The organism is Geopseudomonas aromaticivorans, assembly GCF_019097855.1.
Classification (GTDB): domain Bacteria; phylum Pseudomonadota; class Gammaproteobacteria; order Pseudomonadales; family Pseudomonadaceae; genus Geopseudomonas; species Geopseudomonas aromaticivorans.
The window spans coordinates 1-45419 of the sequence record NZ_JAHRGL010000023.1; the positions used below are offsets into that span (position 1 = coordinate 1).

At 61.8% G+C, this 45419-nt stretch carries 50 protein-coding genes and 2 pseudogenes; 22 read left to right on the forward strand and 30 right to left on the reverse strand.

What is annotated here, in order from left to right; all coding sequences use genetic code 11:
- Nucleotides 1–988 precede the first annotated feature (988 nt).
- Both KRX52_RS10595 and KRX52_RS10600 read left to right on the forward strand, forming a co-directional pair.
- Nucleotides 989–1636 carry a nucleotide-binding protein gene (locus KRX52_RS10595; RefSeq protein ID WP_217681711.1) on the forward strand — a complete coding sequence of 216 codons (648 nt, stop codon included), beginning with the start codon at nucleotides 989–991 and terminating at the stop codon, nucleotides 1634–1636.
- Nucleotides 1627–1989, forward strand: a complete 363-nt coding sequence (locus KRX52_RS10600; protein ID WP_217681712.1) for a hypothetical protein — start codon at nucleotides 1627–1629, stop codon at nucleotides 1987–1989. Before KRX52_RS10595 ends, KRX52_RS10600 begins: the two co-directional genes overlap by 10 nt.
- 104 nt (nucleotides 1990–2093) lie before the next feature.
- Here the strand turns inward: KRX52_RS10600 and KRX52_RS10605 are convergent, their stop codons facing one another.
- The 5 genes from KRX52_RS10605 to KRX52_RS10625 form a co-directional block, all read right to left on the reverse strand.
- On the reverse strand, nucleotides 2094–2819 hold the full coding sequence (locus KRX52_RS10605; RefSeq protein WP_437439699.1) for an endonuclease: 726 nt from the start codon (nucleotides 2817–2819) through the stop codon (nucleotides 2094–2096).
- 166 nt (nucleotides 2820–2985) lie between these two features.
- Entirely contained in the window at nucleotides 2986–4260 is a 1275-nt protein-coding gene (locus tag KRX52_RS10610) for a type II toxin-antitoxin system HipA family toxin (RefSeq protein ID WP_254797512.1), read from the reverse strand.
- Nucleotides 4257–4751, reverse strand: a complete 495-nt coding sequence (locus KRX52_RS10615) for a helix-turn-helix domain-containing protein (RefSeq protein ID WP_217681713.1) — start codon at nucleotides 4749–4751, stop codon at nucleotides 4257–4259. Before KRX52_RS10615 ends, KRX52_RS10610 begins: the two co-directional genes overlap by 4 nt.
- Before the next feature lie 80 nt (nucleotides 4752–4831).
- Nucleotides 4832–6091, reverse strand: coding sequence for a translesion error-prone DNA polymerase V subunit UmuC (gene umuC, locus KRX52_RS10620; RefSeq protein WP_217681714.1), 1260 nt, complete (start codon nucleotides 6089–6091; stop codon nucleotides 4832–4834).
- Nucleotide 6092: 1 nt separating this feature from the next.
- Complete coding sequence (locus tag KRX52_RS10625) at nucleotides 6093–6521, reverse strand: LexA family protein (RefSeq protein WP_217681715.1); 429 nt, start codon at nucleotides 6519–6521, stop codon at nucleotides 6093–6095.
- Nucleotides 6522–6655: 134 nt separating this feature from the next.
- Between KRX52_RS10625 and KRX52_RS10630 the strand changes: the two genes are divergently transcribed.
- From KRX52_RS10630 to KRX52_RS10640, 3 genes are all read left to right on the forward strand, one after another.
- The gene (locus KRX52_RS10630) at nucleotides 6656–7027 is read left to right on the forward strand and encodes a hypothetical protein (RefSeq protein WP_217681716.1); all 372 of its coding nucleotides are present in this window, start codon (nucleotides 6656–6658) and stop codon (nucleotides 7025–7027) included.
- 304 nt (nucleotides 7028–7331) lie between these two features.
- Nucleotides 7332–7700: an MbcA/ParS/Xre antitoxin family protein gene (locus tag KRX52_RS10635; protein WP_217681717.1), complete on the forward strand. Its 369-nt coding sequence runs from the start codon at nucleotides 7332–7334 to the stop codon at nucleotides 7698–7700.
- 8 nt (nucleotides 7701–7708) lie between these two features.
- Complete coding sequence (locus KRX52_RS10640) at nucleotides 7709–7882, forward strand: hypothetical protein (protein ID WP_217681718.1); 174 nt, start codon at nucleotides 7709–7711, stop codon at nucleotides 7880–7882.
- A 25-nt stretch (nucleotides 7883–7907) separates the two neighbouring features.
- On the opposite strand, the gene KRX52_RS10645 is transcribed toward KRX52_RS10640, so the two are convergent.
- The 7 genes from KRX52_RS10645 to KRX52_RS10675 all read right to left on the reverse strand — a co-directional run bounded on the left by KRX52_RS10645 (nucleotide 7908) and on the right by KRX52_RS10675 (nucleotide 12513).
- On the reverse strand, nucleotides 7908–8690 hold the full coding sequence (locus tag KRX52_RS10645) for a metallophosphoesterase (protein ID WP_217681719.1): 783 nt from the start codon (nucleotides 8688–8690) through the stop codon (nucleotides 7908–7910).
- A gap of 428 nt (nucleotides 8691–9118) precedes the next feature.
- Complete coding sequence (locus KRX52_RS21065; RefSeq protein WP_367890532.1) at nucleotides 9119–9466, reverse strand: hypothetical protein; 348 nt, start codon at nucleotides 9464–9466, stop codon at nucleotides 9119–9121.
- 24 nt (nucleotides 9467–9490) lie between these two features.
- Entirely contained in the window at nucleotides 9491–10066 is a 576-nt protein-coding gene (locus tag KRX52_RS10655) for an antitoxin Xre/MbcA/ParS toxin-binding domain-containing protein (protein WP_217681720.1), read from the reverse strand.
- A complete protein-coding gene (locus KRX52_RS10660; RefSeq protein ID WP_217681721.1) occupies nucleotides 10066–10494 on the reverse strand; it encodes a hypothetical protein in 429 nt (142 codons plus the stop codon). The genes KRX52_RS10655 and KRX52_RS10660 overlap by 1 nt, the downstream gene beginning before the upstream one ends.
- Nucleotides 10491–11291, reverse strand: coding sequence for an exonuclease domain-containing protein (locus tag KRX52_RS10665; RefSeq protein WP_217681722.1), 801 nt, complete (start codon nucleotides 11289–11291; stop codon nucleotides 10491–10493). Before KRX52_RS10665 ends, KRX52_RS10660 begins: the two co-directional genes overlap by 4 nt.
- 136 nt (nucleotides 11292–11427) lie before the next feature.
- Complete coding sequence (locus tag KRX52_RS10670; protein WP_217681723.1) at nucleotides 11428–11700, reverse strand: HU family DNA-binding protein; 273 nt, start codon at nucleotides 11698–11700, stop codon at nucleotides 11428–11430.
- Nucleotides 11701–11988: 288 nt separating this feature from the next.
- Complete coding sequence (locus KRX52_RS10675) at nucleotides 11989–12513, reverse strand: hypothetical protein (protein ID WP_217681724.1); 525 nt, start codon at nucleotides 12511–12513, stop codon at nucleotides 11989–11991.
- Between the two features lie 135 nt (nucleotides 12514–12648).
- On the opposite strand from KRX52_RS10675, the gene dcm reads away from it, so the two are divergent.
- From dcm to KRX52_RS10690, 3 genes are read left to right on the forward strand one after another with little or no spacing between them, the layout of a single operon-like run.
- On the forward strand, nucleotides 12649–13941 hold the full coding sequence (gene dcm, locus KRX52_RS10680; protein ID WP_302850367.1) for a DNA (cytosine-5-)-methyltransferase: 1293 nt from the start codon (nucleotides 12649–12651) through the stop codon (nucleotides 13939–13941).
- Nucleotides 13938–14417 carry a very short patch repair endonuclease gene (locus tag KRX52_RS10685; protein WP_217681725.1) on the forward strand — a complete coding sequence of 160 codons (480 nt, stop codon included), beginning with the start codon at nucleotides 13938–13940 and terminating at the stop codon, nucleotides 14415–14417. The genes dcm and KRX52_RS10685 overlap by 4 nt, the downstream gene beginning before the upstream one ends.
- Complete coding sequence (locus KRX52_RS10690) at nucleotides 14384–15580, forward strand: type II restriction endonuclease (protein ID WP_217681726.1); 1197 nt, start codon at nucleotides 14384–14386, stop codon at nucleotides 15578–15580. The genes KRX52_RS10685 and KRX52_RS10690 overlap by 34 nt, the downstream gene beginning before the upstream one ends.
- 38 nt (nucleotides 15581–15618) lie before the next feature.
- Here the strand turns inward: KRX52_RS10690 and KRX52_RS10695 are convergent, their stop codons facing one another.
- Nucleotides 15619–16011: a hypothetical protein gene (locus tag KRX52_RS10695; RefSeq protein ID WP_217681727.1), complete on the reverse strand. Its 393-nt coding sequence runs from the start codon at nucleotides 16009–16011 to the stop codon at nucleotides 15619–15621.
- Between the two features lie 317 nt (nucleotides 16012–16328).
- Here KRX52_RS10695 and KRX52_RS10700 point away from each other — a divergent pair, with 317 nt between their 5' ends.
- The 3 genes from KRX52_RS10700 to KRX52_RS10710 are packed head-to-tail and all read left to right on the forward strand — an operon-like array spanning nucleotide 16329 to nucleotide 17221.
- A complete protein-coding gene (locus KRX52_RS10700; protein WP_217681728.1) occupies nucleotides 16329–16553 on the forward strand; it encodes an ATP-binding cassette domain-containing protein in 225 nt (74 codons plus the stop codon).
- Nucleotides 16553–16876, forward strand: a complete 324-nt coding sequence (locus tag KRX52_RS10705; RefSeq protein WP_217681729.1) for a hypothetical protein — start codon at nucleotides 16553–16555, stop codon at nucleotides 16874–16876. The genes KRX52_RS10700 and KRX52_RS10705 overlap by 1 nt, the downstream gene beginning before the upstream one ends.
- A 9-nt stretch (nucleotides 16877–16885) precedes the next feature.
- On the forward strand, nucleotides 16886–17221 hold the full coding sequence (locus KRX52_RS10710) for a hypothetical protein (RefSeq protein ID WP_217681730.1): 336 nt from the start codon (nucleotides 16886–16888) through the stop codon (nucleotides 17219–17221).
- A gap of 185 nt (nucleotides 17222–17406) precedes the next feature.
- Here the strand turns inward: KRX52_RS10710 and KRX52_RS10715 are convergent, their stop codons facing one another.
- The 3 genes from KRX52_RS10715 to KRX52_RS20755 all read right to left on the reverse strand — a co-directional run bounded on the left by KRX52_RS10715 (nucleotide 17407) and on the right by KRX52_RS20755 (nucleotide 18826).
- Complete coding sequence (locus KRX52_RS10715; protein WP_217681731.1) at nucleotides 17407–17772, reverse strand: histone-like nucleoid-structuring protein, MvaT/MvaU family; 366 nt, start codon at nucleotides 17770–17772, stop codon at nucleotides 17407–17409.
- 47 nt (nucleotides 17773–17819) lie between these two features.
- Complete coding sequence (locus KRX52_RS10720) at nucleotides 17820–18380, reverse strand: recombinase family protein (protein ID WP_217681732.1); 561 nt, start codon at nucleotides 18378–18380, stop codon at nucleotides 17820–17822.
- A 191-nt stretch (nucleotides 18381–18571) separates the two neighbouring features.
- Nucleotides 18572–18826 carry a hypothetical protein gene (locus KRX52_RS20755; protein ID WP_254797514.1) on the reverse strand — a complete coding sequence of 85 codons (255 nt, stop codon included), beginning with the start codon at nucleotides 18824–18826 and terminating at the stop codon, nucleotides 18572–18574.
- Here KRX52_RS20755 and KRX52_RS10725 point away from each other — a divergent pair.
- Complete coding sequence (locus KRX52_RS10725) at nucleotides 18825–19631, forward strand: arsenic resistance protein (RefSeq protein WP_254797515.1); 807 nt, start codon at nucleotides 18825–18827, stop codon at nucleotides 19629–19631. The two genes, KRX52_RS20755 and KRX52_RS10725, sit on opposite strands and share 2 nt — an antisense overlap.
- 143 nt (nucleotides 19632–19774) lie before the next feature.
- Here KRX52_RS10725 and KRX52_RS10730 read toward each other — a convergent pair whose 3' ends face one another.
- The 11 genes and pseudogenes from KRX52_RS10730 to KRX52_RS10785 form a co-directional block, all read right to left on the reverse strand.
- Nucleotides 19775–20449 carry a DsbA family protein gene (locus tag KRX52_RS10730; protein WP_090212132.1) on the reverse strand — a complete coding sequence of 225 codons (675 nt, stop codon included), beginning with the start codon at nucleotides 20447–20449 and terminating at the stop codon, nucleotides 19775–19777.
- Nucleotides 20446–20880 (reverse strand): disulfide bond formation protein B, encoded by a 435-nt coding sequence (locus tag KRX52_RS10735; RefSeq protein WP_090212130.1) that lies wholly within the window; start codon nucleotides 20878–20880, stop codon nucleotides 20446–20448. Before KRX52_RS10735 ends, KRX52_RS10730 begins: the two co-directional genes overlap by 4 nt.
- 273 nt (nucleotides 20881–21153) lie before the next feature.
- Nucleotides 21154–21480 carry a DUF2790 domain-containing protein gene (locus tag KRX52_RS10740; protein ID WP_217681733.1) on the reverse strand — a complete coding sequence of 109 codons (327 nt, stop codon included), beginning with the start codon at nucleotides 21478–21480 and terminating at the stop codon, nucleotides 21154–21156.
- Nucleotides 21481–21626: 146 nt separating this feature from the next.
- Nucleotides 21627–24746: an efflux RND transporter permease subunit gene (locus tag KRX52_RS10745; protein ID WP_090212127.1), complete on the reverse strand. Its 3120-nt coding sequence runs from the start codon at nucleotides 24744–24746 to the stop codon at nucleotides 21627–21629.
- 14 nt (nucleotides 24747–24760) lie between these two features.
- A complete protein-coding gene (locus KRX52_RS10750) occupies nucleotides 24761–25870 on the reverse strand; it encodes an efflux RND transporter periplasmic adaptor subunit (protein WP_217681734.1) in 1110 nt (369 codons plus the stop codon).
- 9 nt (nucleotides 25871–25879) lie between these two features.
- On the reverse strand, nucleotides 25880–26425 hold the full coding sequence (locus tag KRX52_RS10755) for a hypothetical protein (RefSeq protein ID WP_217681735.1): 546 nt from the start codon (nucleotides 26423–26425) through the stop codon (nucleotides 25880–25882).
- A 29-nt stretch (nucleotides 26426–26454) separates the two neighbouring features.
- Nucleotides 26455–27744 (reverse strand): TolC family protein, encoded by a 1290-nt coding sequence (locus KRX52_RS10760; RefSeq protein ID WP_090212122.1) that lies wholly within the window; start codon nucleotides 27742–27744, stop codon nucleotides 26455–26457.
- Between the two features lie 133 nt (nucleotides 27745–27877).
- Nucleotides 27878–28237, reverse strand: coding sequence for a DUF2946 domain-containing protein (locus KRX52_RS10765; protein WP_090212121.1), 360 nt, complete (start codon nucleotides 28235–28237; stop codon nucleotides 27878–27880).
- Between the two features lie 80 nt (nucleotides 28238–28317).
- A pseudogene (locus KRX52_RS10770) lies at nucleotides 28318–28689 on the reverse strand (ISL3 family transposase); the annotation flags it as partial.
- A gap of 59 nt (nucleotides 28690–28748) precedes the next feature.
- Nucleotides 28749–29261 carry a signal peptidase II gene (gene lspA, locus KRX52_RS10775; RefSeq protein WP_090212119.1) on the reverse strand — a complete coding sequence of 171 codons (513 nt, stop codon included), beginning with the start codon at nucleotides 29259–29261 and terminating at the stop codon, nucleotides 28749–28751.
- Between the two features lie 203 nt (nucleotides 29262–29464).
- Nucleotides 29465–31600, reverse strand: coding sequence for a heavy metal translocating P-type ATPase (locus KRX52_RS10785; RefSeq protein ID WP_437439700.1), 2136 nt, complete (start codon nucleotides 31598–31600; stop codon nucleotides 29465–29467).
- A gap of 375 nt (nucleotides 31601–31975) precedes the next feature.
- On the opposite strand from KRX52_RS10785, the gene cadR reads away from it, so the two are divergent.
- The 4 genes and pseudogenes from cadR to KRX52_RS10805 form a co-directional block, all read left to right on the forward strand.
- Nucleotides 31976–32440 (forward strand): Cd(II)/Pb(II)-responsive transcriptional regulator, encoded by a 465-nt coding sequence (gene cadR, locus KRX52_RS10790; RefSeq protein ID WP_217681737.1) that lies wholly within the window; start codon nucleotides 31976–31978, stop codon nucleotides 32438–32440.
- Between the two features lie 153 nt (nucleotides 32441–32593).
- Nucleotides 32594–33112, forward strand: a complete 519-nt coding sequence (locus KRX52_RS10795; RefSeq protein ID WP_217681738.1) for a hypothetical protein — start codon at nucleotides 32594–32596, stop codon at nucleotides 33110–33112.
- 320 nt (nucleotides 33113–33432) lie between these two features.
- A complete protein-coding gene (locus KRX52_RS10800) occupies nucleotides 33433–33681 on the forward strand; it encodes an AbrB/MazE/SpoVT family DNA-binding domain-containing protein (RefSeq protein ID WP_217681739.1) in 249 nt (82 codons plus the stop codon).
- Nucleotides 33674–33907: pseudogene (locus KRX52_RS10805) on the forward strand (tyrosine-type recombinase/integrase); the annotation flags it as partial. The gene KRX52_RS10800 and the pseudogene KRX52_RS10805, both read left to right, overlap by 8 nt.
- Before the next feature lie 314 nt (nucleotides 33908–34221).
- On the opposite strand, the gene KRX52_RS10810 reads toward KRX52_RS10805, so the two are convergent.
- Nucleotides 34222–35139, reverse strand: coding sequence for a site-specific integrase (locus KRX52_RS10810; protein ID WP_217681740.1), 918 nt, complete (start codon nucleotides 35137–35139; stop codon nucleotides 34222–34224).
- 1134 nt (nucleotides 35140–36273) lie between these two features.
- Here KRX52_RS10810 and KRX52_RS10815 point away from each other — a divergent pair.
- Nucleotides 36274–36567 carry an IS3 family transposase gene (locus KRX52_RS10815; RefSeq protein ID WP_033974343.1) on the forward strand — a complete coding sequence of 98 codons (294 nt, stop codon included), beginning with the start codon at nucleotides 36274–36276 and terminating at the stop codon, nucleotides 36565–36567.
- Nucleotides 36564–37430 (forward strand): IS3 family transposase, encoded by an 867-nt coding sequence (locus tag KRX52_RS10820; protein ID WP_217681741.1) that lies wholly within the window; start codon nucleotides 36564–36566, stop codon nucleotides 37428–37430. The genes KRX52_RS10815 and KRX52_RS10820 overlap by 4 nt, the downstream gene beginning before the upstream one ends.
- A 96-nt stretch (nucleotides 37431–37526) precedes the next feature.
- On the opposite strand, the gene KRX52_RS10825 is transcribed toward KRX52_RS10820, so the two are convergent.
- Entirely contained in the window at nucleotides 37527–39248 is a 1722-nt protein-coding gene (locus KRX52_RS10825; protein ID WP_217681742.1) for a hypothetical protein, read from the reverse strand.
- A gap of 890 nt (nucleotides 39249–40138) precedes the next feature.
- Here KRX52_RS10825 and KRX52_RS10830 point away from each other — a divergent pair.
- The 4 genes from KRX52_RS10830 to KRX52_RS10845 all read left to right on the forward strand — a co-directional run bounded on the left by KRX52_RS10830 (nucleotide 40139) and on the right by KRX52_RS10845 (nucleotide 43695).
- Nucleotides 40139–41092 carry a DNA-binding protein gene (locus KRX52_RS10830; protein WP_217681743.1) on the forward strand — a complete coding sequence of 318 codons (954 nt, stop codon included), beginning with the start codon at nucleotides 40139–40141 and terminating at the stop codon, nucleotides 41090–41092.
- Nucleotides 41092–41673 (forward strand): 3'-5' exonuclease, encoded by a 582-nt coding sequence (locus tag KRX52_RS10835; RefSeq protein ID WP_217681744.1) that lies wholly within the window; start codon nucleotides 41092–41094, stop codon nucleotides 41671–41673. Before KRX52_RS10830 ends, KRX52_RS10835 begins: the two co-directional genes overlap by 1 nt.
- A 22-nt stretch (nucleotides 41674–41695) precedes the next feature.
- Nucleotides 41696–42922: a hypothetical protein gene (locus tag KRX52_RS10840; protein WP_217681745.1), complete on the forward strand. Its 1227-nt coding sequence runs from the start codon at nucleotides 41696–41698 to the stop codon at nucleotides 42920–42922.
- Between the two features lie 74 nt (nucleotides 42923–42996).
- The gene (locus KRX52_RS10845; protein ID WP_217681746.1) at nucleotides 42997–43695 is read left to right on the forward strand and encodes a hypothetical protein; all 699 of its coding nucleotides are present in this window, start codon (nucleotides 42997–42999) and stop codon (nucleotides 43693–43695) included.
- Between the two features lie 692 nt (nucleotides 43696–44387).
- On the opposite strand, the gene KRX52_RS10850 is transcribed toward KRX52_RS10845, so the two are convergent.
- Complete coding sequence (locus KRX52_RS10850; RefSeq protein ID WP_217681747.1) at nucleotides 44388–45338, reverse strand: hypothetical protein; 951 nt, start codon at nucleotides 45336–45338, stop codon at nucleotides 44388–44390.
- Between the last annotated feature and the right edge of the window lie 81 nt (nucleotides 45339–45419).

Sequence of the window (45419 nt, forward strand, 5' to 3'; positions counted from 1 at the left end):
CGGAGGGATGGTGTGGGGCGGGTTTTGAACTGATCAGTAGTGCCATACACCACCGCCATCCTGGCAGTGAGCTAGTGACAAAAGGCACTTTTTAAGGTTGCGCGAAAGCGCAGTGAAAGCCATAATCTGCTCACTTGTGTGGTGAAGGGGGCTTGTCCGCCAAGACCTTTCCCCCTTCATATGCTTCCCCAAAAGCCCGGCCTGCTAGCCGGGCTTTTTGGTTTCTGAATTTGATTGCCTGTCGGCATCACTCCATATCGTTCTCCCGCAAGCCTTTCCTACCGCCACGCTGGCTTCTCAGGCCCAAGACTTGCAGTGCGCTGCAACGGTAGCACTCCAAACCGTCCATCTGCAAGCCAAAGTCCGCAGAAAAATCGAGCACTTATTACGCTCATTGGAACCCTCATGGGCCTCGGATTTCCGCTAAAGAATTTCTCCTCTAAGCCTTGTGAAATATATTTCGCGCTTAAAACTTACGTAAGTTATTCGCATAGATTAATCCGCCTAAGTTAAATAACTTACATAAGTTACGTCGCGAAATTAATTTGAATAAGTTACGTAACAGATGCGCTGTCGTACCCGGTCCATCGCTGGGAAGGTCCGGCTAAATTCATTCCAGCTGGCTCGACATCTCTTCCGCCTATTCCACCATCCGGACATACTCGGCCAGGCACCGGGTATCGGTCTCGCTGCCATGGCTCACCGCTACGCACAGCGGGTCTGCTTGCGCCCGCGATCTACGCTGACCGACAGCTTGTATGCCGTGCTTCTACGCTCAGCGCGCCTCGACATCGGTTTGCCGGCGATTCAGCGCCCCGGCTCCTTCACTGCAGCCTACCCATAGGACGCGGCGCGCAGACGATGCTCGCATTGATGATCGTCCCCTCGCGATCCGGCAGATAAAGATCCTTGAGCAGGCCATTGCGTACCATCTTCGCCACGCATAGACTTACGTAAGTTAAGTACATTACTTCATTGGTGGGCACGTATGATTTTGCTGCTAGGCGGTGAGAAGGGGGGGAGCGGGAAAAGCTGCCTCGCTCAAAACTTGGCTGTATGGATCCAGGCGCGTGGGGGGGACGTACTGCTGCTTGATGCAGACCCGCAAGGCACAACCGCTGACTGGGCGGCTGAACGGGCCGAAGGCAATCTCCCTCCAATTCCTGTTGTACAGGCACACGGCAACATTCGACAGACCCTGCTCGACCTCCGTAACCGTTATCGGCAGATTGTTGTCGACGCAGGCGGGGCGGACTCCGAAGCGCTTCGCTCCGCGATGACGGTTGCTACGCACATGCTCATTCCTTTTCGGCCGAAGCGCCGCGACCTCAAGACCCTGCCGAATGTAGAAAATTTGGCGCGATTGGCTTTGGCAGTTAATCCGGAGCTGACTATTCGGGCCGTCATCACGCAATGCCCTGCACTCCCCAGCCAGGTACAGCGCATTCTGGATGCGAAAGATGCTTGTAAGTCTTTTGGCATTGAAGCTCTCAACGCGATCACAACCGCACGAAACGTCTACGATGATGCCGATGAAAACGGCTGCTCTGTCTTGGAGAGCGGTGCAGACCCTCGTGCTATTGAAGAAATTGAAGCTCTGGCTACAGAGCTGTGGAGGGATTTTAGATGGGCTTGAAAAGTCTCATCCGTCCGCCCAAAGCTGAGGGAGCTGCCGCTATAGATACTGACGCAGCGGCCGAGGCGTTCATCGCAGGAGCTCCTGTAAGCACCATCCCTGCGGAGGCACGAAAGCGCAAAAAATCAAAGGCCAACTACGTTCGCACCACGTTTTCGTTGAGCAAGACGGTTAACAAGCAAATCGACAAACTGTCGCTTGCCCCGCGGCATTTCCGGGCTAGTCGATCTGACGTGGTGCGAGCGGGCGTGATGGCTCTGCTTGAGCTCGAGCGCGCTGAGCTGCTGGCCATCCTCGAAAAGGCATCGAAAAGCGAACCACTCACCGAAGTGCTCGATGACGATGACGAGTAATATCAGTAACTTACATATCATCAGTAACTTACATAAGTTACTGATGATATGCCTTTAACCAAAAGTGACTACCGCCTAGTCGCTCGATTCTGGTGTTTTCAGTTTCAACGCCTACCCAGAGTTTGGCGGCAGCGGGCCAGATTAATTTCTCCCACATACGGATTCCCCCATCCCATCGCACAGGCGTTGGCCTGGTTACGCCACCGCTCCCACTCGCTGACGGGGTACTGGCGGCTCCAAGCCTCGTAGACGCGGCGGTCGAGCTTCGACAGGCGCAGCCGGTAGCGGTCGGCCATGTACAGGTAGATCCGCGCGGCGGCACCGCGCGTGCGCTCCGGTGGCATGGCGGTCTTCTGCTTGAAGTTGACCACCATGGGGCAGGCGCCGTACTGGCTGGGCTTGTCGCTCAGCATGCCCAGGGCGAAGTTGCTGCGGTCGCCGTTGACCTCGCCGATGCTCGGCACCAGGTTGTGCAGATCTGCCTCGGCCTTGCTGAACACCGGGTCGTTGGCCGTGCAGTTCTTGCGGCCGCCGTTCTGCCAGCATTGCCGCTGGTGGCCGATCACCCAGGCTGGCACTACGTGCTCCCATTCGATACGACCGGCGCGGTTGGCATTCTTGCGCGGCTGGTAGCCGCAACTCTCTAGGTCGACGCGGTTCCCCTTGTATTCGCAGCCGCAGTAGAAAGTCTTCTCGTGGCCGGCATACAGCTTCCAAGCGATCTTCTTGGCTTCCTTGAATGTGCGGGGCGGTTGGATGTCGGCGGCCAAGGTGGAGCCGCACAGGAGGAACAGGCTGGAGAGCAGGGCAAGCGGGCGAAGCAGATTCACGAAAACATCCAAGTTGGTGTGACAGCAGTAGAAGAAGGAGGCGGGAGCGATCAGGTCACGCGGCGCGCTTTTTCAGTCGAGGTGCGCCTCATGAGAGCGCTGGCCCGGGGCTGACACACTTCATCACGCCGGCCTTCTGGTGGCGGTAGCGGGCCGGTATCTCTCCTCACGCCTCAGCCAAGCGGAATGCGGGAGCCATGATGTCTTGTTCGCGCGCAGAGAGTCGTAACCCTCCAGCAATGATTCGCCACTGACTGACGATTTCCTGGAAGTTCGAGATGATCTCGTCGGCCTCGGCTCTGCTTAGGCGAAAAAACTCTGCCACCTCTCGAGCCAGCTCCAAGTCCAGTGCGTTGTCCGCCTCCGTGATGTTCAGCTTCAAGCCGCTGGCGATGGGAACAGGGTTCATGTCATAAGCGTCAGATAGCCGCCATCCGATCCCGGGTTTCAGGATAAAGCCGTGGTTTCGCAGGTGATCATCGGTGTTCGACACTAGGATATTGAACACAATGCGCGACCAAAGCTCGCGGAGGTCTGCGTTAGTCTCCGCGCCGTGCCGGATCAGTACCTCTGCGAGTTCTAGGTAGCTTGCCCCCGTACTGGCATCATCGCCGTCTACATGCCCAGTAAGGGTCATGGCCGAGGCAAAATGTAGTCTGCGACCTGTATCGGTACGATCAAAGCGCTTAACCATGAAACAGTGGTGCTCGCTGGCGAAGCGTTTGGATAAGCCATCAGCCACACGCAACCCGCAGCCGCGAGCCAGCGCGTTCACCACCATTTCCCAGGCGCCGACATCGTATTCGTCGCGAACACTCGGAAACTTGGCAATCCAGAGGCACCCATATTCGTCGACAACGCTGGCCTTCGGGCGTGCGCCACCCAGTGAGCCGCCAGGGGCTATGAGCATACGCAGCCACTCACGCCCATCGGCGGAGATGTTATCTGGGTCACGCTCCAGAGCCAGGCTTGCACGCTCGAGATCGCGAAGCGCGACAAAAGGAGGAGCGGCAATATTGTCGCGGTCGTCGAGAAAGCTGCCCTCGTCATTCAGTCGATATCGGAGCGCGCCGGCTCGATAATGGTCATGCACCCCCAGCAGATAATCAGACTCATGCAGCCGAGTTCCGCTAGGAAGTGCCCCCTCTCGAATATCACGCTCAAGGCGCCGCTTCATCAGCAACCGTCCCCAACGATCAGGGCATGAGTCCGCGAAAACACCGAATTTGTCTTGCCCTTCGCCCGGAAACTGAGGACCTTCAAAGAGACCTATGCGCGGATCGATCTGTATCTGGTTCAACGCCGGATCACGTAGTGCCGCCGAGTCATACTCGAACTCGAAAAGCTCCGACTGGCGTGAGATTCGGGCATGCAACCAGCCGAGCCGCTTAGGCTCAGGAAGCCCTTCCCAGTCGGCATACACCCCGATCATCTTGCTCATTGCTCATCGTCCTTGTTGGAAGGCTTCTTCTTCCACGGTGAGAGCAGTGCCGCAAGCTCGGCACTGCTGGTCGCCGTCGCGGGCGACTCGTGTGGGTAATCCTGCTCCCGCGTACGGCGTGACAACGGAGCGGGTGGCAACTGCTTTATCGCAGTGATGGAGCCATCGCGTTGCGACGATGATGGTTTCCTGACCGATCTGGTTTTCACCAGCCCAGCATCCTGAAGGTGCCGGCCTACCTCATCCACGTCTGCGATCTTGGCCAGATCCTTTTCAATCCCTAGAACCTGCATGACTGACAGGTACGCCCCGATGGTCACGCCTGAGTTGCCACGCTCCAAGCCGCGCAAGGTCACCTGTGACATCCCAGCGCGCTCAGCGACCTGCTTTGCTGTCAGCTTTCTGCGCAGGCGGGCCAGACGCAAGCGCTCACCGAGCTGGATGAGCAGCAGGTTGGTAGAGGGTAGAAGTGGGGCCGTTTTCTTAGCCATAGCGAAATTATTCCTTCACCATCTCGGATAAAGCGAAAGAATAATATCACTTTCATCGCGCGGCGCGGAGGTGCTTCACCCTATCGAACCTCCCGCAGCTCCCCCCACCGACTCACATACCCCGGCGACTTCAGCTCCTGACGCATCCCCCAGCCCGGCGCCGCCGGCACCCGGGCCAGCCGCACGGTGCCGCGGCCCATGCGCGCGTTGATCTTGTCGAGGGTGGCCATCAACGCCTCGCTGCCAGGCCGCAGCGCCGGCGCGAACAGGTCGCCCTGGATCTGCCCGGGGCTCACGAAGTCCATCAGTACCACACCGGCCTTCTGGTAGCGGTAGCCGGGCCGGTAGATGCTCTCCAGGCCAGCCAGAGCAGCCTGCACCAGGTCGCGAGTGTCGTGACTGGGGCACGGTAGCGGCACGCTGGCCGTGCGCCCGTAATGCGCCTCGTTGGGGTTGAAGCCGCTGGTGCGGATGTAGACCTGCAGCAGCCGGCAGTAGTCGCCCTGGCCGCGCAGCTTCTCCGCCGCGCGGCTGGTGTAGCAGGCCACCGCTTCGCGCAGGTCACCGGGATCGGTGACCCGCTCAGAGAAGGAGCGGCTGCAGGCGATCATCTTCTTTGGCTCCGGGCCGTCCCCCAGTAGGAAGCAGGCTTCGCCGCGCAGCTCGCGTACCGTCTTCTCGACGACGATACTGAAGGCTTTGCGGATGAACGCGGCGTCCTGCTGGGCGAGATCCCAGGCGGTGGCCACGTTCATAGCCTCGAGCTTGGCGGACAGCTTGCGGCCGATGCCCCACACCTCGCTGACCGGAGCCAGGCGCAGCAACTTTTCCTGGCGGGCCGGATCGGTGAGATCGACCACTCCGCTCCTGGTGTGCTTTTTGGCGCACCAGTTGGCCAGCTTGGCGAGGGTCTTTGTCGGCGCGATGCCGACGCAGACCGGGATACCGGTCAGGCGCTGCACCTCAGCCTTCACCCGCCGGCCGTAGAGCGGCAAGGGCTCCTGCAGGCCGGTTACATCCAGGAAGGCCTCGTCGATGCTGTAGACCTCGCTACGCGGCGCCAGGTCGCGCAGCACGCTCATGACGCGCGCAGAGAGGTTGCCGTAGAGGGCGTAGTTGGAGCTGAACACCTCGATGCCGTGCAGGGCGATCAGCTCGCATAGCTTGAAGTAGGGCTCACCCATGGCGATACCCAGCGCCTTGGCCTCGCTGCTGCGGCTCACCACGCAGCCGTCGTTGTTGCTGAGCACCACCACCGGCAAGCCGCGCAGATCCGGCCGGAACAGGCGTTCGCAGCTGACGTAGAAGTTGTTGCAGTCGACCAAGGCGAAGGTGGGCATGTCAGGCGGCCAGTCGGCGCACGGCGGCGACCACTACGCCGAAGACCTCCAGCTCCTCGCCAGACGCGAAACGGATGTCCTGGTAGCGGGGGTTCTCGGCGCGCAGGACGGGCAGACCGTCTTCGGCCTCGAGGCGCTTGCAGGTGAAATCGCCGCGCACGGTGGCCACCACGATCATGCCGGTGCGCGGCTCGATGGAACGGTCCACCACCAGCACGTCGCCATCGAAGATCCCGGCGCCCTGCATGCTGTCGCCGGCGGCGCGGAGCAGGTAGGTCGCAGCCGGGTGCCGGATGCATAGATCGTCCAGGGACAGCGTGGCTTCGATGTGATCCTCAGCAGGCGAGGGGAAGCCAGCGGCGACCAGGTTCGAGAACAGGGGCACCTGCTGAACGGACGCGCGCAGCGGGCCAAGCGGTGTCAGACTCATGATTGCGGGCTCTAAATGCTGTATTTATATACAGTAATTCAGCGCCGCCAATGCGGCAACCTGGCTGCGATGGGAGGTGCGATATGTGTGGAGGCGTCGAGGTAGCAGGCCGCTTCACGGAAAGCGGCAAACCGGTGAAGGTCTACTTCCCTAACCCGAAGGCGGCCCTACCTGTGCTGCAGGCGGACGGCTCGGTGGAATGGCTGCCGTGGGGCCGCCGCAAGGAACAGGAGGGACATCTTCCGGCGACCGGCTGGGCGCGGGTCGATTCGATCAGCGCCGGGAAGTGGACCCGCTTCCACCCCCAGGAGGTGCGGATCGCCGCGGAGCGCTTCATGGAGAAGGACCCGGCGGGCGTCTCGCACTGGTTCGACCTGGAGGAAGGCCAGGCCATCGAGGGGCTGCTGGTGGCTGCCGGCGAGGAGCGGCGGATCTACGTGATCACGTCGTTGCCGCCGGTGGGGTGCGAGTCAATTCATGGGCGGTGGCCGGTGGTATCTGCCTGACTGCGTGAGGTCTTGCAACTTGCAAAGGGGCAAGAACCAAGTCTCTTGCGGCCGTCAGCTCCATATTTAGGGGCTGCCGCCCGCCAGCCGATCACTCTGTATCGCCCAAAGATCTCGATGTATCGTCTAAATGTCTCGCTCTATCGTCCAAAGGTCACCTTTCGCTGAGCAAATGGCCAAGTTACATGAGCTGACTCAGTGAATAGGCCTCCGCATGCCTGCAAAGGCGTTGTAACGCGACATTTGGCCGATAACCAAGTGCCTTGGCTGAGACCTTTGGCCGAGAAGGGGAACGGAACTCATCATGACTGACCAAGATCGAGTCGCCCTCACCTTCTTCCACAACCTGATGGCCCATTGGGGCTGCTCGCCCGACCAGCAGCTCCGCCTCCTGGGCTGCGGCGACCAGACCAATTCGTGCGAGCTGGAGCGATGGCAGGCCTGCGGCCTGCCGCATGACGTGCTACTGCGGGTCTCGCATCTCATGGGCATTCACCGGGCGCTGCGGACGATCTTTGGTGAAAACCAGGCCGCCTATTCCTGGGTATCCCGTCCGAACGATGCGCCGCCGTTCGCTGGCCGGGCCGCCATGGAGCTGCTGGTCGAGGGCCATTTCGCGGAGGTGCGCGAGTACCTGGAGCAACAGTTGCGCTTCTTGCCCGAGTTGGAGTGAGGTCAGCCATGAAAGAAATCCTGGAGGCCAAACGCCGCCGGCAGCAGGAGTTGATCGATGCGATTCGAGCCGCCTCACCCGAGGAGCTGGAGGCCTCGGCCGAGAAGATCAGGGCCGTCATGCGCGCCTTGAAAGGTGGCCGCCGGCAACGCATGACTCCCCCGCCGAAGCGGGGTGACTAGGCTGCCGCCCCTCGATTATGGGCAATTATTGCCCCGACAATAATTGCCCATAATCCGCTGGCAGCAGGGCCTGGAGGTCGATGACCAAGGCCGGCTGGAACCCCGACTCCTCCCCCGGATAGCCCCGCTGGTTGGAGACAATCCGCGTCCCGGCCACCTCGAAGTCGACCGAAGTATGCGTGTGGCCATGCACCCACAGGGCCACACGGTCGGCGCCCATCAGATCCTCCCAGTCATTCGCGAAGGCCGCATCCAGGGGCGTGCCGGCGTGGGGGTTTTCCTCCAGCGAGCGCAGTGTCGGGGCGTGGTGAGTGATCACCACGGTCGGCCCGTCATGGGGCTGGGCGAGCTTGCTGCGCAGCCAGTCACGGGCCTTCTCCGCCTGCTCGATCAGATCCGCCGGCCGGATACGGCGGTAGTTCTCCGTGCGGATCTGGCGGAAATCCTTTAGCTCCTGCTGCGCGCTCAGCGCAGCCAGGCGCGGGTTGCCGGTGGCGGCGAAGTCCGTCCACATCGTGGCGCCGAGGAAGCGCACGCCGCCGATCACGACCTCATCCCTGTCCAGGACGTGCACACGCTCGTCGCCGGCAGCCCGCATCGTCTGAAGCGTCTTGATGAGGTGGCCACGGTAGAACTCGTGGTTGCCCGGCACGTACAGCACGGGGCAGTCGAATGCCTGCCTGGCCCAGTCGATGCCCCGTGCGCCGATGTCGATATCGCCCGCCAGGATGACCACATCCGCCTCCCTCACCTCGGGCGTGAAGGGGGCGAACTCGTTGTGCAGGTCGGATAGAGGGTGAATTCGCATCGGGAGTACCTATAAAAGAGGATGCCCGTCAGGTCACGAGGCTGCCTGATTCGCAGACAGCCTGTCAGTATGTGCAAAATTTGCACATTCCTCTCCGCGGGGAGGCCACCTATGACAGCTGAGGGCCGAACCGTGCAACGGTCCTCCATATTGAAGGACCTGGCGTTCCAAGTTGGAACACGGGAGCGCTCAGGCCCTCGGCCGGCGGCGAACCGTGCAACGCTCCTCCATATTACGAGGCCAGAGGCGTTCCAACTTGGAACGCGGAGGCCACTCAGGTCCTGGCTGACGGTGAACCGTGCAACGCTCCTCCATATTTACGGGGCCAGAGGCGTTCCAACTTGGAACGCGGAGGCCACTCAGGTCCTGGCTGACGGTGACCGTGCAACGCTCCTCCATATTCAGGATTTTATAGTTCCTCCTTTTCTTTATTGTTCCGGCTCGTCGTCATCGAACATGTGATTTACCCGATGCGCGCTCCTGAGCGTGGCCATCGCGTAGTTGAAGCAGGAACGGCACAAACGCATGCCCTCGGCCTCTCCATCGCGCCACTGCGCCTGCAGCACGCCGTGCCCCGTTTCGGCCGTACTGGCGTTGCACACGTCGCACAGCACGACCTTCGTCAGCCGGATCGCCGTGCTGTCGTTCGGGTCGCGCTCCAGCTCCAGAGTGTCGCCCACCGCCATACCGGCGGCCTGGAGAAGATCGTCGGGCAGCTCCAGGATCACGTCGCCGCTGCCGTCGCCGGCGTCACGGCAGGTCAGTTTCCAGCTCATCGTTCACCTCCTGGAGACCGTGCGTCAGCAATAGACCCCGCGCCCGATGCGCGAGAGGTAGTCGTCGACCAACTCGTAACCCGCCTGCGTGGTCAGCAGATCAATTGGAACCTCCCGATTCAGGCCGATGGCCGGGGCCATCAGCCATTCGACGGCGGCCTGGCGGTCGCCGAATACGACTTCAGCTTTGCTCGTGGCGCTGGCTAATCGCCAAGCGTTGCTGCTCGGATCGTTTGCCAGCCACATCTGCGGTGGGCAGGTGCGCCACTCTCGATGCGCCACACAGCGTGTGCGGTGCCAGCCGGCCGGGCGGCCGTCCTTCAAGCCCTCGTAGATCAGTTCGCCGCGACGGCCGCACAACTCGCACACATGCAGCGACGCCGCACGGATCTCGGCCAGGCGCACGCGCTGGGCGGCGCTGCCACGGGTCGTGTCGATCACCAGGGCGCCGGCGTCCTCGCGGATCGCCAATATTTTCAGATCGCTCAAATCGGCCAGCGCTTCGCGTACTAGAGGCAGCCAGCCTCGGCCGGCCGACAGCCGCACATCTGCGGCCAGGTTCGCCCCGGGCAGATCAGCTCGTGTGATTAGAAGTGGCATCAGAACGCCCTCCTCTCCGACTTGACCCCGCTCTGCTTCAGCTCGCGCCTCAGAGCGCGGGCGCTGTCGATGCCGGCGAACAACACCACCGCGATCAACACCAGGGCGAGCCAGGAAGCGTCGTAGTGTTTGTTGCCGACGGCATCGACAACCAAAAATGCGGTCACGCCAGTCAAAACCGTAGTGAACAGCGGCGCCGACCGCTCTCGATAGACCGACCGCCACCAGCTGGTGACCACCAACAGCGCGGAGCCCAGCAGGGCCAGCACCACCAGGGCAATGTAAACCTTGCCGGCGACGGCTGGGGTGTATTTGAGCGGGATATAGGCCGACGCCAGGGCGGCATAACTCATCAGCCGGCAGTGGCTCGCGATGCCGAGCAGTGCGCCGAGGTAGAAGAAAAGCGCCTTTCTCGTCCTGGGCGTCATGGTGCGTACTCAATGGCCGGCGCCGGCTCGATTACTGCGAGTACCTGGGCCAGCTCGTCGTCGTTGTGCAGCATGATCGCCGGGCGGCGGCCACCCAGCTCGGCGTAGTTTTCGCGCATCCATTTCTGCGCCCGATCGAGGCCCCAGCGTTCGACAGCGGCGGCCTGGGCGATGGCGTAGCGGCGCATTACCCGGAACAGGGCGGACAGGTTGAGGGCATCACCAGGTGCGCGATGAGCCTTGGCCAGTGCGGCTACGTCCAGCCGCTCCAGCGCCTTCGCCTGCCCTGTTCCGTCTCGCTCGCCGCGCATGGCCTGGAAGATCAACTTGAGGTCGAAATGCCGACCAGCCGGAAGCGGATTGGCGCAGCCATGGCGGGTCGCTTCCCGCTCCAGCAGCTTGAGGTCGGACACGCCCCAGCTTCCCCAGGACCACCCGCCCGGCAGCGCGTCGAGCTGGGTCACGAACTCGGTCAGCGCAGCGCTGGCCTCCGGGTAGGTCGGGGCACCGTCTACCTCGGCCTGGCTGATGCTGGTGTAGTCGACGCAGTACGCCGTCAGCGTAGGGTTGAGCACCGGCCGAACTACCGAGGAAAACTTGGCAGTTGGCTCTGCCTGGTCGCCCTCGAGGTTGATCACGACCAGGCCGATCTCGATGATTTCGCAGTCGTCGTCAGTGATCACCAGATCGCCGGGAGCCGGGTTGTCGCCACTGGTGGTGGCTTCGAGGTCCATGAGCACCATGTAGCGGGTTGACGGGAAAAGGGCGGCATTCCAGTCGAGGTTGAGTCGGGCCATCGTCACATCTCCATTCCATTGGTTTCCCCGCTTTCACAGGCGGTGCCCGGTTTTAGCTGGTGGGAGCCCTCCACGATGACTGCCCGCAGTCGCGGGAATACCGTTGTGGGAGATAAATCCGGGGACGCCTCACCGGTCAGTTGAGGGCGTCTTTCAGACCCTTGCCCGGCTTGAAGCCCGGCACCTTGGCAGCGGCGATCTGTACAGCCGCACCAGTCTGCGGATTGCGGCCTTCACGCGCGGCACGCTGCTTCACCTCGAAGGTGCCGAAGCCCACCAGGGTGACGTTCTCGCCCTGCTGGAGGGCGCCGGTGATGGCGGCCGTGAAAGCGTCCAGGGCGGCAGTTGCGGTGGTCTTCGGCAGGTCAGCAGAAGCAGCGATGGCGGCGATCAGTTCGGATTTGTTCATGCTTCGGTCCAGGTTGAAGGGTGGCCCTCGAGTATAACCAGCGAGGGCCACCACAGATCTGGTCAGTGCAGCCACATCGGACTATTCCGGCACATCCACAGGCCGCCAAGACAGCGCACCAGCCCCTCCTGTGAGTCAAAGCGTCCCAAGCTGGGACGGTGCGTCAGGGGCCGACCAGGCCGCTGAGCTACGCATACCGGGCGTTATGGTAAATGGCAGCTACGGCTCCTATGGCGACCCACCTCCAATGATGGTTACGCCCCGACGTCCCCTTTCGACACCAGGCACCTAAATTGGGGCGTCGGCCGGATGGTTCCGCAGATGGGCATCCAGCACGAAGTGGAACAGGCTGGCCACCTCATCGTCGCTCATCGGCCCCGGCTGGTGGTGATGGGCCGGGCGCAATACGCGCGTCTTTCCATCCCGAGCCATCCAGTCGAACACGAAGAAGTGCGCCCCCTCGACCTGGTTCAGCGGCTTCACCATGCCCCATGTGCGCGTGCTGCGGGCATAGAGCGCAAGGTACATGGTCAGCATCTGGCGGGCGTCCGTATCCGGCTCCTGTAGCGTGTCGTAGAAGTGCAGCGCGTCCGACAGCGCATCGCCCGGCACGGGCACCTGCGTGGCAAGTTCGCCCATCAGCCCTCCACCGGACAGCATTTCCCGGTAAAGCTGCGCGCCCGCCTGGGTGACCATGCGCGGCCCGCCGTGGAGATTCACGCTGTAGAGCCACAACTTCACTGGGTTACAGGACAGAGCTTCCGCGTCCGGCGTCCATCCGGCTACTGCCATCTGCCGCTGCAGACGCGCCATGCGTGCTCGCTCCAGATCACTACCCATGTATGGATCTCCAGTATTTTTACGATTTTTGCATGATGCCCGGTTGCCATGGGGCTTTCCAATACCGAGAATATGCAAAATGCGAAAAACAGTCCCTTAGGAAAAAAAATGGCACCCAATGACCACCAGACCAGCTTTGCTTCGCTGCGCGAAAAAGCCGGCATGAGCATCGAAGACGTGATGGAGCTGACCGGAAAATCGAAAAGCACCGTTTACCGTTGGGAGAAAGGGCAGGTTCCAGCCGAAAAGCTCGCGCTCAAGGTGATCAATGAGCGTATCGCCCGAGCGAACCGCACCCATACCGACAAGGCAGACGCGGCCTTCCGCTTCATCGACCTGTTCGCCGGCATTGGCGGCATGCGCAAGGCATTCGAGGGCGCCGGTGGCCGCTGCGTGTTCACCAGCGAGTGGAACAAGTACGCCCGCATGACCTACCAAGCGAACTTCGACTGCGACCATGACGTGGCCGGCGACATCACCAAGATCGAGGCCAGCGAGATTCCCCAGCATGACGTGCTGGTGGCCGGCTTCCCCTGCCAACCGTTCTCGATTGCCGGCGTGTCCAAGAAGAACTCACTGGGCCGCGCCCACGGCTTCGAGGACAAGACGCAGGGCACCCTGTTCTTCGACGTAGCCCGCATCATCGCGCACCACCGCCCGGCTGCCTTCCTGCTGGAGAACGTGAAGAACCTGAAGGGGCACGACAAGGGCCGCACCTTCCAGACCATCATGGAAACTCTCAAGGACGAACTTGGCTACAACGTCCACTACCGCATCGTAGATGCGCAGCACTGGGTGCCCCAGCATCGCGAACGCATCTTCATCGTGGGCTTCCGCGAAGACGTGCCGTTCGATTTCGACCAGCTGGTTTTCCCCGAAAAACCGCCGGTCCTGGGGGACATCCTGCACCCGCAAAACGGCGACGAAGAAGCCGAAGCCCCCTTCACCGTTGGCGACGAGGCCACGGTCGCGGACAAGTACACCCTGACCGAGAAGCTCTGGGACTACCTGCAGGCCTACGCTGACAAGCACAAGGCGGCCGGAAACGGCTTCGGTTTCGGCATCAACGGCAAGGACGACGTGACCCGCACCCTGTCGGCCCGGTACTACAAGGACGGCTCCGAGATTCTGGTGCACCAGCAGGGCAAGCGCCCGCGCCGTCTGACACCGCGCGAATGTGCCCGCCTGATGGGCTTCGACATGCCCGGCGAACCGCTGTTTGAAATTCCGGTTTCGGACACCCAGTCGTACAAGCAGTTCGGCAATGCGGTGGTGGTTCCCAAGGTTAGGGCCATCGCCAAGCTGATGCGTCCGCACGTTGAGGCCATCCTCGAGAGCGCCCGGCAGCATGACCCGCGACTGGCTATCGCCGACCGGTTTGAAGAGAAAGCTACTGCATGACCGATGTTGTCAGCTCCGAAAAACGGAGCCAGATGATGTCCGGTATCCGCTCGAAGGATACCCAGCCTGAAATGATCGTGAGGCGTGCGCTGCACGCCCGCGGTTTCCGCTACCGCCTGCACGTCAAAGACCTGCCGGGAAAGCCGGACCTGGTGTTCCCCCGCTATCGAAGCGTTCTCCTGATTCACGGCTGCTTCTGGCACGGCCATGACTGCCACCTGTTCAAGGTTCCTGGCACCCGGACAGAGTTCTGGCTCGGCAAGATCGGGCGCAACCGCGAGCGTGATGCAGAGGTGAAAAAGGCCCTGACCGAGCTTGGCTGGCGGGTTCTTGAGGTCTGGGAGTGCGAGTTGCGCGCGGCCCGCAAGGCTGGCTATCTGCCCGTTGTAGAGCGGGTTGCGGCCTGGCTATCCTCGACCGCTTTGGACAACGAGAACCAAGCATGGAAAGCCTCCGGAAGCATTTCACCGGCGTAGCGGCCAAATACCTTACGGTGGTCGATGCCACTCCCAAGTCCCATCAGCACGAAATCGGCTCCAACGCTTTCACCAAGATTCTCGGAAACCCTGGCTCACAGAAGGTCTACCTTGATGGCACGTTCCTGTACGTGGATGACGAGCTGGATGAACCGCTTAACGCCGCCGGAACCCTTACCTGGTACGACACCCGCCTCAACCAGCCGCACCGTTCTGCCGAGTACCGGCTCTATTACCGGGAAAACCCCGTCACCGAGCGGATGACTGCTGGCGACTTCTGTGTGATTGCGCGCAAGCCTGACGACTCCCTGCTGGTCGTAATCACGCCTCCGAACTCGACCAGCGAGCAGCAGATTCGCTGGTTGTTCGGTATCGACCGAATCCCTGAAAAAGGTTTCGAAGTCCGGGCTGTTGGGCAGCAGCTGGTACACATGGCCGAGGCCAGCATTCTTGAGGAACTGGGCATCGAGGTCCGCAGGTATGACGAAAACTGGCTGGACCGCATCCTGGCGCGCTTCAGCAATCGCTTCCCGACAACGACCGACTTCAGCGATTTCGCGCGTGAAACCTGTCCGGTCGGCGTTGCACCAGCTGCTGATCCTGATACCGCCCTCATGGCGTGGATCGAACATGAAGAAATGCTGTTCCGTACTCTTGAACGGCAGATCGTGCAGACCCAGCTGGACGCCGGCTTCCGAGATGTCGACCACTTCGTCGAATTCTCCCTGAGCGTGCAGAATCGCCGGAAATCGCGGATTGGTTACGCTCTTGAGCACCATCTGGCGAAGGTTTTTGAAGCCAACTCACTGCCATTCGAGCGGCAGGCCGTGACGGAAAACCGCTCGAAAGCGGACTTCCTTTTCCCTAGTGCAGCCAAGTACCACGACAAAACCTATCCCGACGACAAGCTGATCATGCTCGCCTCGAAGTCCAGCTGTAAGGACCGCTGGCGGCAGGCGCTGGCCGAGGCAGCGCGCATCAAGCGGAAGCACCTCCTGACGCTGGAGCCAGCAATCAGCAGCCACCAGACCGACGAGATGGCAGCGCACAACCTCCAGCTGGTTGTGCCGCGTGATGTCATGCGGACTTACAGCAGCGCCCAGCAGGGGTGGCTGCTCGATCTGACTTCATACGTCAGTTTCGTGCGCTCAACGATGGACTAACTGAACGGGCCAGCTTTGCGCTGGCCCTTTTTTGGCTGTTACTCCACAGGAGTCCAACCAGCGTAGCTACTGGAACCGGCTCCGGCGGGTATGAGGATGCAGTGCAGCCGATTCTGAAGATCAAATCCAATCAGGACGTTATCTCCTTCCTGCGCTTGGTCCATCACAGGATTTCCCTGAAAATAGAGCCTGTGTTCTGTCCGTTTAGGATGATTTTCTCTGGAGTCGTACCAAGTCACTCCGGCCAGATGGGTGCCAACCCCTCCGCGCACAGAGAAAATTGCTTCGAATTCCACCCGATCTTCGCCGAACATGTTTTTAAGTGCTGCCACCCCATTGAACTCATGCTGGTGCGAGCGTTCGGGATGAGCCTCCACCGCAACAAGCGTTTTGATACAGGCTGGCTTAAGAACAACAGGCCTTGTAGACATTATTTTTTCCTTCGTTGAGCGACCAGAAACCTCGTACAGGTAACTCCTTACGGGCCTGGGCCAACACCATATGGTGGCATGCCAGATGATTTTCAACTGATCTGTTTCACCGTTATTGTCCAGCTGAGCACGGTAACAGCGGTTACCAAACAAACCTCGCGCATTTTTCGTGGGAATAGCAAAGTTACACTCAAAAACAAACACTTTGTCGTCGGAATATAAAAGTTACAGACAAAAACCCACACTTATGTTTGTGTTGGCATATCTACAGTGGTTCGCCTATTATGGTGAAATCATAACTAACCTGTGTTTTCCCCATGGCAACTATGTCGTCGCTCAATAACGCAGTTTCCGTTCGCTCAGCTGAACTTCTCGCCACCCCAAAGAAAAAGTTCAGTGTCGACCTCCCATCCGGAATCCATCAGCAGCTCAAAATTATCGCGGCAGCCAACAACACTACTGTCCGTGATCTGCTGCTCGACGGCGTGGTCAACTACGTGTTCCCAAAGTACCTAGTGAACGCCACCAACAAGGAGAACTGATGAGAGACGAAATCTTCTGCCGCCTCCGGGCGTTGTCTATCGAGAGAGGTGATAGCGGCACCCCTGCTGAACGCGACCAGACGATTGCAGCGTTCCTGTCACAACTGCGCGAAGCCGGCGCACCCCGCGTAGTCAAGCGACTCGAAGATGAAGCTGTCCGACATCTGTACGTCAGCTGGACCGAGTACATCATCGCCGGTGAGCACAAGGAGGACATCCTCGAATGGCTCGCCTTCGCCGCCCATGCACCGTACTCAACCAAACTGGCCAGGACCGACAGGTCGGAAGCCGAAGACACCAACGTGGTATCCCTGTTCAGATAGGAAGCACCTGTGGCAGACATCGACGACAAGGTCTATCAGTACACACTGAACTTCAGCCATGAAGCTGGTCTAGAGACAGACCCGGTTGCCCTCAAGGATGGCGTCCTGCGGCACATGGCATCCGCTAGGACCGTGGTCACCACTGCAACCCTCGAGCGCATCGGCCACGTGCATCTGTCACTGATGATCAACACCGCCGCCCGTTATGGTCTGAGCTTGGGCGAAGTCGTGATAGAGGCTGTCCGCAACGGAAGCCAGCCGGTAGCAGCCCTCTGCTCCGCCATCTCTAGCCGGAAAAACGGCGTTCGCCGACCTAAGCAAAAGCCGACTCTGCGGCTTGTATAAAGCAACTTGCTTTCTGCCCTATCCCTGTTTTTGATGTGGGCAATGATGGAGAAGTCGCGGATGCTGTCACCGTCATTGGGGGCAATGCGCATAGATGGGAGGCTGATGCTGCTCAATGATGAGCCTCGCCATCTTCACCTGTAAGCAAGACTCACAATCAGAGGCCTGAATCAAACGGTGGAAGCTCAAGCCTTCCGCCACCCCTCAACCACATCAGAGCCGAACTCCGCTTTCCAGGCCTTGAGCAGGGCGTGGTTCCCACTCTTCGTCTCGATACGCTTGCCGGTGACCGGCTGGACGTAGACCTTCACTTGGCGAGGGAGGCGCGGCTTCACGACCGTCGGCTCTGCCACCTCGAGCTCGACAGTTCGCGGCTCCAGTACGTCGACTACCTTCGCCAGGTCCATGCCGTAGTCCGCCATCAACGCCTTCAGCTTGTCTTCGAACTCCATTTCACGCTTGAGACCACTGTCGCCCTGGAGCTTCTCCAGCAGGGCCAGCTGTTCTTTGAGGGCCTGCTCAGCGCGGCGAAATTCAGCAAGTTTGGACATGTCGTCTCCTTTGGTTTCGTAACGTAATCAAATCAGGTTGCGGCCGCCTAGTCGCCAGCGCGCAGGTATTCATAGAGGGTGGCCCGGCTGATGCCGAACTCGCGGGCGAGGGCAGCCTTCGGCTCGCGAGCGTCGGCGCGACGCCGCAGCTCGGTGATCTGGGCATCGTTCAGGGCTTTCTTGCGGCCCCGGTAGGCACCGCGCTGCTTGGCCAGAGCGATCCCTTCGCGCTGTCGCTCGCGGATCAGCTCGCGCTCGAACTCTGCGAAGGCCCCCATCACCGACAGCAGAAGGTTGGCCATCGGTGAGTCGTCGCCGGTGAAGGTCAGCCCTTCCTTGATGAACTCGATCCGCACACCGCGACCGGTGAGCTGCTGCACTAGGCGGCGCAGGTCGTCTAGGTTGCGGGCGAGGCGATCCATGCTGTGCACCACAAGGGTGTCGCCATCGCGCACGTAGCCGAGCAGCGCGTCGAGCTGGGGACGCAGGGTGTCCTTGCCGGAGGCCTTATCGGCGAACACCTTACTCACCTGGGCGCCTTCGAGCTGTCGATCTGGGTTCTGGTCGAGGGTGCTGACCCGGATGTAGCCGATCCGCTGTCCGAGCACGCTGCCTCCAAGGGTAATGTGTATGGATGAACCCTATATATCTGCCGGACACATGTCAAAGAATACAAAAAACAACCCTATTCAGACACTCGGCAGCCGGCTTCCTAGGTGTCCGGATAGGGTATGGCTCATCCGGACAGATGAGTGGCGGCCGTAATCGATCAAAAACTCTGTCACGCCTATCTTCTGCTTTATCTGAATTGTCTCTTGCCGCTTGAAAACACCTCAGCCCAGAAATAACGCCTTTCAAGGTGCGAGAATGCCTGCACCACAAACAGGAGGGGATTGAGGATGTTGCGAGACTGGCTGGAGCATAACCAGATAGGCTTGTATTTCGTCGCCGTAGCCATCGCGGCTGCTGCAGGTCTGACCTCCGAAGATATGGCTGATCTGGCGGCAATGGCTATCACGCCGGCGATTGCCGTGTTGATGTATGCCATGTTCATGCAGATTCCATTCCTTGAACTTCAGCAAGCCTTCGCCAACCGACGCTTCGTCGGCGCCTTGCTGCTGGCCAACTTCGTGCTGGTGCCGCTGCTGGTCTGGCTTCTGACCCTGCCGCTGTCGACCAACAAGGCCCTGCTGGTCGGAGCCCTGCTGGTTCTGCTGACGCCCTGCATCGACTACGTGGTGGTATTCACCCACCTGGGCAAAGGCGACTCGCGGCTGGTACTGGCCGCCACGCCCCTCCTGCTGCTGCTCCAGCTGCTGATGCTGCCGGTTTATCTGAAGCTCATGCTCGGCACGCAGGTGGACACGGTGATAGCTATCCGTCCCTTCGCCGAGGCCTTCCTGTTGCTGATCGTCGCGCCCTTGGGGCTGGCCGTCGCCACCGAGCTGAGTGCGAGACGCTCCGCGGCGGTACGCATCTGGAGCGCCGGCTGGGCCTGGCTGCCCGTGCCGGCGATGGCAGTGGTACTGGTGACCGTGATCGGTTCGCAGATCGCTGCGGTGGCCCAGCAATTGGAAGTGCTGGCCCCCCTGCTACCGGTCTACGCCGCGTTCATGTTGCTCGCCCCTGCGCTCGGGGCGTTCAGCGCCAGGCTGTTCCGCCTGGCGGCGCCGGCAGCGCGGGCGGTGGCCTTCAGTACCTCCACTCGCAACTCGCTGGTGGTACTGCCACTGGCACTGGCCCTGCCCGAGCCGATCAGTGGGCTGGCGGCGGCCGCGGTGATAACCCAGACCCTAGTGGAGCTGGTCGGTGAGCTGATCTACCTGCGCGCCATCCCGGCGCTGGTAAGGGGTATCTAGAGCCTGTACCTGTCTGTGTTTGGTAGCGGGCGAAAACAGCACTCCAGCGAGTGCCGGTGCCATCCCGGCAGCACCACCCGCCGGGTGCCTACGCTACGCCCGGCAGGAGGTGGACTGTAAGCTCTATCAGCGCACCCTTGGTGTCAGTTCCTGGCCTTGGCTACTTCGCTGCGAACCAGATCGCGCAGCGGCTCGGGACCGAACTCGCTCAGCGCGCGGCCATTGACGAAGAAGGTCGGGGTGCCCCGGATACCCACCGTCTTGACGTCCTGCATATCCGTCTCCAGTACGGCGTCGACGCCGGGCGTGTGCATGTCAGCGCGGGCCTTCTCCACATCCAGGCCGGCGCCCTCGGCGGCGACCCAGGCTGCTGCCACCTTGGGGTCGTCGTGCCAGCCTGGCTGGGCGGCGAGCACGGCCTCCAATACCTGCGGGTAGAGGTTCTGCTTGCGCGCGGCCTCCAGCATGCGCGTCACTTCCTCGGAGCCCTGGTGGAACAGTACATAGCGCAGCACCAGCCGCACATCGCTGGGGTTCTCGACGAGGATCTTCTTCACATGAGGGTAGAAGGCACGGCACGCCTCGCAGGAGGGGTCGAAGAACTCGACGATGGTCACCGGCGCCTGTGCCGGGCCGAACACCGGCGAGTGGAAGCGCACCAGGTTGCCGCCATTGGGCGCGTCCGGCGGCATCTGGGCGGGCGCCTGGGCCACCTGCGGCGGTTGCGGCGGCGTCGTCTGCGAGTAGAGGAATACGGCCACGGCGAAGACGGCCAGGATCGCCACGCTGATGATCATGACCAGGGTACGGCGGTTCATGGAGCAGTTCTCCGGCGAATGACGAGGAGCAGGATGGCGATAAGGACGAAAGCAAACAGGGCCAGCATCGGCAGCGGCACGCCGCCGAAGATGGTCATGCCGGCGCCCGAGCAGGACGGACCGGTAGCCGTGCAGGGCTGGATCGGCTGAGGAATCAGCCCGGCGTAGAGCAGCGTGTGAGCGAAGGCCAGTGCCGCGCCGATGCCGGCCAGCGGCAGAGCGTAACGCCAGATGGCGAAGTCCGAGCGGTAGCAGGCGATGGCCAGGATCACCGCCAGCGGGAACATAAAGGTGCGCTGGAACCAGCACAGTACGCAGGGAGCCTGCCCCATGACCTCTCCGATGAATAGTGCGGAGAGACTCGACAGCAGCGCCACCAACCAGGCGAGTAGAAGCAGTGGCCAGGGTCCGGAAGATGATGACGTACTCATTGGCCCCTCCTTGTTATGTAACGAGGACAGCAGTGGACAGCCATCCCATTGACTTGAAACATGACGATTCCTCCCAGATTGGCGGTTTTCAGAAGGGCTTGTCGGGATCCTAAATCCCATAGGAGATTCCCTAAAAAATCGGCGCCACTGGGACGCCGAGTGTCTGGAAAGGGGCAAGGCCCAGACGAAAGCACTTTCAACCACACGGCTGCAGTCAGCCGCTCCTTACATTAGGTGGGGCCATTTTTAGGCGATTGGTCAGCCGGCCCCCGCTCAGCCGCGCCGGCATCCTCCTCCGACTGCTTGGTACTCGACCGTTTGGAGCTCACCCTTTGAGTCGAGGAAGGTCATCCGCGCAGGCACCACGCCACAGACCTTGGCCTTGCGTGTCACACTGATCACCTTGACTACATCGAGCTCCATGCCATAGCGATACTTCTCGACTTTCGGAGCGGGTTTCCCGAGCTCTGCGGCATACGCTTCCATGGCGCGTTGGTTCTCCTGGATGAGCCTGCCAGGATCTTTATCGAAACCAGCCGACATTGCGATGGAAGAGACGGCAAACATCGAGATGGCCAAGATTGCTTTCAGGGTTTTCATTTGAGTTCCTCTATCACTTCGGTAATTTGCCGAGTGCTGCTTCAGTGACTTCAGCTTCCGGATCATTTGCCGGCAAACACGGTTACGTTGTGGTGCGCAATACCGCCCCGGAGGGCTGTGATTTCGATGAAAAATGAGGCAAACCATCAGAAGGCCCCCGCTTCGCGATCAGCCATCAGGCGCTCGGTGTCCTTGCGGCCGAACAGCCAGAACATCACCGGGGTCAGGTAGGTATCGAGCAGGGTCGAGCTGATCAGGCCGGAGAAGATCACCACCGCCACCGGGTGGAGGACTTCCGTGCCCGGCCGCTCGGCCTCGAACAGCAGGGGCGCCAGGGCAAAGGCGGTGACCAGCGCCGTCATCAGCACCGGGCTCAGGCGCTCCAGCGAGCCACGCAGGATCATCGCGTGGTCGAAGTTCTCGCCCTCGATGCGCATCAGGTTGATGTAGTGGCTGACCTTGAGGATGCCGTTGCGCACCGAGATGCCAGCCAGGGTGATGAAGCCGATCAGCGCAGCAATCGACAGCGGCTGCCCCGACAACCACAGGCCGAGCACCGCGCCGACCAGGGCCAGCGGGATGTTGACCATGATCAGCGCCGACAGGGTCGCCGACTTGTAGCGGCTGTAGAGCACCACGAACATCAGGATCAGCGAGACGATGGACAGCAGGCCGACCAGACGCGACGCTTCCTCCTGGGCCTGGAACTGGCCGCCCAGGGTGATGAAGTAGCCTTCCGGCAGCTTGCTCTCGTCGACCACCTTGCGGATGTCTTCGACGATCTCCGACAGCGGGCGCCCTTGGGCGTTGGCCGATAGCACGATGCGACGCTTGCCGTCGTCGCGACTGATCTGGTTCGGGCCGTCGCCGTCCTCGATGCTGGCGATCCGCGACAGCGGCACCCTACCGGTCGGGGTCTCGAACAGGATGTTGCCCAAGCCCTCCGCCGAACGCGCCGTCTCGGGCAGACGTACCACCAGGGCGAAACGCCGGCCACCCTCGACGATCTGGGTGACCTTCTCGCCCTCGACCAGACTCTCCAGCGTCGCCAGGATCTGCGGCGCGGGCACGCCGTACTGGGCGGCGGCGGCGTAGTCGATGCGCACCTTGATCTGCGGAGCCAGCACCTGCTTCTCGATTTCAAGGTCGGCGATGCCAGGAATATCCGCCAGCCTGCCGCGCAGGGTATCCGCCTGGCCGCGCAGGGTGTCCAGATCCTCGCCGAAGATCTTGATGGCGATCTGTGAGCGTACGCCGGACAGCATGTGGTCGATCCGGTGCGAGATCGGCTGGCCGATGCCGATGGCCGCTGGCAGATTGACCAGCCGCGAACGGATGTCACCGCTGATCTCATCCATCGAGCGGGTCAGCTCCGAGGCCGGCTTGAGGCCGACATCCAGCTCGCTGACGTGCACACCCTCGGCGTGCTCATCCAGCTCCGCGCGACCGCTGCGGCGGCCGACGTGGGTCACTTCCGGCACCTGCATGACCAACTGCTCGGCCTGCTGGGCCAGCGCCGAGGACTCCGCCAGAGTCACGCCGGGGTTCAGACGCAGGCCGATCAGCAAGGTGCCCTCGTTGAACGGCGGCAGGAAGGTCTTCGGGAAGAACGGCACGCTCGCTGCCGCGACCAACACGGCAATGCCCGCTACGACTACAGCTGCCTTCGGACGCTGCAGGACGGCTTGCAAGCTGCTGCGATAGCGGCTTTTCAGCCAAGCCAGCAGTTTGGTGTCGCCATGCTCCAGCGACTTCATCCGCGGCAGCAGATAGAAGGACAGCACTGGGGTGACGGTCACCGAAACCACCAGCGAGGCCAGGGTCGAGACGATGAAGGCGATCCCCAGCGGTACGAATAGCCGCCCTTCCATGCCCGGCAGGGCGAACAGCGGCAGGAACACCAGCACAATGATGATGGTGGCGTAGAGGATGGCCGAACGCACCTCCATGGTCGCGTGCCCCACCAGTTCCAGCGGGTGCAGGCGGTGCTCGGGGTGCTTGGCCCGCTCCACCTTCAGCCGGCGCAGCACGTTCTCCACGCCCACCACAGCATCGTCGACCAATCCACCGATAGCGATGGCCAGGCCACCGAGGGTCATGGTGTTGATCGACAGGCCGAAGTACTTGAACACCAGACCGGTGATGAAGATCGACACCGGAATGGCCGTCAGCGCGATGATGGTGGGCCGCAGCGTGCCGAGGAAGAAGAACAGGATCGCCGCGACGAACACCGAGGCGCCGATCAGCTTGCCCTGCAGGGTGCTGATCGAAGCCTCGATGAAACTGGCCTGACGGAAGGTGACCTGGGGGGCCTCCATTCCGGTCGGCAGCGACTTGCGCATTTCCCCCAGCGCCGCCTCGATGGAGCGGGTCAGCTGGATGGTATCGGCCGTCGGTTGTTTCTGGATGCCGAGGATCACTGCTGCCTTGCCTTCGAAGCCGGCATCGCCGCGCTTCAGGGCTGCGGCAAAGGTCACTTCGGCGATCTGCCGCAGGAGGATCGGCTGGCCGTTACGCGCCGTGATGGCCAGGTTCGACAGATCCCCCAGACTCGACGTCCGCCCCAGGTTGCGAATCAGATACTCGCGCCCATTGAGCTCGAGGAAGCCCCCGGAGGTATTCGACGAATAGCCCTTGAGCGCCTCCTCCAGCTGCGTGTGGCTGATGCCCAGCTCGGCCATGCGCGCCGTGTCGGGCTGGACCTGGAACTGGCGGACCTCACCGCCAATCGGGATCACCTGGGCCACACCGGGGATCGCCATCAGGCGCGGACGCAGCACCCAGTCGGCGAACTCGCGCACCTGCATCGGGGTGATCCGTGCCGCGTCGATGGGAATCGCGATCTGCATGATCTCGCCCATGATGGAGCTGATCGGCCCCATGCGCGGGATCACGCCCGGTGGCAAGCCCTCCTCCATCGCGGAGAGCCGCTCCGACACCATCTGCCGGGCCCGAAAAATCTCCGTGCTCCAGTCGAAGGTGACGTAAATGAACGACAGCCCGCTGCTGGAGACCGAGCGCACGCTCTCCACGCCGGGCAGACCGTTCATCGTGGTCTCCAGCGGGAAGGTGATCAGTTGCTCGACCTCTTCGGCGGCCATGCCGCCAGCCTCGGTCATGATGGTGACCGTGGGCTTGTTCAGATCGGGAAAGACATCCACCGGCATGCGTGACAGGGTGAATGCGCCGTAGGCCATCAGCACCAGGCTGGCGATGATCACCAGCAGACGATTGCCGAGGCTGTTGTCGAGGAGCCACTTGAACATGGGTCAGGCTCCCTTCAACGAATCTGGTTGATCAGGCTGGCAGCCTGCGTCACGACACGATCCCCAGAGGCAAGCCCACTGGTCACCAGCACGGATACCCCGTCCAGCGCGGCAAAGGTGACCGGGTGCGGCACGAAGTGCTCCGGCGCGGTCTTGACCCAGACGACATTCTGGTTGGCGGCATTCTTCATCAGCGACGCCGCCGGCACCCGGATGCCCCGGGTACGACTGGCGGTCTGCACGAAGACTTTCACCGGCTGTCCCACGGCCAGGCGGGACAAGGCGCTGCCCTCGCCCTGGAACAGCATCGGCAGGGCCTGTTCACGCAGGCTGCGGGCCGCGCCGATGAAGGTCAGCGGCACACGTTCGCTACCCACCGCCAGAGTGGCTCCCGCCACATCGGCGGCCTGGTTCAGGTCGTAGGCCAGCGCTTCGATGCGCAGACGGGAGGGATCGACCACCTCGAACACCAGTTCGCGGGCATCGACCACCTGGCCGGAGACGGCATTGGTCGAGGCAATCACCCCGGAAACCGGCGCAACCAGTGCGTCCCGCGCATTGACGCCCGAATTCAGCGCAGCGACTTGCGCCCCCAGACTCGCGGCCTCGCTGGCTGCTGCCTCGATATCCTTGCGCGGCACCGTATCGGCCAGCTCGCGCAAGCGCGCCAGGCGCTGGTCGGCAAGGCCCTTGGCCGCTCGCAGTTGAGCCAGCTGCGCAGCCTGATTGGCCCGCTCGAGAACATCGCCGGTCGCCACTACATAGGCCAGCACCTCACCTTTCTTCACCGCCTGCCCGACGCTGGGAAAGCCGCGCGGTCCGGCTTCGAGGCGCCCAGCCAGCACGGCCTGCACCTTGCCGCCGGCATTGGGGTCCATCACCACCTTGCCGGCCAACTCCAGCGAGCGCGGCAATTCGGCCGTCTCGAGCGGCAAGGTGCGCACCCCGATCTGGCGTTGCGCCGGTTTGGGCAGGAATACGCTGCCGTCGGGCAGTCGCTGGGGGCCGTTGCTGTTGCTTGCAGGCGCTTCTTCGCCATGGTCATGCCCTTCGCCAGCCCAGGCGGGCGAGGTCAGCGACAGCAGGGCCAGGCACACCGCGGAAATCAGAAAATTAGCTTTCATAAAACACCTTCACGAATGACGAGGAGCGACACGGGCGCGGCGCATAGCCCAACCCAGCAGGGCAAGCAGAACCAGCCCGCCGGCCCCCCAGGCCCCATAAGTGCCCCAGGACACGCCAGATGCAGACTCTTCGGCGTGCTCTTCGTGATGGATATCCAGTTCGGCGGTCAGCTGCTCACGCTGCTGGTCGGCCACCACCAGGGCGACGATGGCCAGTTCGCCCTCTTCGGGCTCCTCCGCCAGCGCGGCCTCGAACTCGCCCGGCTCGTGCTGCTCGACCTCGACCTTGACGCCACCCACCATCAGCTGGAGGGTGGCGTCCGTCACCGGACTGTTGTCGGCAGCCCGGTCGAGCCACAGGGTGAGGTCGTGGCCATCGAGCACGCCGACCAACTCGAAGGTGTCGGAAGTCGCCGCGAAACGCGGCAGGGCCGGGCCTGTCGGAGTGGCCGGCGCTTCGCCATGGTCATGCCCATCGCCGGCTTGAGTGGCCAGGGGGGCGGCAGCGATCAAGATCGCCGCAGTGAAGGCTGTCAGCCTTGGAAACAGTGTCATCTTTGCAGTCCTGTAGGTTCGTTCTGGCCCTATTCGGGCAGCAGACCCAGTGCCTGGCGCAGTGAGGAAGTCGCCGCCTCCTGATCGAGTCGGGCCAGAGCGGCCTGACGCTTGGCGTCGGTTGCCTCGAGCTCGATACGCAGGCGCGTCGGCAGATCGGTTTCGCCGAGGCGGAAGGATTTTTCGAAGAAACCGCGCGACTCCTGGGCGAGCCGGGCACGCTTATCGGCAGCAGTCACTTGGGCGCGGGCGGATTCGAACTCCAGCCGGGCGGCCTCCAGCTCGCCGAGCAGGCGCTCACGCGCCAGACGCGCCTGCACCTCGGCTTCGATGGCTTCGGCCTCGGCCGTGGCTTGCTTGGCGCGATTGCGGCTGCCCGAGCCGAAGGGGATGCGAATGCCCAAGGTGAGGCTTTCGTCATAGGACTCCCCCGGCTCGCGTTCGCGGCTGGTAGACAAGGTCAACTCGGGATTGGCTCGGGTCTGCACGCGAGCCAGCTCGGCCGAGCGGCGAGCGACCTCGGCCTGATCCAGCAGTGCGACCACCGCCGGATGCTGGGCATCCAGCACAGCGAAGTCGGCGGGCAGCGCGGGTACCGGCTCACCGGCAACTACGCCAGACGCAGCCTCTTCGCGACCACCCGGCAGGGTGCCGATCAGGCTGCGCAACTGCTGCGCAGCCGTCGCCAGCGCACTCGTGGCTCGCGCCGCTTCGATCTCGGCCAAAGCCGCAGCCCCCTCGGCCTGGTGCTGATCGGCCTGGGCCAGCTCACCCGACTTGACCCGCTTGGCGACATCGGCAGCGAGCTGTCGGGCATTGCCCTCGCGCTCGCGGGCCAGGCTCGCTTCGACCCGGCTGCGTTGCCACTGCCAGTACGCCTCGCGCACCTCGGCAGCAGTACGCAGCTGCGCAGCCGAGGCGCGACTGGCGGTGGACTGGGCCTCGGCCTCGGCCACGGCGCCCGTCCGCGAGCGCTCGCCGGGCAGCCACAGGGGGATGGCGAGGCCGACATTGTGCTCGCGGCTACCATCGTTGCCATTGAGCTGGTCGCCTTTGCTCGACAGCTCCAGGGCCATGGGCTCGGCGGTCCAGCTGGCGGCGGCGGCGCGACGGGCAGTGGCCGCCTCACGACGCGCAGACGAGGACTCCGCTTCGGGCTGACGCGCCCAAGCGGTATCGAAGGCTTGCTTCAGCGATAAAGGACCGGCAGTGACCGACTGCAGGCTGGAAGCACTTGGCGCTGTCTGCGCCAACGAACTGCCGGTGGCCAGCACGAGCAAGGCACAGGGCAGCCATTTTCTGGTTTTGCTTGGGAACATCCCGACTCTCCAGTGATGAAAAAGCTCACGGGGAATCGGCGAGACGCCATCAGCTGGCTCGCAGCACGCCAACGCTCATCGTCGCTGACGATGGTCGTTGAGTGGGTACGGGAGAGAGGAGTCGCCTCGCCGATCAGGCGAGGCGGGCCCAGGCAGGGCGCTCAGGCGGAGAGAATGGCCGGGACAGCGGATGAGCTTGGTAGCCAGTCTCGCCAGCTGAGGAGCTGTTCACATCAAACAGAGTTGCCGCGGAAAAGATCGCCGTGACGCCAGCGGAAACGCAGGCGTTGCAATCGCCATGCAGGTTCTTGCCGCCTTGGGGATCGGGACCGTCGTCGTCCTCGCTTCCCGCCTGGCTTTGGTGCTGATGAACGTGGTGGCCGAAATGCTTCGTCTGGTTACCCGATTCGTGCTGGCAATAGCTGCCCACTGCAGCCCAACCGAGCTGCAGCGGCATCATCACCAGCAGAAAAATCGTTAGCCAACGGCGCATAAGGACTTGATAGTAGATGGATTAGTTATATGGAATCTTAACAGTTGCTGTCTGGTAAGAAAACCTGACGGGACCGACGGCACGCTGACGATCTCGACCTTCTGCCAGTCTTTCAGCTTCATCAGGGCTGGTCACCACATCCTGACGGTGGCTGGCCAGCAGATCAACCACGGCCTTCGCCTTGATGTTGGTGAGGACGCAACGATAACGCCGATCCAGATACAGTTCATCGATGCCAAGATACGGGGCGTCTCGAGGCGGCGCCAGTAGCTCATGAGCTCGGCACAAGCGTTGAAAATGTCCCACACCGTCTTCTCGTCCAGGCCGGTCTGTTCAACCACTTAGGGCAGGGCCTTCTCCACGTACTCATGCAGCCGTAGCGTCAGGCGGAAGCCGTCCATCATCTCCGGTAGCTGGAGTCTGAAGGTGGTCTTGCAGGCCCGCACCTCGTATTCCGGCATGTGCAGGATGTCGTCGGGAGTTTCGGTCATGGCTTTATTAGGTGTAGGCTTCAGGCAGCCCCATCTGGCTCGACATTGAGATTTGATTTCCCACGTAACAAGCTTACGGAAGCGATAAGAAATGCACCGAGGACAATTGCAATGTCGGCGAGGTTGAAGGCCGGCCAATGCCAGTATCGCCAATAGAAATCAAGGTAGTCCACAACATAGCCACGGAATATCCGGTCAATCAGATTACCTGTAGCACCACCGAGGATCAGGCAGTAAGCGATGGCTTCCCCTTTATGACGATTGTCTCGGATAAATTTGATAAGCACAATCGAGACCAATACCGCGATCCCTATAAAAAAGTAGCGCTGCCAGCCTCCACCATCAGCGAAAAGACTAAATGCGGCACCGGTGTTCCAAACGTGTACCCAGTTAAGGAACGGAGTCACTGGAAGAGACTCGCCATAACCCATTGACTGCTGGACTATCCACTTTACACCTTGGTCCGACGCTGCTATCAAGCCGGAGAGAGACAATATGGCATGCGACGAGAGCTTCTTGTCAAGAACAAGCATTTTTTAATCCTTAAGCGCCAGAATGCACCTAGCGCCATTGTGCACAACAACACCCACGACGGTACCGGCAATCAGATCTGGAAATTTGAACCAAGCCAAGCGACGAGAACGCCGCCCAACCATATATTCCGGACACCCACACTTTCCAGCCTGGCTTGCCCCCCTGGATCAGCACTCGTGGACCGCAGAAGCTCGCAAACCCATTACTTGCGCAGCAACCGCAGCCCGTTGGCCACCACCAGCAAACTGGCCCCCGCGTCGGCAAACACCGCCATCCACAGCGTGCCCTGCCCGGTGAACGTCAGCAGCAGGAAAACCGCCTTGATCCCGAGGGCGAAAGCGATGTTCTGCCGCAACACCGTGGTGGTCGCCCGCGAAAGCCGGACGAATGCGGGAATCTTGCGCAGGTCGTCGTCCATCAGCGCAACGTCCGCCGTCTCGATGGCGGTATCCGTCCCCGCCGCTCCCATCGCGAAGCCGATGCTCGCCCGGGCCAGCGCGGGCGCATCGTTGATCCCGTCCCCCACCATACCGACCGCACCGGCCTTGCCACTCGTCATCAGCCCTTCGATGGTCTTGAGTTTGTCTTCCGGCAGCAGCCCACCGCGAGCCTCGTCGATGCCGACCGAGCGGGCAATGGTTTCGGCGGTATGGATGTTGTCGCCGCTGAGCATCAGGGTTTTCACCCCGAGGGCGTGCAGCTCGCTGATCGCTTCGCGACTGGTTTCTCGCACCGTGTCGGCCACCGCGAAAATGCCCAGGACTTCGTGCTGGTTGACCAGCAGCACCACCGACTTGCCCTGGCGCTCCAGGGCAAACAGTTGCGCCTCGATGGCTTCCGAGCAAAGACCCAGCTCCTCGATCAGCCGGTGGTTGCCCAGCTGGTACAGATGATCGTCGATACGGCCACGCACGCCACGGCCCAGAATGGCAGCCAGATCGGTCACCGGGTATAACGCCAAGCCGGCTTCGTTTGCCGCCAGGGCGATGGCGTGGGATACCGGATGATCCGAGCGCGCAGCGAGGCTGGCCGCCAGGGCGTGAACCCGGGCCTCGTCTCCGCGCAAAGCAATAAAGTCGGTCTGCACCGGCTTGCCATGGGTGATGGTGCCGGTCTTGTCGAGTGCCAGCGTGGCCAGCTTGCGACCCTCCTCAAGGTACACACCGCCCTTGATGAGAATGCCCTTGCGTGCGGCCGCAGCCAGGCCGCTGACGATGGATACCGGCGTGGAGATCACCAGTGCACAGGGGCAGGCAATCACCAGCAGCACCAGCGCCTTGTAGATCCAGTCCATCCACTCGCCGGACAAGAACAACGGCGGCATCACCGCGGTCAGCAAGGCGATCAGGAACACTGTCGGCGTATAGATCTGCGCGAAGCGGTCGACGAAGCGCTGGGTCGGCGCCCGACTCCCTTGGGCGGATTCGACGGCATGAATGATCCGGGATAGCGTCGAGTGACTGGCTTCGGCCGTCACCCGAAATTCGAACGACCCCGTCTCGTTGATCGTCCCGGCAAACACGCTGTCACCCACGGTCTTGTCCACCGGCAAACTCTCGCCGGTGATCGGAGCCTGGTTCACGCTCGAGTGCCCCTGGGTCACCACGCCATCCAGCGCGATTCGCTCGCCCGGGCGCAGACGCACCGTGGCTCCCACTGCCACCTGTCTGGCGGGTACACCCAGCCACGTGCCATCCGGTTGCTGGACGGTGGCCGTTTCCGGAGCGAGTTCCATCAGGCCGCGAATCGCGTTGCGCGCACGGTCGAGCGATCGGGCCTCGATCACCTCGGCCAGGGCGAACAGGAACATCACCATGGCCGCCTCCGGCCACTCGCCAATGAGCATCGCCCCGGTAACGGCAATCGACATCAGCGCATTGATGTTCAGGTTGCGGTTCCTGAGGGCAATCCAGCCTTTCTTGTAGGTCGAGAGTCCGCCGACACCAATCGCCAGCACGGAAAGCGCCACGACCAGCCAGTGATTGCCACCGTTCAACCAGTGCACGACCTCAGCCAGGGTCGCACTCACGCCCGCCACGGCCAGTGGCCACCAATGGTGGGTGCTGGCAGACTGTTCGGCGGTATTGTTGGCAACCCTCGGTTCGACACGGGCTTCGAGTCCGAGGGATGTCAGAGCGCCCAAGATGGCATTCAGGCTCTCGGGACTGTGCGTGACCGTCAAACGACGTTGCAGCAGATTGAAGTCCAGGGACTCGACGCCGGGCATGCCGGTCAGCTTGTCGCGAATCAGCCTTTCCTCGGTAGGGCAATCCATCTTCGCGATGGTCAACACCGTGCACACCTGCTCGGCTGGAAGGGCAAGACGCTGGGCCTGCATGCCGATGGCACGCAATCCGGCTTCGACCGGTTCCAACGAATCGAGCTGGTGGCTCACCGTCAAAGAGCGCTGCATCAGGTTGAACTCCAACCCTGTCACTCCGGCTAGCGGCTCCAGCTTGTCGCGAATCAGCCGTTCCTCGGTGGGGCAGTCCATGTTGTCGATGCGGTACTGCACGACCTTTCCCGCTCCGGTGGCAGGACTCTTCGGTTCCGCTAACGACGTAGAGGAACAACCGCACCCAACAGCCTTGCACTCACCCATGCTGAACCCCCAAGACTGACGTTGGGCACGAGTAAACAACCTGTAGCGACTACAGAGTCAAGAGCCTATGCTGCAAATAGTAGTCACCAGACCCGGCTATCGGAGACCAACGTGAAGATCGGTGAGCTGGCCAGAACCACGGGCACCCAGGTCGAAACCATCCGCTACTACGAGCGCGAGGGGCTACTCGCTTCGCCCGCCCGCAGCGACGGCAACTTTCGCATCTACACCGAAGCGCATGTCGAAAGGCTGTCCTTCATTCGCCGTTGCCGCATGCTGGACATGACACACGCCGAGATTCGGGGGCTGCTCCACTTCAAGGATGCTCCCAGCGAGCACTGCGCCGATGTGAACGCCCTGCTGGACGCGCACATCGGCCATGTCACCGCGCGCATCGAGGAGCTTCGCCAGCTGGAACAACAGCTCAAGAGCTTGCGTGAATGCTGCAACGAGCCGAGGACCGCCGCCGACTGCGGCATCCTCCAGGAATTGTCGCAGCCGTTATGCGAAGGCGAAACGAGCGAGGGCAATCACGTGCGCTGCGCGCACTCAGGAGGCATCTCCCATCAGAGGTAGCCGGGGCCAGCCTGAGTGCCGCTTGTGAAGGGAGCAATCAAATGGGCAATCCAGCCAAGAGGCTCTACAGTTTTAGGCAAAACCCGTTGAGTCAACGCAATCGCTCGCTCATAGGGATGTTGGTTCAGCTCACCACCACAAAGGCAGCTCGACATGAAAAACATCAAACTGGCGGTACTCCTCGTCGCCGCATCACTGTCACCCGCATGGGCGCTGGCGGCAGACCCAACCCCAGCCAAAAGCGCTACGTCTCAGGCGCAGCAGCAAGCCCCGAATATTGCTGAGTTCGACAAGCAGATGGCTCAGGCGCAGGAGAACCTCCAGAAGATGCAGGCCCAGATGGAGAAAATCCGTCAGACCCAAGACCCGAAGGAGCGGCAGCAGCTCCTCCAGGAGCATTGGAATACGATGCAAGGAAATATGGGAATGATGCACGGCATGTGGGGCCAAGGAATGATGGGATGCTGCGGAAATGGAGGCATGATGGGAGGGCACATGATGGGCGGCGGCCACATGATGGGGTGGCAGGACTACTCGAACCTGCCCCCGGAGCAGAGAGCACAGCGTCAGTACATGATGGACAGATATATGGGGATGCAGCAGATGATGATGGACCACATGATGTGGCACCAACACTACATGGGGATGCCGTCAGCTAAACCCGCTCAGTAAGCATGACTCTGGGTTCTCTCCGAAAAGTCAGCTGAACGAAGGTCACACAAGGCGAAAAGTGACGATGGCTCGGAGTGTTCTGGCAGTAATGGAGCATTCCGAGCCACTTTTAAACGTGACCTCACCTAGCACAGGCACTTTTGGCACATAGCCCAAGGTTCCCTCCCATGGCCGGAAAGTGACGATAAAATCCGTTATCGTCACTTTCTGGCCGGCGGCCGTTTCGCTACCCTGAACGCCTGTGCCGTGGGATCTGTGGGCGGCGGCTCGCCGTCGCCTCCCCCCGCGGACGCCTTATCTAACTCATCCAGGAGCCGCCCATGGAAACCCGGCAGGTCGTGATCGAAGACTGGGAAGGCGATGGCGGCATTCGCATTCCCGATGAAGCCCTGCAGGAAATGGGGGTGGACGTCGGGGACTCGCTGTACCTGATCGAGGAGTACGTGGGCACGACACGCTGCCTTGTGCTCAGCAAAACCCCGCGCATTCCCGATCGCGTCGATGAACTGGTTGGCCACTGGGAATCCTTCGGAAAGGTGGCAGCCGTTTTAGACGCCAAAGATGAATGAGCTGATCCCAACTCCTAAGGATTCTTTGGTCGTTGCCCTGACCGAACGCCGCCTGACCGCCGCCGAGTTCCATGGCCTGGCCGAGGTGCCGGCCGCCGCCGAGTGGTTCGCCAACCTCTACAACCCGCGTACCCGCCGGGCCTACCAGGGCGACTTGCAGGACTTCTGCCGCTTCATCGGCATCACCAACCCCGAGCAGTTCCGCGCGCTCACCCGTGCCCATGTGCGCGACCAGCGGCCTAGCCGGAGCCAGCATCATCAGGATGGTTGTCGACACCGGGAATAGACTTGCGGATTACCAGCCATCCACTACGCCCATTGGAATCGAATCTTTAGGAAACAATGAATTGTTTTGCATAGAAACGCATTGTTTCGGAAGAAAACGCTGAAAGCCTTGCCGGGCGTGCTTCGAAATATTTCATTGATACCCATAACAATTGATTGTTTTGCATAGAAATGCATTGTTTCGGAGGAACACGCTGAAAGCCTTGCTTGGCGCGCTTCGAAACATTTCATTGATACCCATAACAATGAAACGATTCAGGGGCGATGGCCTAAACCATCATATTGCCCCCCCATACCCAGCTCCTCATTAACCCCTAACGAGTCGTGCGCAGCACGGCTCGCTAGGGGGCCAACACTGTGTCGTTCCCGCACCAGGCTGAGATCTGCTCCTTCAGGAGCACGGGGTAGCACCGCACCGGACCGGGCAGTCTTGCGGTTCCCGTACTGCTCGATGCTCTCAGTCGACTGGTGGCCCATGATCCAGGCCACCTCCTGACGACAGAGCCCGGACGCTTTAAGGTCAGAACCGAGTTGATGCCGCCAGCTGTACAGCGACGGCACAGCCCGGCGCTGAGGCCATAAGCGCCGCCCGGCGGCGCTTACCCGATCTTGGATCGCCCCAATATTCACGTATTGGAGAGTCTTGAGAGACTCGGCGACCAGCTTCGCATCCTCCTCAGTGAGTACCAGGACGCGATCCAGCCCACGCCAGCCGCCGTGGCTCTTCTTGCCGCTCTTGATAAAAACTTTGCCATCCTCAACCCGCATCGCCTCAAGCTCGACAGGCCTAGCGCCGGTGTACTTCGTCACGACCACAGCGCTCATGCACTGGTAGTCGCCTACCTTTGCGAAGTAATCCAGCAGTCTCAATTCATCCTCCTCTTTCACTGCCCTGACCCGCACCTGCTTCGCCTTGGGCTTCAGACCGGAGTCCTCCTTGGTTACCGGATTACGTACCTTTGCAATCCGCTCGGCAGCATCGCTGTAGCCCTTGTCGAGCTGATCGAACTCGATCGCGTTTCTCAGGCGGCGCCAGTAAGCAGGCCGGTACTCTGGTGCTGCAGCGATCAAGGCGTCGGTGATGGCCTTCGGGGTGAGCCTCTGGCCAGCCAATCTGCGACTGTAGAAGTGTTCGGCAAGATTCTTGTAGCTAGCCTTCGTTGCCTCGTTCATCTGCCTATCCAAAGTAATGGTTGATCCTACCCAAGGTGCTCTCCAGCCCACTCCGATGCTGCGCATCTACGGGGCTTCCGTGTCACCTCGCCTGGCTCGGTGCCATCGCACCCCCATACTTCCGCACGGAAGTATGATTTTACATGGCGCACGCCCGCTGACAAGTTTCGGCGTACTTCCGTAATTTTTCGTAGTTTCACAAGGATTCAGATGGAATTCCGATGGCATCACATTGGCGGTTTTCGTGATTTCGGATCGACCGACCAAATTGATTTCATAACGCATATCACCGGCGAGCTGCCAGATTGAACACAACCGACCGCCTCCGGCGGCCCGCCCTCCGCGGGACCCGCGGGAGCCTGGCTCGAAGAGCGCACGCCAGGCCCCGCCCCAAGGGTTGTGGCGTCTCGCAGGCGTCAAGGCCCCGTGTTCTCGCCCTACGGGCTCGTGCCCGCGCCAAGGCCTGGACCCCTGCTCTTCGCCCGAGCGCTTAAGGCGCGAGGTGGCCTGTGCGTTGGCTAGTTACTCGCACCGGAGGCGCTGGGCGAGCACGATACCGCCGTTCTGAACCAGATCTCTCCCGCTCCACCCCGCGAGCTCACCACGACGGAGACCTTTATTCCGACCAGCAACGCTACGCAGGCGACTGAGGAGGGCAGCTGTTGTCGACGGCAACGAAGGCCTGGACCTGCCGCCCCTAGATCCGCCGGCCAACCAGCGCGCTCGTGAGCAGGCGGCCCGGCTGTTCGGCGTCGCTCAACGCCGACCTCCCCTAATGCCTCCTGAACATTCCACATAGACGGACGGAAAGAGGCCAGCATACGGGAGAAAGCCAGACGTAGATGAACCCCGTCTACGCTGAAAGCCTTGTTCTAGAGGGGCTAATCCGTGATCGTAGACAAATACCCCACCTCATACATCTCTAGCCCCAAGGACATGTAAGGACCGATTTGGCGATTCTGGGTATGTGTGGATGCATCTATGTTGTCTTCTGGGTTTGAAACACCAGAAATGGCAAGGCTTTCAGGGTAGACAATGGACTGTCTACAGACGTCTACGTTACCAACGAGTGGTCTGTCCCGGGCTGAGTGGACACTGACTTAAGGTGGATAATGCCCACCGCAAGGAGTGTTCATGACCCAGACCAGACGACGTTTTCCCGAATCCTTCAAACGCGAGGCGGTAGACCAAGTGCTTGCCGGTACGCCGCTTCGTCATGTGGCCGAGACGCTCGGCATCGCAGAAAGCCTGCTGGGCAAATGGAAGCGCCAGTACGAACAGCAAGGTGACGATGCCTTTCCGGGCAATGGCAAGCAGCGTGGCGAGAGCGCGGAGTTGCGTCGGCTACGCCAGCAACTGGCCCAGGTGACCATGGAGCGCGATGTTTTAAAAAAGGCGCTCGCCATCTTCTCGCAGCCCACGAAGTGAGGTTTCGCGTCATCGAGGCGCTGGCCAGTCGTTACCCCGTAGCACCGATGTGCCGGCTGCTGCGAGTGTCACGCAGCGGTTTCTATGCCTGGCAGCAGCGGCGTCCTTCGGCGAGAGAGATGGTAAATCGGCGCCTGAGCAAGGAAATCCGCACCATCCACCATGAGGTGAATGGCATCTATGGCCATCGCCGCATCAAGGCCGAGTTGACGGCCATGGGATATGAGTGTGGTCGACATCGGGTCGCTCGACTGATGCGCGAAGCCGGCTTGAGTGTTCGTTCGCGAAAGCGCTGGCGGCTGGCTTCCAGCAGTCGCCACGATCTACCCATTGCACCGAATCACCTGGATCGCCAGTTCGCCTCGGATCGCGCCAACCGGCATTGGGTCTCGGACATGACCTACGTGCGAACGGCGCAGGGCTGGTTGTATCTGGCCGTTGTGCTCGATCTCTATTCACGCGCCGTCGTCGGTTGGGCGATGCACCACCGCATGCATCAGGCCCTGGTGCATGCCGCGCTGGAGATGGCCGTTGCACGCCGACAGCCACAAGCGGAGGTGCTGCTGCACTCGGATCGCGGCAGCCAATACTGCGCGTACGACTACCAAGCCTTGCTTCGGCGGCATCGCATCGTGCCCAGTCACTCGCGGCGGGGAAACTGTTGGGATAATGCGGCGATGGAGAGTTTCTTCCGTTCGCTGAAGGCCGAACGGGTGTACCTGACGCGTTACGCCAGCTACCAAGAGGCGAAAACCGACCTGTTCGACTACATCCGCTTTTACAATCACCGCCGTCGCCACTCGACGTTGGGCTACCTCAGTCCGATGGAGTTTGAGCGGCGAAATGCGAGCAGTAACTCTTAACTACCTGTCCACCAGTTCCGGGACAGACCAGAGAGCCAAGAAGAAAGTCATGGCAGGGGGCATCCCGATGGCTGCCCCCTCACACCTTGGCTGTGGCTATTCGGGGAGGAAGAGCTTGATCGCCCTGCCAGTATCCATGGTCCGCACGCCGTACGACTGAGCCATCAGGCGCAGTACCAGATTCCGATCCGAACCCTTGGTGGCTCCAAAGCATCGACAGTCTGCGCTCAATCTGGCCTCGGTTTTCGGCCCGTGCCGACGGAGCACGTCGACGGCAGCCGCAGCCACGGCGTCCAGGGTGTTACCGGCAAGAATGCCCTCTCGCCGGCACAAGTCCAGGACCGACCATTGCAGACGATCCACAAATGCCACGGCCCACTCCAGATCACTCCTGGTTACCTCATCGCGGTTATCGGCAAGTGCCAGCACCTGCGCGATCTTCAGGGCATGCTCCAAGTCGCGGCGACGCAGCTCCCTGACCAACTGAGGCTCCTGCTCGAGGAGGTCGTCCCGGCGCGCATCCTCGTCCCAATAAAATTGAATCAACTCGTCACTCCAGGTCAGACGAGGGATTCGTTCTGCGAGAGAGCCGGAGTCGGCAAACCTAGACTCAGGGCCGGCACCACCACGCGCGAGCTGCTCAGCAGCCCAGCTAGCCCACCAGGAGGGCGGCGCACTGTCGTACTCCGGGATTTGTCGCACGCCATTCCAGTCGTCGAGACAGACGATAAGCAGCCGGTTGAGCTGCCCTGCAGCGGTCATGTCAACGCTGAATGCCTGATTCAACATTGCGGATGTCGTAGCGCCAAGGAGCGAGAAATGAGGACAGTGAACAGGGCGCATATCAACCACGCCCTTCTGCTGCCGTCGGCCCCGTGGATGGATGATTTTCCTCGCAGCGCTGAACAGCTCCATCAAGAATCCCCCCAGATCATGCATATGCGAGTCTCGCTGATTGCTGATCGCCTTCAGCATGTGGCCAACCTCATCGACGACCGACAGCGTGCTGGGGACCTCCATCAACCGCTCATACAGGGCAGGGCGGCTAGCGAACTGACCGCTGATGCTGGCGGCCATCGCATCACCCAGCGGGGCCAACAACCACGATGGCACATCGATGAGCGTGTCCTTCCCGCGTCCCGTTTCTGCCGTGAGAATGAACATGCTGTTCATGCCCAAACCGGTTGGCCCGAGCCACCGACGACCGTACAGGTGACCAACCACTGAGAGGACGGTAGCAGCGGCGGAGATAGCCGATGGCTTTCGCATACGGCGCATGACAGCCAGCTGTAGGTCGCCCAACCGGCCTGGCAGCTCGTTGTCGCATGTCGGCTCAGGTAGCGGGAGCACTGCAACATCGTCGTCATGTCGATGTAACTCGCGCAGCTCCTCAACGATCCTGGGCAACGCCACCTCAACCGAACCGAACAACACCAGGTCGTCATCCCCAACGCCCACTCCACGCCACAGCTCGAGCAAGATCTCCGCCTGCCCTTTCGCCGAAATCAGCACACGGCGCCTGTACTCATGTTGCGAGCAGGGCTTGACGGCAAGAGGGAACAGATCGTGAAAAGACAGGCCAAGCTCGGACAGGATGTGCTGCAAGCTAGACTGCGCAAAATCGTAGACGACGACACTGCCGCCGCTCTCCTCCGAAACCAGCAAGCCACCCAAGCCGTCGTGCCGGTTGGGGCTAACGGCCATCCACGCCTTCGGACCAACCTGATTTACCCCCCTGAGGCGGGAGAGCACGAGTTCAATCGGCGGACGCGGGGACACTGCCAGCGCCTCATCCAGGCGCTGCTCATATGCGGTCATGCGTCACTCCCCCCGCGTGTGGAGGTGACGACAGGCACTATTGTGCGGAAACGCGGCTCTAATTCTGCGGGCACTCATCATCTCAAAAATTCCAATAGATGGAGGCCCGGCTATCGTTGATGCCGTTGGCAAGCGTGCCTATAATCGATCCACTAGCCTATGCTGGTACCACCGCCAAGTAGTAACGCGCCGGGATGCAGATTCCGATGCACGGACCTCCAGGTCCCTGAGAACCCCCTCTGATTCCAGTCAGCGGGGGTTTTTGCTTTCTAGCGCACGATATAGACCCTGCAGCTCACTCGTCAATTCCCGCGTATAGCCAGCAGTTTCGGCGATATTCATGTGTTATGCAGATGTAATTCCAACTGCATAGCAGCCTCTGGACGCCCATCACCCTCCCCCCTCTACACCGCACCATTACCGCGCCCACCGCACGCCCTTACCCCCTCAGATAAATAGAAGCCATGGCACCCGGCTGACCGCCGAGGTCGGAGCCGGCGAACACCCGTTCATCCTGCCGATGGCCGGATGCAATTCACGATGCCGTTGCCGCCCGGAGACTGACGACCACTGCCTGCGTAGCGACTGCACGCCTCCCAGTGACCGAAGCTGTAGCCCTTGCTCATGCTCAGGCGGGCTTCGATCAGCCATTCGCGCAGGCGCAGGGCGCCGGATCTGCACGCACACCCGTCACCACAAGCCCGCACTGCAACTCGCCGCGACGGCAGCAAGCCAAACACCGGACAGGCGGGCGAAATCCGCCGACCAAACCAGTCTAGCGCAAAGTTTGTTTGTTTGTTTGTTTGTTTGTTTGTTTGTTTGTTTGTTTGTTGCTTGATTCGTCAAGCATCGTTATGCTGGACATATGGAACCTCAGGAGTCCCGCCGACATGCGTCCCGCCGACATCACCGCTGATCAGATCATCGAAGCCGGCCAGGCCCTCCTGGACGCTGGCCGCAACGTCACCGGATTCGCCCTGCGGCAGCGCATCGGCGGTGGCAACGCCAATCGCCTCAAGCAGATCTGGGAGGAGCATGTCACCAGCCAGGCCGTCGCCCAGGCCGTACCGGTTGCCGAGCTGCCCATCGAGGTCGCCGAGCAGCTCAAGGCCGACAGCGAGGCCCTGGTCGAGCGCCTGGCCCGCCTCGCCGTCGAGCTCAACGACCGCGCCGTGAAAGCGGCCGAGCGCCGGGTCGCCGAACTGGTGCGCAGCACCGGCGAGCAGCGCGAGCAGATGGAGCGCGAGCTGGCCGACGCCGGCACTGCCGTCGACGAGATGGAGGCGAAACTCGAGGCCGCCGAAGCCCGCATTGCCGAACTGAACGGCGCCCTGGCCGGCGAGAAGGAGCGTCGCCAGGCCCTCGCCCTCGAACTGGCCCAGGTCCAGGAGCGTGCCTCCGCTACCGACAAGACCGCGAAGGAAGCTGCCCTGGCCGCCGCCCAGCGCGAAACCGAACTGCGCGGACAACTGCAGCAGTCCCGACAGGACGAGCAGGCCGCCCGCGAGCGCGAAGCCACCGCCAACGGCCAGCTGCTGGCCGCCCTGCACCAGCACGAGGAAGACAGCAAGGTCAGCGCCGAGCTGCGCCGCGACCTGGAGAAGGCCCGCAAGGAGGCCGAGGACGGCCGCGTCCACCTGCAGGCAGCCCAGGCCCGCCTCGATGGCGCAGCCCGCGAGATCGAGGACGCCCGCAAGCAGTCCCGCGAGGCCCGCGACGAAGCGAAGCAGGCCGCGTCCAGCGCCGCTGAGCTGCGCGGCGAGCTCAAGGCCCTGCAGCAGGAGCTGGCCAGCCTCAAGGCCGCGAAGCCCGCCACCCCGCCCCAACCTAAAGGCCGCCACTGATGCCCGATCGCCAGGAAGCCGCCGCGGCCGCACGCCGCTGGCTGGAACAGGACGCCCTGTTCCTCGACACCGAGACCACCGGCCTGCACGCCGGCGCGGAAATCGTCGAACTCACCCTGATTGACAGCCGCGGCCAGCCGGTGCTCGACACCCTGATTCGTCCGGAGCGTCCGATCCCCCCGCAACTGACGCGCATCCACGGCATCGACAACGCCATGGTGGCCAGCGCACCGCGCTGGCCGGACATCCACGAACAGCTGCTCGAGCTGATCGAAGGCCGCCTCGTGGTGATCTACAACGCCGAGTTCGACCTGCGCATGCTCGCCCAGGCCGCCAGCCAGCACCGGCTGCCCTGGCCGGAGGTGGCGCGCCGCGCCGGCGCCATGACGCGGCTGGAGAACGACACCTTGGCGCACTGCGCGATGCTCGAGTACGCCCGCTTCTACGGTGCGTCGCGCTGGCAGAGCCTCGGCAAGGCCTGCCAGCAACAAGGCATCGAGGTCGTCGGCGCCCACCGCGCGCTGGCCGACTGCCGGATGACCCTCGGCGTGGTCCGCGCGATGGCCAGCCACGCCCATTGACCCCACACGCCAGGGACAGGCCATGAGCTTCTTCGACCGACTGTTTGCCTTTCGCCAGCGCGAGGAACGCGCGCCCTTCGAGGATTTCCTCACCGAGCTGCTCGCCGAATGGCTGCGCCAGGCGACCGCGTCAGGCCGGATCGCCGAGGTGCTGACCGAGCTGTTCCGGTTGCGCCCCGAGCAGCTCGGCGCCCCGGAAAACCTTCACGAGCTAAGCTGGGAAACCCAGCACATCATCGGCCCCGGCCACCGGGCCGAGGGCAAGCGCCCGGATCTCGTAGGGCGTGGTCCCGGCTTCTTCCTGCTCGTCGAAAACAAGATCGCCGCCGCCTTCACCCAGCACCAGGACGAACTGGGCGACAGCCACCAACTGGAGCTCTATGCCGAGTACCGCCAGGAACGGACCGAACCCCATGGTGGCATTCTCCTGCTGACCCACGTCACGCTGCCGCCACCCGGCTGGATGCATGAAACGCTCTACTGGCGCAGCGTCGAACGGTACCTGCGGCACTTCTCTGACCACAGCCCGGCCGCCCTCCCCTCGGCCCTCGACTACCTCACCCGGCAACTGACCCTGTTCCTTGGAGAAAACGGCATGAGCGGCACCCGCATCGCGCTGGAAGACATCACCGCCTACCCTGCCTACCAGCGCCTCACCGAAGGCCTCTACAGCCTGGGCAAGATCGCCGAAAACCAGCTGAAGCTCGCCCTTCAACACGTCGATATGCAGAGTCTCAGAGCGCCACGCGGTGGCGGCAGTGGTGCCTACAGCTCTCCAAAGTTCTTTGGCTGGACACTGACCAACGACGGTCTCAAACCTGACGACGCCCACCTGATCCTGTGGAGCGGCATCGTCGCTTATGACATCTATGGCTACGTTAATCCGCGTACACCAGGAATTCCGGACCTATCTGTCGGCGTCGGTCTTTGGTGCGGCGCTGAGCAGGTCGGCGAAGCCGATCGGGACTTCCTGAGTGCCTTGGTTAAACAACTCAACGACCGTCAGCATGTAGTGGAGTGGCGTCTGGAGGCTTCTGACTGGCGAGATTATGGGCATGTGTTCTTGGTATCCGCTCGCCGCGCGCTGATCGAGGTCCACGTCCAGGCTGGCGGCGACGACCTGGACGATATCGCCAGCGAGTTCTTCCGAACTCAGTGCGCGGCGCTCCTCGAAGTACTGTCGGCACCGGCCGCCGACCGCGACATGCACGTCGAGTCGTATCTGCGTAGCCTCACGGTCTCCCAGTGAGTCGCGCCAAGGGCTGGACAGTTCAAGTGCAGCACTCTATTTATGGGCTATTAGCCCATAAATAAGGTAAAGCTATGTCCGCGCCCACCCAACGCTCTCAGCCCAACGACCGCAAGATAGACACCCGAGCGGCGGCCGAGTGGTACGCCGCCGCCACCGCGTTCATCCGGACCCTGCGCCGGCGCTACGACGTTCGCCCGCAGGCCGAAGGCCTGGACAGCTTCCGCTGGCTCGACGCAGCTGAGCTGAACGAAGCAGCCGCCCACTGGGCCGTCCTGGAGCACCGGCGTACCGAGCTGGGTATGAGCCCCGGGCGCTGGCTGCACGATCGCGAGCGCGACGAGCGCCTGGCCCCGCCGACCTTCCTGCCAGCCAGCACCGTGCGGGCGACCTTCCGCCATGAAACCGGCTGGGTGTACACCCAGCGCCTGCTGCTCTCCCCCTACGCCCTTAGCGAACCCGCCAAGGGGTGGCTGGAGCAGCACGACGCCCACTGCGAAGCCCTTCCCGAACAGGATGGCCAGCCGGCCGGCTGGGAAGTGCGACTGCCGGACACCCTGACCTGCCGCCTGCTCAGCGGCCGCGGACAGCGCATCCATGCCTACCTCGCCGACGGCAGCAGCCTGCGCTGCCGCGCCGGCAGCCTGACGCTGGTTCCGAACGGATGCGACGTGGCCATGGCCCGGCCGCGGAAAAAACGCGCCGACGCGATCGACTGGAACAGCGCGGCCCTGATCCTGGCAGAACATTACTTATGGGTAAATAACCCATAAGTAATGTTCTGCACAAATGGCCACTCCCGCACGATCGATGCCTGCTCGCAGGCATCTTAGCCGCCGGCACGGCCTGAATTGTGATCACTGGCGTCTGTGCGGCGATACCCGAGTAGCGGCCGGGTTTTTGTCAACGAGGTGGCCAGAGAGGTTAAAAACGACGCCGAGGCTCCGTCGCGGTATGCGAGGCATCAGGCGCGAACGGCTCACGACGCGCCTGATTACCCGCCCTCTGGAAACGGCGGGGATGGGTTGTGCTGTCATTGGGTGCAGGGCATAGCCCTGCCGCGGGTGCGGGGCGAGTAGCCCCGCGATGTTTTCTCGCGCAGCGCCATAGGCGCGAATCAGCGCGTGGCATTTTTGTTTTGGATCTTTCTTTTTTGAGGGTCTGTATGGGCCTTGGTGTTTTACCGACTGTACTGAGTAGTTAGACCTTTGAGGGGGTCATAGGACACTTAATTTCGATAGTGGGGACACCTAGGTTTTTTGCTCCTCATGGCAACGGCTGCTCTATCCACTGTGAGGTCCGCTGCGGCTCGCGGGAAGGTGTTTTGGATGGTTGGTTGGGGGCTTTGACGGCTGCATCCGCGCGCGCTGGATGGAGTTTTTACGCGCGTTCTCAGGAACGCACCATGGGCGCATGCTGTGGGCGCGGGTATGCAACCCTCAGTGAGGGGGTGCGGTGAGGGGTGTCAGTCTTTAAATGTGAGGCGCTGGATTTCGTCTATGTCGATGCCGCGTGTTTTGAACGTTCGGTCAACCTCTCGGCTGATCGTCGCCGCGTCGGCGTCAGGGTTCGCCAGCTTCATTTCGAAGATCGCCAGGCCCCGCTCGCGGAGTATCTCGCTGCGCTGTTCGATGGAGATCTTTTTGGTGACCGACTTTCTCGATGAGATGCGGCCGATTTTTGCGACCAAGCCATCAAGCACCAGGCCGGTCCTCGCCCGTGCTGCGCCGCTGGGCTTCTGTTTCTGTCCTTCCTGCTGCTGCGCTTTCTGAGCTTGCCTGCGCTGCGCCGCTTTCTCCTGCTCTTTTTGCAGCCACTGGCTCAGGCCGAATGCGCCAAACAGGTGCTTGCTGAAAATCTTGATGGCAGGCTCAGCACGAAACTCGCCCTCGACAAACGGCACGGGCTTGTTGCGCTCGTAAATACGCACGATCCTCGACTCGCGCAGGTCGCGCAGTGCGCGATCGAAGCGCTTTTCGCTCAAGCTCGTGAGTTGTCGCATCTTCGCTTTCGTCACCCAGGCGAAGCCGGCCGGGATCGGGCGGCCGAGATGTAGAGTCACAATGTCTACGAAATGCACGGCCGCGCGCAGGATTTGGATGATGGCTTCACGCCGCTCGCTGCGCATGCTGCGGCGGCGGTCATGGCGGCAGCCGTCGCGAGAAATAGAGCACCAACGCACGTTGGGTAGAAGGCCAGGATTGCTGTAGAAGCGACCGACGTTCGCGTGGAGGGCATCGAGGATCTTCGGACGACGACGGCTCGTTTCAGGCCTCACGATGTCGAGTGCCGGACCTGCGGGGTTGTGGCCGCAGTAATTTCCGCCGTTATTGACCCGAGGGACGTGGACCCGTGCAGGTTTGCTGTCACCGGAGGGATGGTGTGGGGCGGGTTTTGAACTGATCAGTAGTGCCATACACCACCGCCATCCTGGCAGTGAGCTAGTGACAAAAGGCACTTTTTAAGGTTGCGCGAAAGCGCAGTGAAAGCCATAATC

Excerpts from the sequence above, each read along its gene's own strand:
- KRX52_RS10645 (WP_217681719.1), bottom strand. The coding sequence starts at position 8,690 with ATGCGAATTCACCCTCTATCCGACCTGCACAACGAGTTCGCCCCCTTC.
- KRX52_RS10665 (WP_217681722.1), bottom strand. The coding sequence starts at position 11,291 with ATGGCCCGACTCAACCTCGACTGGAATGCCGCCCTTTTCCCGTCAACC.
- KRX52_RS10795 (WP_217681738.1), top strand. The coding sequence starts at position 32,594 with ATGAAAAACATCAAACTGGCGGTACTCCTCGTCGCCGCATCACTGTCA.
- KRX52_RS10670 (WP_217681723.1), bottom strand. The coding sequence starts at position 11,700 with ATGAACAAATCCGAACTGATCGCCGCCATCGCTGCTTCTGCTGACCTG.
- KRX52_RS10655 (WP_217681720.1), bottom strand. The coding sequence starts at position 10,066 with ATGCCACTTCTAATCACACGAGCTGATCTGCCCGGGGCGAACCTGGCC.
- KRX52_RS20755 (WP_254797514.1), bottom strand. The coding sequence starts at position 18,826 with ATGAACATGGCATACATCAACACGGCAATCGCCGGCGTGATAGCCATT.
- KRX52_RS10660 (WP_217681721.1), bottom strand. The coding sequence starts at position 10,494 with ATGACGCCCAGGACGAGAAAGGCGCTTTTCTTCTACCTCGGCGCACTG.
- KRX52_RS10705 (WP_217681729.1), top strand. The coding sequence starts at position 16,553 with ATGAGAGACGAAATCTTCTGCCGCCTCCGGGCGTTGTCTATCGAGAGA.
- KRX52_RS10745 (WP_090212127.1), bottom strand. The coding sequence starts at position 24,746 with ATGTTCAAGTGGCTCCTCGACAACAGCCTCGGCAATCGTCTGCTGGTG.
- KRX52_RS10760 (WP_090212122.1), bottom strand. The coding sequence starts at position 27,744 with ATGTTCCCAAGCAAAACCAGAAAATGGCTGCCCTGTGCCTTGCTCGTG.
- KRX52_RS10625 (WP_217681715.1), bottom strand. The coding sequence starts at position 6,521 with ATGAGTCTGACACCGCTTGGCCCGCTGCGCGCGTCCGTTCAGCAGGTG.
- KRX52_RS10740 (WP_217681733.1), bottom strand. The coding sequence starts at position 21,480 with ATGAAAACCCTGAAAGCAATCTTGGCCATCTCGATGTTTGCCGTCTCT.
- KRX52_RS10695 (WP_217681727.1), bottom strand. The coding sequence starts at position 16,011 with ATGTCTACAAGGCCTGTTGTTCTTAAGCCAGCCTGTATCAAAACGCTT.
- KRX52_RS10675 (WP_217681724.1), bottom strand. The coding sequence starts at position 12,513 with ATGGCGCGTCTGCAGCGGCAGATGGCAGTAGCCGGATGGACGCCGGAC.
- lspA (WP_090212119.1), bottom strand. The coding sequence starts at position 29,261 with ATGCTTGTTCTTGACAAGAAGCTCTCGTCGCATGCCATATTGTCTCTC.
- KRX52_RS10700 (WP_217681728.1), top strand. The coding sequence starts at position 16,329 with ATGGCAACTATGTCGTCGCTCAATAACGCAGTTTCCGTTCGCTCAGCT.
- KRX52_RS10595 (WP_217681711.1), top strand. The coding sequence starts at position 989 with ATGATTTTGCTGCTAGGCGGTGAGAAGGGGGGGAGCGGGAAAAGCTGC.
- KRX52_RS10750 (WP_217681734.1), bottom strand. The coding sequence starts at position 25,870 with ATGAAAGCTAATTTTCTGATTTCCGCGGTGTGCCTGGCCCTGCTGTCG.
- KRX52_RS10725 (WP_254797515.1), top strand. The coding sequence starts at position 18,825 with ATGCAGATTCCATTCCTTGAACTTCAGCAAGCCTTCGCCAACCGACGC.
- KRX52_RS10730 (WP_090212132.1), bottom strand. The coding sequence starts at position 20,449 with ATGAACCGCCGTACCCTGGTCATGATCATCAGCGTGGCGATCCTGGCC.
- KRX52_RS10635 (WP_217681717.1), top strand. The coding sequence starts at position 7,332 with ATGACTGACCAAGATCGAGTCGCCCTCACCTTCTTCCACAACCTGATG.
- KRX52_RS10615 (WP_217681713.1), bottom strand. The coding sequence starts at position 4,751 with ATGGCTAAGAAAACGGCCCCACTTCTACCCTCTACCAACCTGCTGCTC.
- KRX52_RS10850 (WP_217681747.1), bottom strand. The coding sequence starts at position 45,338 with ATGGCACTACTGATCAGTTCAAAACCCGCCCCACACCATCCCTCCGGT.
- KRX52_RS10830 (WP_217681743.1), top strand. The coding sequence starts at position 40,139 with ATGCGTCCCGCCGACATCACCGCTGATCAGATCATCGAAGCCGGCCAG.
- umuC (WP_217681714.1), bottom strand. The coding sequence starts at position 6,091 with ATGCCCACCTTCGCCTTGGTCGACTGCAACAACTTCTACGTCAGCTGC.
- KRX52_RS10840 (WP_217681745.1), top strand. The coding sequence starts at position 41,696 with ATGAGCTTCTTCGACCGACTGTTTGCCTTTCGCCAGCGCGAGGAACGC.
- KRX52_RS10735 (WP_090212130.1), bottom strand. The coding sequence starts at position 20,880 with ATGAGTACGTCATCATCTTCCGGACCCTGGCCACTGCTTCTACTCGCC.
- KRX52_RS10690 (WP_217681726.1), top strand. The coding sequence starts at position 14,384 with ATGGAAAGCCTCCGGAAGCATTTCACCGGCGTAGCGGCCAAATACCTT.
- KRX52_RS10810 (WP_217681740.1), bottom strand. The coding sequence starts at position 35,139 with ATGAACGAGGCAACGAAGGCTAGCTACAAGAATCTTGCCGAACACTTC.
- KRX52_RS10835 (WP_217681744.1), top strand. The coding sequence starts at position 41,092 with ATGCCCGATCGCCAGGAAGCCGCCGCGGCCGCACGCCGCTGGCTGGAA.
- KRX52_RS10610 (WP_254797512.1), bottom strand. The coding sequence starts at position 4,260 with ATGAGCAAGATGATCGGGGTGTATGCCGACTGGGAAGGGCTTCCTGAG.
- KRX52_RS10800 (WP_217681739.1), top strand. The coding sequence starts at position 33,433 with ATGGAAACCCGGCAGGTCGTGATCGAAGACTGGGAAGGCGATGGCGGC.
- KRX52_RS10685 (WP_217681725.1), top strand. The coding sequence starts at position 13,938 with ATGACCGATGTTGTCAGCTCCGAAAAACGGAGCCAGATGATGTCCGGT.
- KRX52_RS10825 (WP_217681742.1), bottom strand. The coding sequence starts at position 39,248 with ATGACCGCATATGAGCAGCGCCTGGATGAGGCGCTGGCAGTGTCCCCG.
- KRX52_RS10600 (WP_217681712.1), top strand. The coding sequence starts at position 1,627 with ATGGGCTTGAAAAGTCTCATCCGTCCGCCCAAAGCTGAGGGAGCTGCC.
- KRX52_RS10640 (WP_217681718.1), top strand. The coding sequence starts at position 7,709 with ATGAAAGAAATCCTGGAGGCCAAACGCCGCCGGCAGCAGGAGTTGATC.
- KRX52_RS10715 (WP_217681731.1), bottom strand. The coding sequence starts at position 17,772 with ATGTCCAAACTTGCTGAATTTCGCCGCGCTGAGCAGGCCCTCAAAGAA.
- KRX52_RS10755 (WP_217681735.1), bottom strand. The coding sequence starts at position 26,425 with ATGACACTGTTTCCAAGGCTGACAGCCTTCACTGCGGCGATCTTGATC.
- KRX52_RS10815 (WP_033974343.1), top strand. The coding sequence starts at position 36,274 with ATGACCCAGACCAGACGACGTTTTCCCGAATCCTTCAAACGCGAGGCG.
- dcm (WP_302850367.1), top strand. The coding sequence starts at position 12,649 with ATGGCACCCAATGACCACCAGACCAGCTTTGCTTCGCTGCGCGAAAAA.
- KRX52_RS21065 (WP_367890532.1), bottom strand. The coding sequence starts at position 9,466 with ATGAGCTGGAAACTGACCTGCCGTGACGCCGGCGACGGCAGCGGCGAC.
- KRX52_RS10765 (WP_090212121.1), bottom strand. The coding sequence starts at position 28,237 with ATGCGCCGTTGGCTAACGATTTTTCTGCTGGTGATGATGCCGCTGCAG.
- KRX52_RS10845 (WP_217681746.1), top strand. The coding sequence starts at position 42,997 with ATGTCCGCGCCCACCCAACGCTCTCAGCCCAACGACCGCAAGATAGAC.
- KRX52_RS10785 (WP_437439700.1), bottom strand. The coding sequence starts at position 31,600 with ATGCAGGCCCAGCGTCTTGCCCTTCCAGCCGAGCAGGTGTGCACGGTG.